Consider the following 57,671-nt stretch of genomic DNA (forward strand, 5'->3'; position numbering starts at 1 on the left):
TAGCTAAGGACGCGATAACGCCTTCAATGCCGTTTGGCATAAAACCACCGTGTTCCCATAGATTTTGGATACCCACCGCATGGTCAGTTTCTTGGCCGAAGCCGTAGAACATTAAGAAGGCTCCACCAACAATCATTGCGATGATTGCAGAGACTTTTACGATAGACAGCCAAAATTCCATTTCACCAAAAATTTTAACGTGGCATAAATTGAGTGCGCTAATAAATAGCACGATACTTAATACCCACACCCATTGGTCGACATGAGGGAACCAAAACCCCATGTACATCCCAAAGGCGGTAATATCAGCCAAGCAAACGACCAACATTTCAAATACGTAGTTCCAGCCAGTTAAAAAACCAGCTAAGGGACCCATGTAATGGCTAGCGTAGTGAGAGAATGAACCGGGTACTGGGTGATGCACAGCCATCTCGCCTAAGGCTCGCATGACCATAAATACAGCGGCACCACCGACCATATAAGCGAGTAGCACAGCAGGCCCTGCCGCTTGAATTGCGGAAGCAGACCCATAAAATAAGCCGGTACCAATCGCTGACCCTAAAGCCATAAAGCGAATGTGCCGAACACTCAGTCCCTTTCTGAGTTGATTTTGTTCACTACTTTGCATGTCTTTTCCTGTCTTTTTCTTCGTTCGATATATTGTTCCGAATAGGCTTTCGGTATTGTTTATTAAGTCGGACGTACTTTATTGAACCTTAAGGTGGCTACATTATCACAAACTTCCTTGTTCGTGAGATAGATATCTGCAATATAATGCGTGCTCAGCTAACTATTTTAGGAGTGATATGAAATACCCAATTAATGAAATCTTCCAAACCATTCAAGGAGAGGGGGTTTTTACTGGTGTTCCAGCCGTATTTATTCGTTTGCAGGGCTGCCCAGTTGGATGTAGCTGGTGTGATACCAAACAAACATGGGAAAAAGAACAAGATAAAGAATCTACCCTAGGGGATATCGCACTTAAAACGATTGATTCAGATGCATGGGCTATGGCAGATAGTGAGGCATTGGTTCAATTAATGAAAGAAAAACACTTCAGCGCACAGCATATTGTTATTACAGGCGGTGAGCCCTGTATTTATGATTTACAGCCACTGACTGGGATATTAGAACAACATGGATATCAATGCCAAATTGAAACTAGCGGCACATACCCTATTCAATGCACTGATAACACATGGGTTACTGTATCACCAAAAGTCGGTATGAAAGGAGGACTGCAGGTGATCAGCCAAGCAGTAAATCGTGCCAATGAAATTAAACATCCTGTTGCTCGCGAGAAAGATATTGAAGCACTTGAGAAAATTTTAGCATTGCGTACTGTCGAAACGCCTCCAGTAGTGGCATTACAGCCAATCAGCCAAAAAGCGGCAGCAACAAAATTGTGTATTGAAACCTGTATTCAACGCAACTGGCGTTTATCAATTCAAACACATAAGTATTTGGATATTCAATAATAAAAAATAGCGATGGTTTTTAGTAACCCCCAAGAGTTGGAAAATACTCATTGGGGGCCTTTAAATTACCTAAATGGTTGGTTTAATGGTACTTCAGGATCTGGCTCATGAGTAATACGGTTACGCAAGTCACGGCGAATAATTTCAATAGACCAAAACCAAATTAAATGGCCAAATATTTCTGAAACATTCTCATACCATGGTAGGTCGAAGAGTGGAGGGGTGAGCCCCATAAGAGGGAAAGAAATCATATGGACAAATAATTGCGCCAGTGCACCCGCTAACAACCCTTGCCATAGCTTAATTTTAGGGAATACTTCAGCAACAATACAATATCCGACAGCAAATACGATAGAAAATATGATGTGAGTAACACCCACAGAGTTAAAAACGTGCCCAGCAAAGGTGTAAACTGCAGAGTTAGGGTCGGCAATTCCTAACCAATCCCTTAAGAAAATATAAGGTGGGTTGAGGAAGTTACGTGAGCAGTCAATTTGTTCTGCTGCACGGATCAGCGTTTCTGGCGAACAAGCTGCGTTGAACATATCCGTTGGGCTTCTTGGTGGTAATGGGACTTCAGCCCCCCATTTGACAAACGAAGAGACGATACCAGCGATTAGACCAATAAATGCGGCCAGTCCATAACGCCTTCTGGATTTTGGTGTTTGTTGAAATAAATGCATTTTCCCTGCCTTATTAAGAGTAAATAATGGTAAATAATAGATCAGGTTATAATTTAATGCACTATGTCAAATTAAAGTTTTTATATCCTTAATTTCAAGGGGGAATGTCAGCCACTGATTGCTTTTTGCCCCTCATTTATTTTCAAAATCTATTAGGCTTGCCGCCTGAGGTGCTTGTGTCCCTATATTATATTTCTATATTTATGAATGTTATTTTGCCCAGCTATCAAAATGGCTGCGTAAAATAACATTACATTATATTTGTAGCACTTGTACTTTTAAGCTTCTCCGCGATAGACGCAACCTGCATTGCAGGTTTCTTTTACGGTAACCGCACTTAATAAGGGTAGTAAAGGCTTAGTTTGTTGCCAAATCCACTGCGCTAATACCTCACTGGTTGGGTTTTCTAACCCTTCGATATCATTTAAATAATGATGGTCTAAGCGTTCCCAAATAGGTTTAAACGCGGCTTTTACGTCGGAAAAATCAATAATCCAACCACTATGGGAGTCGACTTCACCAGTAATTTCTAAACGCACCATGAAAGAATGCCCATGGAGACGGCCACACTTATGACCCTCTGGGACATGAGGTAATTTGTGGGCAGCTTCGAAAGTGAAATCTTTATAGATTGTTGTGCTCATATGTGGCTCCTTGTTGTGAATAAACAGCGTATTGTACTGCATTTTTAGGTGAAAATATCTTTAATTACTAAAATAGCGTTAACCGCTTTTATCAATATGATCCATCAGTTAATTGCTTTAGGCTTTTTAGTTATTAATTATGGCTATCGTTTCTTATCCCATTATCTAGGGTTGTTATAACCTAACTGCATACCCTATATGTTTCAGGTACTGCGGTATTTTTTGCTTTATTACCTTAATTATTTGGGTGAATGAGCAAGTGTTAGGTTGTCGGTCTTTTCTGGGGTAATGACATGGCGTCGTTTTTAAAATCAAAGATGAATAACACTGGGGTTACAAGATAATGACAAAAAAACAGCCGCCATTAGCGGCGCTGCCAATATCTGTTGAGCAATTAGCACGTTTACAGACGGCCGTTGATGATTTTTCATCCCATCAACTCGCATGGCTTTCTGGTTATTTGTGGGGAATAGTAAATCAGAATACGCAAGTTGATGCATCTGTCAGTGCGCCTGTGGTTACCCAAGATACGGTCACAATCATCTCTGCATCACAGACAGGAAATGCACGCCGCCTATCAGAGCAGCTTAGAGAGCGTTTAGTCGGTGAAAAAATTAGTGTGAATTTAGTGAATGCAGGGGATTATAAATTCAAACAAATTAACCAAGAGAAAGTGTTAGTTGTTGTAGCCTCAACGCAGGGTGAAGGGGAGCCAGCTGAAGAAGCGGTTGCATTATACAAATATCTTCATTCTAAAAAAGCGCCAAATTTATCACAAACCAGTTATGCGGTTTTTGCGCTGGGGGATTCATCTTACGAAAAATTCTGTCAAGCAGGTAAAGATTTCGATTCACAGCTTGCATCATTAGGGGCGACGTCATTAACCGAGCGAATTGATGCGGATGTTGAATACCAAGGGATTGCGGATGAGTGGGTTGAAAGCCTCACTCAGATTTTAAAAGCTCGCGTTCCTGCTCAAAGTGATAGCCAATTATTGGCGACTCAAGCAGGAAGTGTGAATGAAATTCATTCATCACCTTATAGTAAAACCGCACCATTGACTGCGTCACTTCTTAGCAATCAAAAAATAACCAGTCGGGACTCACAAAAAGATGTTCGCCATATTGAAATTGATCTCGGTGACTCTGGTTTACGTTATCAACCTGGTGATGCACTAGGTGTTTGGTTCGATAATGACCCTGCTTTAGTTGATGAGCTGGTGGCTTTGTTGTGGCTGCAAGGTGATGAAGAAGTCTTTATTGGTTCGCAGCGCCACTCATTACGTGATGCGCTGATTTATCAATTAGAACTGACACAAAATACTCCAGTGATTGTCGAAAAATATGCTCAGTTATCAAAAGACGATGCACTATTGTCATTAATTAGCGATAAAGCCGCTATTTTGCACTACGCACAAAATACGCCAATCGTCGATATGGTACGCCAAGCGGCATCTCAGCCTACTGCCCAAGAATTTGTTGACCTACTGCGTCCGCTAACCCCTCGTTTGTACTCGATTTCTTCTTCCCAATCTGAAGTAGAAAATGAAGTTCATGCAACGGTTGGCGTTGTCCGCTATGAGATTGATGGTAAGGCGCGTACTGGTGGTGCGTCAGGTTTCTTAGCCGATCGCTTAAATGAGGATGATGAACTTCGTATATTCATTGAGCACAATGATAATTTTCGACTGCCACAAGACCCAAATACGCCTGTGATCATGATTGGCCCAGGTACAGGGATAGCGCCATTTCGTGCTTTCTTACAGCAGCGTGACAATGACGGTGCGACAGGAAAAAATTGGTTATTTTTTGGTAATCCACATTTTGTTGATGACTTTCTCTACCAAGTGGAATGGCAGCGTTATGTCAAAGACGGTTTACTAACCCATATTTCATTAGCGTGGTCTCGTGACCAGCAAGAAAAAATTTACGTACAAGATAAACTTCGCGAACAAGGTGAAGAAGTTTGGCAATGGTTACAAGAAGGTGCGCACATCTATGTGTGTGGTGATGCAAACCGCATGGCCAAAGATGTTGAACAGGCATTATTAGATATCGTCAGTCAATATGGGAACATGGACAGTGAAGAGGCTGATGAATTTTTAAGTGAGTTGCGCGTAATGCGCCGTTATCAGAGGGATGTTTATTAATGAGCAATGAACAACAACAAAAGCCCTTAATTGTCGAAGGTAAACTCGCAGACAGTGAACGCATGAAGCAAGACAGTAATTACTTGCGTGGAACCATTAAGGATGACTTAAAAAATGGGTTAACGGGGGGATTTGAGGGTGATAATTTCCTGTTGATTCGCTTTCACGGTATGTACCAACAAGATGACCGTGATATTCGTGCCGAGCGAGCGGAACAAAAACTCGAACCTCGCCATGCAATGATGCTACGTTGTCGTTTGCCGGGCGGCATTATTACACCCAAGCAATGGCTTGATATTGATAAGTTTGCCACAGAGCACACGCTGTATGGCAGTGTGCGCATTACGAATCGGCAAACATTTCAGTTCCATGGCATTTTAAAAGGGGATGTAAAGCCTGCCCATCAAATGTTAAGTCACGTTGGTTTAGATGCCCTTGCAACGGCGAATGACGTTAACCGTAACGTGTTATGTACCTCTAACCCCGTGCAATCTGAATTGCACCAACAAGCTTATGAATGGGCAAAGAAAATATCTGAACATTTATTACCGCGCACTAGTGCTTACGCGGAAATTTGGTTAGATAAAGAAAAAATAGTGACAACGGATGAAGAGCCAATTTTAGGGCAAACTTATTTGCCAAGAAAATTTAAAACCTCTGTCGTGATCCCGCCATTAAACGATGTGGATTTGCATGCAAATGATATGAACTTTGTTGCGATAGCCCAAAATGGTGAGTTGATCGGTTTTAACGTGCTGGTGGGCGGTGGCCTTGCTATGACTCATGGTGATACGGCGACATTTCCTCGCTTAGCCAGTGAGTTTGGGTTTATTCCATTAGAGAAAACGTTAGCCATTGCAGAAGCGATAGTGACTACCCAACGGGATTGGGGAAATCGTACTGAACGTAAAAATGCGAAAACCAAATATACCCTTGAGCGAGTGGGAGTTGATACTTTCAAAGCTGAAGTCGAAAGGCGCTCAGGCGTAGTTTTCGAACCTATTCGCCCATATGAATTTACTGAACGCGGTGACAAGATTGGCTGGCTTAAAGGCATTGATAACCGTTGGCACCTAACATTGTTTATTGAAAATGGTCGATTAATTGATTTAGAAAATAAACCATTAAAAACCGGCGTGGCTGAAATTGCACGTATTCACCAAGGGGACTTTCGTTTAACGGCAAACCAAAACTTAATTGTTGCGGGTGTGCCCGAAAGTGAAAAAGCGGCAATTGAAGCAATTGCCAGATCTCATGGGTTAATGAGTGATGACATTACGGCACAACGTGAAAATTCCATGGCTTGTGTATCATTTCCAACTTGCCCGCTCGCGATGGCCGAAGCAGAACGTTTTTTACCTGAATTTATTAGTCAAGTGGAAAGTATCATGGCCGCCCATCAAGTTGCCAATGAACATATCGTTTTGCGGGTAACGGGTTGCCCTAATGGCTGTGGGCGAGCCATGCTGGCAGAGGTTGGACTGGTCGGTAAAGCGATGGATAGATATAACTTACATTTAGGTGGAAATCGCATTGGCACCCGTATTCCACGCATGTACCGTGAAAACATCACTAGTACAGAGATTTTAGCTATTTTGGATGAGTTAATCGGCGATTGGGCGAAAAACCGTCTACCTAATGAAGGATTTGGCGATTTTGTTATTCGCACCAATGTTGTTAAGCCCGTATTGAATTCTGCTGTTGATTTTTATGAGGTTAAGGAGGCAGTATGAGCCGACTTGAACTAGCAGCACTCATCGAACTCGATAAGCCCCAACAAATCGCTTATCTCGCTGAGTTTAATTCCCAGTTAGAAGCAATGAATGCATTACAGCGGGTTGAGTGGGCAGTTGAATACTTACCGACTGAGTTTGTGTTGTCTTCCAGCTTTGGTATCCAAGCGGCACTGACATTGCATATAGTGACGCAAATTGTGCCTAATATCCCGGTTATTTTAACGGATACTGGTTATTTGTTCCCAGAAACCTATCAGTTTATTGAAGTGTTAACAGATAAGCTGAATTTAAATTTGCAGGTGTATCGAGCCAAACAGTCACCGGCTTGGCAAGAAGCGCTGTATGGTCAACTTTGGACACAAGGGCTTGATGGTATTGAGCGTTATAACCAATTGAATAAAGTTGAGCCGATGGAGCGCGCGTTACATGAATTACAAGCACAAACCTGGTTTTCTGGTTTACGGCGAGAACAATCAGCAAGCCGTGCAAATTTGTCTGTACTAGGTATCGGGAAAGGGATTTTTAAAGTTTTACCAGTGATTGATTGGAATAATAAGCAAGTTTATGAATATCTAACAAAATATGATTTACCCTACCATCCGTTGTGGGAACAAGGGTATTTATCGGTTGGCGATACCCATACAACTCGCAAATGGGAAGAGGGTATGAATGAAGAAGATACGCGTTTTTTTGGTTTAAAGAGGGAGTGCGGGCTTCATGAAAACTAAATATTCGTCATAATTCAATCTGCAGCGTTGTTGGCTACGCGCACTCGCACTAGTCACATACTGGTGTATGCTCCTAGCGACTCATTTACTTGCCGCCTAGCTGCAACTTGAATTATTTAGAATATTGATTAGGTCATAATTCAATCTGCAGTGTTGTTGGCTACGCGCTATTCGAATAATTTAGAGTGTTGATTAGTCATGTTTCACGTTATGACTTGAGTTTAAAATATAAATAATTACGAATTTAATAAAATATTTGTTTAATTACAAAGGGATACTTTTTATTAAAAATAAGTATCTCTTATTTTTCCCTTATTTTTAATTTTCTTATAAATATTATAAGTTTGCGTTAAGTGTTGTGTTTTTTTTGATATTAGCGGGTTTTAATGGCTTTTATACAAATTTTTTGGCTTATGCTTTTCAGTTACAAGAAAGAGCTTTTTGTCATTTCAAACCTATTACGTGAAGCCATATAGTCAATTGTCTATTTCTTATAATAAGTTTATATAACGATGGGTGAGCAAGATGGATTATTTACCATTATTTGTCGATGTCCGCACGCGAAAGGTCGTGTTAATTGGCGGCGGTGTGGTCGCAGCACGAAAAGCAGAATTGCTAATAAAAGCACAAGCTGACTTAGTGGTCATCTCACCGACGTTATGTACACAGTTACAAGCTGAACACCAACAAAATAAATTTGTTTGGTTAGCTGAAGATTACCAATCCATTCATTTAGATGATGCTTTTTTAGTTATCGCAGCAACAGATGATGCATTACTGAATGAAACGGTTTTCTATGACGCCAATGAACGAAAAATATTTGTTAACGTGGTTGATGACCAACCATTATGTTCATTTATTGTGCCTTCTATTATCGATCGCTCGCCAGTGATTGTGGCGATCTCTTCAGGGGGGACTGCGCCTGTATTAGCACGTTTACTCAGAGAAAAATTGGAAACGATGTTGCCAACTTCTTTGGGGAAAATGGCGGAAATAGCCGGCCGCTGGCGTCATAAAGTCAAAGAAACACTTACTAATATGCGTGAAAGAAAACGTTTTTGGGAAAAAAGTTTTAGTGGGCGTTTTGCCTCTTTAGTAGAAAAAGGGCAATTCAGTGAAGCGGAACAACAATTGGAACGTCAATTGTATGAGCCTGATAACCATGGCGAATTAATCTTAGTCGGTGCTGGGCCGGGTGATGCGGGGCTACTCACGTTAAAAGGGTTGCGAGTTTTACAAAGTGCAGAAGTGGTTTTGTATGACCATCTGGTGAGTGAGGAAATCCTCGAGTTAGTTCGCCGCGACGCTGACAAGATTTGTGTTGGGAAACGCGCAGGAAATCACAGTGTTTCCCAAGAAGAAACCAATGCTTTAATCGTGAAATTTGCTCAACAAGGTAAAAAAGTGGTGCGCCTTAAAGGTGGTGATCCTTTTGTTTTCGGGCGAGGAGGGGAAGAGCTACAAGTGGCGGCGCAAGCGGGGATCCCATTTCAAGTGGTTCCGGGTGTGACTGCAGCAATTGGTGCAGCCGCTTACGCAGGAGTTCCGCTGACTCACCGCGAACATTCACAAAGCATTACGTTTATTACGGGTCATTGCCGTGAAAATGGGATGGAACTTGATTGGCAGGCACTTGCTCGAGGAAACCAAACCTTAGCTATCTATATGGGGACCGTGAAGGCCGCGAAAATCAGCGAACAATTGATTCAATTTGGCCGTGCTGAAAATACCCCTGTAGCGGTTATCGGCTGTGGTACAAGGCGTGAACAAAAAGTAGTAACCGGAAAACTAGATGAACTTGAAGTGTTAGCACAGCAGGCACCAGCTCCTGCTTTGATAGTGGTTGGTGAAGTCGCTGCATTACACCAACAACTCGCATGGTTTGGTTCTCAAACTGAAGATATAAGATGGCGCAGTGCCGTATTGGAACTGGCTTAAGTAAGGGGCTATCGTGAACGACAAAAAATTGACTCATTTACAGCAGTTAGAGGCAGAAAGTATTCATATCATTCGTGAAGTTGCCGCCGAATTTGCTAACCCAGTCATGCTGTACTCTATTGGTAAAGATTCTTCCGTGATGCTGCATTTAGCACGCAAGGCATTTTATCCGGGAAAACTACCATTTCCTCTTTTACATGTTGATACCGGCTGGAAATTTCGTGAAATGTACGAGTTTCGCGATGCAACTGCAGAAAAATACGGCTTTGAGCTACTTGTTTATCGTAATCCTGAAGGGGAAAAATTAGGGATTAACCCGTTTGTGCATGGCAGCGCTAAGCACACAGATATTATGAAAACCGAGGGCTTAAAGCAGGCTTTAGATAAGTACGGTTTTGATGCTGCATTTGGTGGTGCTCGTCGTGATGAAGAGAAATCACGTGCCAAAGAACGGATCTACTCTTTCCGTGACCGATCTCATCGTTGGGATCCTAAAAACCAACGGCCTGAGTTGTGGCATAACTATAATGGACAGATCAATAAAGGGGAAAGTATTCGTGTTTTCCCGTTATCAAATTGGACTGAGCTCGATATCTGGCAATATATCTATTTGGAAAATATCGATATTGTTCCCCTGTATTTTGCAAAAGAGCGACCGGTTATTCAGCGGGACGGCACTTTGTTAATGGTGGATGATAACCGCATTGACTTACAAACTGGTGAAGTCATTAGTCAGCAAAAAGTGCGTTTTAGAACATTAGGTTGTTGGCCACTGACCGGAGCTGTGCCATCAGAAGCACAAACGCTGCCTGAGATTATAGAAGAAATGTTGATTTCCACAACGAGTGAGCGGCAGGGGCGGCTGATTGATAGCGACCAATCCGCTTCAATGGAGTTGAAAAAGCGCCAAGGTTATTTTTAGTGGGCAAGGTGAATACGCAAAGTCAGGAGAAAAATCATGGCACAAGCCGTTTATAATGAATCAATCGCTCATCAAATCGAACAGCAAGGTGGAGTAGAGCCTTACTTATTGGCGCAGCAACAAAAAGGATTATTGCGTTTTTTAACCTGTGGGAATGTGGATGATGGTAAAAGTACCTTAATCGGCCGTTTACTGCATGATACCCGCCAAATATACCAAGATCAGCTGTCAACTTTGCAAAGTGACAGTAAGCGGATAGGGACTCAAGGGGAAAAGCTTGACCTTGCTTTGCTGGTGGATGGCCTTGCTGCTGAACGTGAGCAGGGGATCACAATCGATGTGGCTTATCGTTATTTTTCAACAGAAAAACGCAAATTTATTATTGCGGACACCCCCGGTCACGAACAATATACGCGCAATATGGCGACAGGGGCATCAACTTGCTCACTTTCTATTTTGTTGATCGATGCTCGAAAAGGGGTACAGGAGCAAACACGTCGACATAGTTTTATTAGTACATTGCTTGGGATTCGCCATCTTATTGTTGCCGTCAATAAAATGGATCTGGTGGATTACAGTGAAGCCATTTTTGAAAAAATAAAACAAGATTACCAAAAGTTTGCGATGGAATTGCCTGTGGATTTAAAGGTATGGTTTGTACCTATCTCTGCCCTAGATGGCGATAACATTGTAAATTCAAGTGATAATTTTAAATGGTATCAAGGCGATACGCTATTATCGATATTGGAAAATGTTCAAGTGGAACAAAAAGCCTCGGAGCAAGCTTTGCGTTTCCCTGTGCAATATGTGAACCGCCCAAATTTGGACTTTCGCGGATACAGCGGGACATTATCATCAGGTGTCGTGGAAGTGGGGCAAAAGGTTAAAGTGTTGCCCTCTGGCGCCATCTCAGCAATCAAAGAAATTGTGACATTTTCAGGGTTACAAGATTTCGCTGTGCCGGGGGAAGCAATTACATTAGTGCTTGAGGATGAAATTGATATCAGTCGTGGCGACTTAATTGTTGCACAAGATGAAACCTTACAAAGCACACAGCATGCCTCTGTCGATGTCGTGTGGATGTCTGAACAGCCGCTAGTTCAAGGCCAACAACTTGATATTAAAATTGCGGGAAAACGCAGTCGGGCAAAAGTAGAAAATATTCAATATCAAGTAGATATCAATAAGTTAACGCAGAAAGTGGCGACAGAGCTGCCATTGAATGGTATTGGTTTAGTCGAATTTTCCTTTGATGAACCATTGTTACTGGAAAACTATCAACGCAATGCAGACACTGGCGGAATGATTTTTATTGATAGATTAACAAATGTGACCGTCGGAGCGGGTTTAGTCCGCGAAACGCAAACCCCTGTCTTTGAAAAAAACAGTGATTTTAGCGAATTTGAAATAGAGCTAAACAAATTAGTCCGCCGCCATTTCCCACATTGGGGTGCACGTGATGTTTTAGGTGGGAAATAATACGGATGACAAAAGAAAACCATATTGTATGGCACCAACACGCGGTAACTCGCCAATTACGCGAAAGTAATAATGGCCATAAAGGTGCTGTGTTGTGGTTCACCGGGTTATCAGGTTCTGGGAAATCAACATTAGCGGGGGCAATAGAGAACCAACTTACGTCCATGGGAATGAAAACCTACTTGTTGGATGGCGATAATATTCGCCATGGTTTATGCCGTGATTTAGGATTTAGTGAGGCTGATAGACAAGAAAATATCCGTCGAGTGGGAGAGGTGGCTAAGTTAATGGTCGATGCGGGGTTAATTGTTGCGACTGCCTTTATCTCACCTTTCCAATCGGATAGACAGAAAGTTCGTGACTTGTTTGAACCCGAGCAATTTTTTGAGTTGTATGTGGATACCCCCGTAAATGTTTGTGAACAGAGAGACCCTAAGGGGTTATATCAACAAGCACGAGAAGGGAAAATAAAACAATTTACTGGGATTGATTCCCCTTATGAAGTACCACAACATCCTGAGCTGCATCTGGATGGTCAACAACCTATTTCGGATTCTCTTTCCCAAATCATTGCGCTTTTATTGCGCAATCATGTCATTCAGCTAGATTATTAATACAGCTAAAATACCTCCTTTATTTTATTCGATGGTAAAATAAGGCGGTATTTTGCGTATTCAAACCCGACTTAATCTGACTTTTTATCACAATTTCAGTATCACAGTGGCGTCAATCGTTGAGTTATGGGATGATTAGCAAATCATTTCAGGGGGCAAGATGGGTAAATTAACGCTACTATTAATTGCGATATTAGCTTGGTTACAGTATTCCTTATGGTTAGGCAAAAATGGCATACACGACTACGTACAAGTCAAAGATGATGTCGCCGCTCAGGAAATTGTAAATTCGCGTTTAAAAATGCGTAATGAACAGCTATTCGCTGAAATCAACGACTTAAATGATGGCCAAGATGCGATTGAAGAACGAGCTCGAACTGAGCTTGGGATGATCAAACCAGGGGAATCATTTTATCGGATGGTTAAAGAAAGTAATAACCAGAAATAGACATAATAAAATGATGTCAAAATAGTATACCCATTAGCCTGATAATTTCTGATGTAAGAATTCAACAATGACAAATCCAAACCATGCCCCAGAAAACAATCTCCCTCAAATTGTTGCACTGATTCCTGCTGCTGGGGTAGGTAGCCGTATGAATGCCGAGTGCCCAAAACAATATTTGCAGGTTGCAGGTAAAACGATCATTGAACATACCATAAGCGCATTGCTCGAAAATGATAAAGTGCAAGAGATTGTGGTTGCTTTGAGTGCAGAAGACGATTATTTTCAGCAGCTTGCAATTTCTAATGACCCACGAGTAACGACGGTTATTGGTGGCAAAGAACGTGCTGATTCAGTATTAGCAGGTCTGGATTTTTTAATCACTAACCCCAATTTTTCAGATTGCTGGGTATTAGTGCATGATGCGGCGCGTCCCTGCCTCCATCAATCAGATTTAAATGAAATTATTCAATTAGCAGCGGAAAAAAATTGTTGTGGTGGGATCCTCGCAGCCCCCGTACGCGACACCATGAAACGCAGCTCAATAGCGAGTCAATTAATTGACCACACTGTTGAACGTGAAGCGTTATGGCATGCGCTCACACCACAATTTTTTCCGTTAACATTATTACGGGACTGTCTAAGTAAGGCCTTGAAAGAAAACGCTGTGATCACAGATGAAGCTTCTGCGCTAGAGTATTGCGGCCACCAACCAGTGTTAGTTGCTGGCCGCGCTGATAATTTAAAAGTGACGCGCCCAGAAGACCTCACTTTAGCGGAATTTTATCTTTCAAGAATGAACAATTAAGGAAAAAAAATGAGAATCGGACACGGTTTTGACGTACACAAATTTGGTGGCGAAGGCCCTATTATCATTGGTGGCGTGCGTATCCCTTATGAACAAGGTTTGCTTGCGCACTCTGACGGTGATGTGGTATTGCATGCGTTAACTGATGCAATTCTCGGCGCTGCTGCATTAGGGGATATTGGTAAATTATTCCCTGATACTGACCCAGCATATAAAGGGGCGGATAGCCGAGTCTTATTGAGAGACGCGTTTTGCCATGTGCGTGCCAAAGGGTATCGCATTGGTAACATTGATATTACCATCATGGCACAGGCACCAAAAATGTTGCCACATATCGCGCAAATGCGTGTGAATATTGCCGAAGACCTTGAGTGCCACATGGATGATGTCAATGCGAAAGCGACCACAACCGAGCAATTAGGTTTTGTGGGGCGTAAAGAAGGCATTGCCTGTGCTGCAGTTGTTCTTTTAATAAAAGATAATAGTAATGAAAGTAATGAATGTTCAGTACCTGCATGGTAAGCCATTGTCTTCTGGCACATTAAAAAGTGTCCCAGAAGATTTTATCGTCAAAGAAGATTTAGGCTTTGAGTTAGATGGCGAAGGCGAACATGTTATGGTTCGTGTGGAAAAAACAGGCTGCAATACGGTATTTGTTGCTGAACAACTAGCAAAATTTGCTAAAATTTCAGCGAGAGCGGTCAGTTACGCAGGTTTAAAAGATAGGCATGCAGTAACGGAGCAGTGGTTTTGCCTGCAAATGCCAGGTAAAGAAACACCTGTTTTTTCGACTTGGCAACTCGAAGGCTGCCGAATACTGGCTGTCACTCGGCAAAAACGCAAATTACGTATTGGTTCCTTGAAAGGAAACCAGTTCGAAATAACCTTGCGTGATATTTCAGATGCAAAAGACGTTGAGCAACGTTTACAGAAAGTTGCATTATCAGGGGTGCCTAATTACTTCGGTGAACAACGTTTTGGGCGCGATGGGCAAAATTTAACGCAAGCGTTGCGTTGGGCAAACCAAGAAATCAACGTACGTGAACGCAACAAGCGTAGTTTTTATCTTTCTGCTGCACGTAGTGCAATGTTTAATCATGTGGCAAGTGAACGTATTGCAAATAATACCGCTCAACACGTAATGTTGGGTGATGCGTTGCAATTAACCGGCAGAGGAAGTTGGTTTGTCGCGACACAAGATGAATTTGCTACATTGCAACCTCGCTTGGAGTCCAATGAATTAAGTATTACAGCGCCATTACCGGGTGATGGGGAATTGGGAACTCAGGATGAAGCACTGGCATTTGAAACCCAGTGTTTAGTGGATTATCAACCCTTTATCTCTTTAATGCAGCGCGAACGAGTTTCTTCAGCTAGACGGGCGGTAGTTGTTAAACCACAAAATTTACAGTGGGAATGGTTGGATGACTCGACGGTAAAACTGAATTTTTTCTTAAACTCGGGTTGTTTTGCAACCAGTGTTGTGAGAGAAATTATTAATCAAAATGGGCAGGATAATGTCGATGCTAAAGATTTTATTGAGTAATGACGATGGGGTAAATGCGCCGGGGATTCAAACCCTTGCGGCTGCGTTACGCCAATATTATCATGTTCAAGTGATTGCGCCTGACCGCAATCGAAGTGGGGCTTCGAACGCATTAACATTAGATAAACCACTTAAAATTCAGACGCTAAGTAATGGTGACCTTGCTGTACAAGAAGGCACACCGACAGATTGCGTCTATATTGGGGTGAATAAAGTGGTACGTCCACGCCCTGATATTGTTGTATCTGGTATCAACTGTGGCCCTAATTTAGGGGATGATGTTATTTACTCAGGCACGGTTGCAGCGGCAACGGAAGGCCGCCACTTAGGTTTACCTTCAATTGCGGTATCGCTAGATGGCGAAACGCATTACGAAAGTGCCGCTAAAGTGACATGCGATATTTTAGCGCTCTTACAGAAGAACCCATTGCGAGCAGGCAATATTTTAAATATAAATGTACCTGATATCCCGTACGAAGAGATTAAGGGTATCAAAGTCACTCGTTGTGGCAGCCGTCACGCCGCCTCTGAGGTGTATAGTTTAGAAGACCCGAAAGGGAATACACTGTATTGGTTAGGGCCTGTTGGTGAAATTCGTGATGCCAGCCCTGGAACGGATTTTGAAGCTGTGCAAAATGGCTATGTTTCCATCACCCCATTACAAGTTGATCTAACCGCTTATAAAGCACATTCATTAGTAGAAGAGTGGCTCGAAAAATCAGGAGTGTCAGTAAAATGAAAACAGGGCTCATGAAAGAACTTTTGGCTCAATTACGCCAACAGGGAATTCACGATGAGCGCCTATTAGATGCCATTTCACTCGTTCCTCGGGAACGGTTTGTGGATGAAGCGCTCTCCCATAAAGCCTATGACAATATCCCATTACCTATTGGGCATGGGCAAACTATTTCTCAGCCGTATATTGTTGCTAAAATGACGGCGCTATTAGCTTTAGCTCCGAATGATCACGTTCTTGAGATAGGGACAGGCTCAGGGTATCAAACAGCAGTATTGGCACACTTAGTTAAACATGTTTTTTCTGTTGAGCGGGTGAAGAGCTTGCAATGGGCTGCAAAACGGCGTTTGAAACAGCTTGATTTACATAATGTTTCAACGCGTCATGGAGATGGCTGGGAAGGTTGGCAATCTAAAGGGCCTTTTGATGCTATTATCGTTACTGCGGCACCAACAGAAATACCGGCTCTATTATTAGGGCAATTAAAAGATGGCGGGCGAATGGTTTTACCTGTCGGTGATAAAGAACAAGCATTGAAGCTAATTACTCGACGTGGTAATGATTACCATACTAATGTTATTGAAAAAGTCCGTTTTGTCCCATTGGTTGCCGGTGACCTCCTTTAACCTATTTGTAATGGTATTTAATCAAAGTCTGATTATTTTTATAATCGATTTAAATAAAATATCATTGCAAAGGTTCTATTAACCCAAATAGCAGTAAAACTATTCCAAATATGATATTTTACCCAGCTGAATTTGGGGGAATAGCTTAAAGCGTTAGGTCATACTCTCAAATTGTTATATTTTTAATATATTTAACTTGTTCACTATTTTGTATTTCTGCTTTAATAAGTGAAATATTTTATGATAACTCTATTGCTGACATTGTTTTGAATTGTCGCGTCAGATTTTTCTTCACGGGAGAAGAAGCATGAAAATTGTTAGCCCTATAAGCAGAATTCGATGGGCCGTCATCTTTTCATTTAGCGGAGCGCTATTGGCAGGTTGTTCTACACCGTATCATACAGCGGCACCTATTTCGAGTGTGAATGATAGCCAGTCTAGCCAACAGACGGTGCAAAGGACGACACCGGCCTCGTCACCAAATACGGGTATGAGCACGGCAATGCCGTCGTCTCGTCCAAATTTATCAAGTAATACTAACACTCAGCCTGTAAGCCGTAGTTCAGCGCCAGTAACAACTAATGGTGAAGGGCGCATTGTATACAACCGTGACTATGGCAGTATTCCAAAAGGCAGTTATAGCGGTAATAGTTATACGGTGCAGCGTGGTGACACATTATTCTATATTGCATACTTAACCGGTAATGATTTCCGGGAGTTAGCATCGAGAAACAATATTCCAGAACCTTACAGCCTAAATGTAGGGCAGGTTATTAATATTGGTAACACAAATGTGAACTCGAACACTCAATTAGCGGCAAATTCATCAAATAGTCATCAGCAAGCGGTTGATCTTCGAACAACTAATGAGTATCCTGCAAACAGTGGTGGTCAAACTTCAGGTAAGATGTTGCCTAATAATAAGAAACCTGCAACGCAAGTTTCAACGACAACAACAACCTCGACAGCAACCGCTTCTACCGCAGTCAGCAGTACGAATAATTCGTCAATAAAATGGCGTTGGCCAGCTGAAGGGAAAATGATTGAAGGTTTCTCTGATGCTCAAGGCGGGAACAAAGGGGTAGATATAGCCGGTTCTCGTGGTCAAGCTGTGCTTGCTGCTGCGCCAGGAAAAGTCGTTTACGCAGGTAATGCTTTGCGTGGATACGGAAATCTAATAATTATAAAACATAACGATGACTATCTAAGTGCTTATGCTCACAATGATACGTTACTTGTGCGTGATCAGCAGGATGTCACTGCGGGTCAAAAAATAGCCACTATGGGTAGTACTGGAACTAGTTCGGTTAGACTACACTTTGAAATTCGTTACAAGGGAAAATCAGTAAACCCGTTGCGCTATTTGCCGCAACGATAAACTGGGCAGAGTGCTTTGACATTCTGTCCGCATTATCTAGGGTAGGAGTCACTGATGAGCCAAAGTTCGCTGAAAGTTAACGAGTTATATAATGACCTCGATGAAAGTAATTTAAATGACACTTTTGACGAGAGTCAGTTTAAAGAAGAGGATCTGGTTACTGAGCTAGATGACGAAATGGATTTACTCCAGAACACAAATCAACGTGTTCTGGATGCCACTCAAATTTATCTTAGTGAGATTGGGTTCTCACCACTCCTTACAGCAGAAGAAGAAGTTTTCTATGCAAGACGTGCATTGCGTGGAGATATTGCATCACGACAGCGCATGATAGAAAGCAACCTTCGTCTCGTTGTAAAAATATCACGTCGTTATAATAATCGAGGTCTCGCATTACTCGATTTGATAGAAGAAGGAAATCTTGGGTTGATTCGTGCTGTTGAAAAGTTTGATCCTGAAAAAGGGTTTCGCTTCTCGACGTATGCAACGTGGTGGATCCGTCAAACGATCGAGCGCGCGATTATGAACCAAACTCGAACCATTCGTCTTCCTATTCATATCGTTAAAGAACTCAATATTTACCTTCGTACTGCACGTGAATTAGCCCAGAAGTTGGATCATGAGCCAAGCCCTGAAGAGATCGCTGAGCAGCTAGATAAACCTGTCGAAGATGTCAGTAGGATGTTACGTTTAAATGAACGTATCACATCTGTTGATACGCCAATTGCAGGGGACTCAGAGAAATCTTTGCTTGAGGTATTGTCTGATGATAATGATTCAGGTCCAGAAAATACAATTCAAGATAATGACTTAAAAGAGAATATTGTTAAGTGGTTATATGAATTGAACCCAAAACAAAGGGAGGTTTTAGCACGACGTTTTGGGCTTTTAGGCTATGAAGCTGAAACTCTGGAAGAAGTTGGCCGTGAAATAGGGTTAACAAGAGAACGTGTTCGCCAGATCCAAGTAGAAGGTTTAAAGCGATTAAAAGATATTTTACATGGAGAAGAGCTGACTCTGGAGTCGCTATTTAATATGTAGGATGTTGATTAGATAGTTAAAGCCCCTATAAGCTAAGGTTTATAGGGGCTTTTTATATGTAAATAATAGAGAACAAGCTTAGTTAATGGGGACACCACTATGAAATTTAAAATCATCATCAGGTGTCGAAATTAATTCAGCTTCAATAATACCAAAATAATTAACTCGCTCAGTAATATCTTGTTTGCTAATTAATTGTGCTAAGTGCAAATAATCTTGATAGTGGCGAGCTTCTGAGCGTAATAATGAAATATAAAAATTTGCCAGCTGCTCATCAAGAAATGGGGCGAGTTTAGCAAAACGCTCACAAGAACGTGCTTCGATATAAGCTCCAATAATTAGCTTATCAACTAAGGTTTTTGGATCATGGGGGTCGACATGGCTCAACAACCCTTTAGCATAACGGCCTGCAGTGATGCCATCGTATGGAATATTACGTTCATGCATAATCTCTAGAACTTGGTAAAAATGATGAAGTTCCTCTTTGATTAGCAGGACCATTTTATCAATTAAATCTTGGCTATAAGGTGATTGTTTTTTTGCCAATATCTGTTTAGAAACCTGATTTTTGTTTCTTAATGTATGGATGTCACCAATTCTGTCATAAGCAAATGATTCATAAGGTTTAAACCATTCAAGTAGCACTGCAGCACTGTCTTTATCGACAGCATACTTGCGAATTAAAAACATCGCACTTTGCGCGGCTTTTAATTCACATAATAAATGGTCTTTTAAGATAATGGGCAAGTTTTCAGGCAAACTCGCTTTTTTTACCCACGCATCAGGCGTTTCACATTGCAGAAACTGCCTGATTGGTGTGAGTAATTGCGCATACTCATCCATGTTAGTTATCCATATCCTTTAACCGATAAATCCAATCTAGGGCTTGGCGCGGAGTGAGTTTATCGGGATCAATTTCAGCGAGAGCAGTTAATACTGGAGATGGCTCGACATCTTCTGTGGTTAAAAAGCTAAGCTGGGCGCTATCCACATGGCTCGCATTGGCATTGTTTGAGATCACTTCGAGTTCTTTAAGCTTTTGTTTCGCTCGTTTAATCACATCTTTTGGCACGCCTGCAAGAGAAGCGACAGCAAGGCCATAGCTTTTGCTGGCGGCGCCGTCTTGAACGTTGTGCATAAAGGCAATGGTATCACCGTGCTCAATAGCATCGAGGTGAATATTGACCGCACCTTCGAGTTTTTCAGGTAATGTTGTTAATTCAAAATAATGCGTAGCAAATAAGGTCATTGCCTTGATTTTATTAACTAAATTTTCAGCGCAAGCCCAAGCAAGAGAAAGGCCATCATAGGTTGAAGTCCCACGACCAATTTCATCCATTAGCACTAAGCTATGTTCTGTCGCATTGTGAAGGATATTGGCGGTTTCTGTCATTTCAACCATAAAGGTGGAACGGCCAGAAGCTAGGTCGTCAGAGGCTCCAACACGAGTAAAAATACGGTCGATTGGCCCTATTACTGCCTTGCTGGCAGGAACAAAACTGCCGATATACGCTAATAAGGTAATCAATGCAGTTTGGCGCATATAGGTACTTTTACCGCCCATATTTGGACCAGTAATAATTAATAGGCGACGTTGTGGTGATAGTGATAATGGGTTAGAAATAAACGGCTCGCTAAGCACTTGTTCTACAACAGGGTGGCGACCCTCGGTTATTTGGATACCCGGTTTTTCAGTCAGTTGTGGGCAAGCATAGCCTAGAGTTTGTGCTCTCTCCGCAAGGTTGGCTAGGACATCTAACTCAGCGAGTGCTTCAGCACTAGTTTGCAGCGCAGCAAGATGAGGCAATAGCATATCAAACAGCTCATCATACAGCGCTTTTTCAATAGCTAATGCTTTTCCTTTTGATGTCAATACCTTATCTTCATACTCTTTAAGTTCAGGAATAATATAGCGTTCTGCATTTTTTAACGTTTGGCGACGAACGTAATGGATAGGTGTTAAATGGCTTTGACCGCGGCTAACCTGAATATAGTAGCCATGAACCGCGTTATAACCGACTTTTAGGGTATCGATCCCCAGCTTTTCTCTTTCACGAATTTCGAGTCTATCGAGGTAGTCGGTTGCCCCATCAGCAAGGGCGCGCCATTCATCGAGTTCACTGTTATAACCCGGGGCAATAACTCCGCCATCACGTACCAATACAGGTGGCGCATCAATAATGGCTTTTTCAAGTAAGTCTTGTAACTCATCAAATTGGCCAATACGATTTTGAAGATCTTGTAAATACGAACAACTTGATTGGCTCAGTATTTGATGAATATCTTGGTATTGCTGGAATGCGTAACGCATACGGGTTAAGTCACGTGGACGAGCGGAACGCAGTGCTAAGCGTGCTAATACCCGTTCTAAATCGCCGATCTGACGCAAAAATGGTTGTAATTCAAAGCCGCATTCTTGCAATGCACTAATAGCTTGTTGGCGGTTATTTAATACTTGAATATTACGCAATGGGGTATGTAGCCAACGTTTTAGCATACGGCTGCCCATTGGGGTTACACACATATCCAAAATGGCGGCAAGTGTGTTTTCTGTACCACCTGCAAGGTTTTGTGTGATCTCTAAATTGCGACGAGTTGCTGCATCCAAAATGACATTATCATTTTGTTTTTCCATCACAATACTGCGAATATGGGGCAGTGAAGTACGTTGTGTGTCTTTTACATATTGTAATAAGCAGCCTGCGGCTCTGAGCGCTTTATGAGCATCTTCAACCCCAAAACCAATTAAATCTTTCGTACCAAACTGTAAACCGAGCTGTTGTTTTGCAGTATCGAGCTCATATTCCCACAATGGGCGGCGACGTAGGCCTTTATTGTGTTCAATTAATGCCATACTGGCGAAGTCTTCAGGGTATAGAAGTTCGGCAGGGCGAGAGCGTTGAAGTTCAGCTTGTAATGCTTCTTCGTCGGCGATTTCACTGATAATAAAACGGCCAGAAGTGATATCTAATGTGGCAAACCCGAAGCCTTGTTGGTCTTGCCATACCGCAGCTAATAGGTTGTCTTGCCTTTCATTTAATAGCGCTTCATCGGTGATAGTACCTGGCGTGACAATACGTACTACTTGGCGCTCAACCGGCCCTTTACTGGTCGCAGGGTCGCCAATTTGTTCACAAATGGCGACGGATTCACCCATTTGTACTAATTTGGCTAAGTAGCCCTCGGCAGCATGGTGGGGAACGCCGGCCATAGGGATCGGCTGCCCCGCAGATTGCCCCCGTTTGGTGAGGGAAATATCCAACAATTGAGACGCTTTTTTAGCATCATCAAAAAACAGTTCGTAGAAGTCACCCATGCGATAAAACAGCAGTATGTCTGAATGTTGTGCTTTTAGTTTTAGATACTGCTGCATCATAGGGGTGTGAGATTCGAAACTTTGCTTATCAGTCATAATGTTGTCTGTTTAACGTATTGAGTTAACTAAATTCTGTGAGTGTATTCGACGATTATTTTCAGAGACTAAAATACCACAAATCGCAAGAAATGAGAGTAGGCAAACGTGTTAGCCATGCAATTCTCTATAGTATGACGTGATTATCACAGGGACAATGCGTGTTTGGTGATAAAGTGTCTGAAATATTGTTGAGTAGAAATAAATAGCGCAAATAAGGGGACATAGATATAACCGTTATTTGCACTAAAGATAAAACGGATTATTTAGCTGCTGTTTCCGCGCGTAGCTGGCTAACTTGTTGTTCCAAATCAGGCCATGGCGATTTGTCGGTAAACGTTGTTCTTAGGTAATTTAAGAGTACAGCTATTTGCTTATCACTTAAATTATGACGAAAAGCAGGCATGCTACCGAGCCCATCTGTTGCCTCATACTCTATTCCATTTAATACAACGCGAATGGCATTATCTGGTGTATCTGCATAAAGATTTGTATTTAAGGCTAAAGCGGGGCGTACACCTGACATTTGCGCACCTTTCGTTTGGGCGTGGCATGCCATACAAGCCCCTGAATATAACCTTGCCCCTTCACTAGAGAGTGGTTCAATTTTATCTTCTGTTTGCTGTACGATTGCTACGGCTTGCGATGTGACTTGCGGATGATCAACTTCAGAAGTCAAATAGGTAGCAATAGCTTGTCTATCTTCTTCGGTTAGTTGAGAGGTTCCTTCTCTAATGACAGGCGCCATCGGGCCGGCTGCAACGCCATGGTTAGCTGAGAACCCGCTACGCAAAAACTCCGCCATGTCCTGATGGCTCCATGCAACAGGTGAAGATTGGTTACCTCGCAGCGCTGGTGCACTCCACCCTTCAGCATCTCCGCCCATCAAGTGGCTATCTCCGCCTTTTTCGCCAAATAAAATATCACGTGGAGAGTGGCAAGCGCTGCAATGGCCGAGTCCTTCGGTAAGGTATGCACCTCGGTTCCACTCATCAGTTTGTGAACTATCTGGTTTTAATGACCCGGTGGTTAAATAGAGCTGGTTCCATGCCCAAATTCCTTGGCGAATATTAAAGGGGAAGTTCAACGATGTCTTTGGGGGTTGATAACGAACGGGTTTTTGGCTCATTAACCATGCATAGAGGTCATATAAATCATCGTCGGAAGTATGAGTAAATGCGGTATAAGAGAAAGCAGGGTATAAATAATTCCCTTCACGATCAACACCATAACGCATAGCCCGTTCAAACGCTTCATATGACCAGCTGCCAATTCCTGTTTCTATATCCGGTGTTATATTTGTGGTGTAAATTGTGCCAAAGGGGATCTCCATTGCGAAGCCCCCGGTATTTTTCTCACCGCCAGGCCGTGTATGGCAAACAGCACAATCACCTAGTGCCGCTAATTTTTCACCGTGGGCAATTTGAGCATCAGTAAAACTTTGTGTCGAATTAGTGTGTAATGGCTCAATGGCAGATTGCCAACTCAGAGCGAGTCCCCCCACCGCAATAATAATGACAGCAAGCGCACTGTAGCCAAATAGTTTTTTTGCTTTACTCATGAGCCACTCCTTGGTTTTTGGCTGCCATATTTACTGCTCGCAGAATACGTTCAGGGGTAAACGGAGCTTCCCGCATACGAACACCTAATGCATCAAATAACGCATTTGCTACCACGGCAGCGCTTGGTACCGATGAAGATTCACCCGCTCCCATAGGGGGTTCATTGGGATATTCCATTAATTGAATGTCAATTTCAGGTAACTCATCGAAACGTAGAATAGGGTATCCCCCCCATTCAAGTGAGGTTGTGCCTGATTTATCAAAGGTGGCAAACTCTTTTAATACTCGGCTACAGGATTGAATAATGTTTCCATGGACTTGGTGTTTAACGCCATCTGGGTTAACTATTTGTCCACAATCATGAGCGACATAGACTTTTTTGATAAGCACTTGCCCTGTACGACGATTAACGGTTAAGTCACAAACCCAAGCTGCCCATGCTGCACCAAACCCCGGGAATTTACTGTGAAAATAACGCGCCCATGCAAAGCCTCGACCATTCACAATTTCTTCGGTTACAGGGGATGGTTTTTGATGCATTGGTCCATCAATCCAATTTGCCTGTTTTTTCACAGCATTAATTAAAGCGATAGCTCGAGGATCATCTAAATATTTCAAGCGGTATGCTATAGGGTCTTGCTGTGCTAAATAAGCAATTTCATCAATCCAAGATTCATGGGCAAATACATTTGGGAGCGCTGAAACTCCGCGCATCCAAGATGCCCTAACAACAGGTGCGGTATCTTTAGCAATAACACGCATATGTGGGTATAGATATTGAGGGATAGCAGTGCGGTCTCCCATCTGTTGAATATCTGGTTTGTTTTCTTTTTTCCCAGTTAAAATCAACGATAAAGTAGCAGCATTATTTGATGGATAACGAGTACTGAGTTCGTAAGCGCTGACATCATTATTTTGATCAACTCCCCCTCGAATTTTAATCAATTGCCCTGTGCCTTTTGGCTCCCAACCCGCTTCTTGTTCTCGCATTAATTGCACTCGCACAGGTCGGCCTGTCGCTTGAGACAGTAAAACAGCATCGGCAGCCACGTCATCAGCACAGTTGCGCCCATAGCACCCTGATGCTTCCATGCGATGAATATGTATTTGATATAGGTCTCTATCGAGTTGTAGTGCTAAATCTTTTCGTAGGTCATGAGGGTTTTGTGTGCCTGACCAGACGTCTACTTTATCGGCACGGACATCAGCGATAGCGCAAGATGGCCCAATTGATGCGTGTAAATGGTATGGCCAAACATAGTCAGCATTCACGGTTTTATGTAAATTTGCTAAGGCGCTGTCAACATCGCCATCATCTCGTAATACCCTATCTTGGCTGGGTAATGCATCAAGGGTGTCATGGAGCTTATCAAGGGTTAAATCGGGTAATCCTTGCCATTCTTTCCATTGAACTTTTAACTGACGCATAGCGTCTATCGCTTGTTCTTCTCGTTCTGCAACGACACCAACAAAGTCATTAATGCGTACAACTTTTACCATGCCTTGCAGGTGGGCAATCGAACTTTCATCAATGGAAAGCAAACTATTCCCAAGCGGCGCGCTACTATCTGCACCTGCATAAGGAGGGCGAATAACTCTGCCATGTAACATATTGGGTACTCGCATATCATGTACCCAAGTCAATTCACCCGTTACTTTAGCGCGAATATCTACGCGTTGAATCGGCTTTCCGACATAAACAGCCTCAGAAACAGGTTTTAAGGTTACGTTTTCATCTAATTCAAAATGGAGATCTTGTCCTTTCGCCAATTGCGCATAACTCAAACGGCGTTCAGGTTCGGCAGTGACAAAAACATATCCATGCTCTGCTCGAACAGCTTCCACAGGCTCATTTAACGCTTTTGCAGCAAGAGATGTTAGCTTCATACGAACTTGAGCTGCGGCATGGCGTAAAGGGATAGAAGTGACTTGAATGGTCGCACTGGCGATAGTCGGCCCTTGATCTGGTGTACTTTGCGGATCCCCAAGTATCATTGTTACCGATTCAAAAGAGACACCAATTTCATCAGCGACAATTTGTGCGAGCGAGGTACGAATTCCTGTACCTAAATCCACATGGCCATTAAATGCAGTTACCGAACCATCTGCAGCAAGAGCAATAAAACTATCGACATAATTTAAAGGGATAGCGGCATTCTTGGTTGGTGTTTTTTCTGTTGCAAATGAAATAGAAGGCAACATGTTACTGACAACGATGAGCCCACCAGCTTGCAGCATACGGCGTCGAGTGATATCTAAAATACTCATGCTTTACCACCTTGTGCGATGATTATTTTAGCTTTTTTAGCTGCTTTTAATATTTCTACATGGGTTCCACAACGGCATAAATTAAAAGCGAGCTCTTTTTTTATTTCTTCTTCACTTGCATTAGGGTTACGTTTAAACAGAGCAACCAATGTCATTATCATGCCATTCGTACAATAACCACATTGTGCTGCTTGCTCATCAATAAATCCTTGTTGCACAGGATGGAGTGTATCAGCATCACTAATACCTTCTAATGTCGTAATTTTTCTATTTTCTACTGTCGATATAGGTGTTGAACAAGAGCGAACGACTTTACCATCGATAAGTACACTACAAGCACCACATTCGCCTAAGCCACAGCCATATTTGGGGCCGTTGAGCTTTAAATCATTACGTAATACGTAAAGAAGCGGTGTTGATGGAGAAATATTACTTAGTTCAACCCATCTTCCATTGATATTTAGTTGCATATACTTTCCTTTCACATTGCTAATCACAATAAATGATAATTTAATGTTATTATTTGTATATTAACTATAACATAGGTTATTAATTTGAATTGTGACTGTATGTGCTAAGCTAAATTTTCGTTATGTATATAGTAAGTGCTTATTAATAAAGGTTAATATTGAAAAATACCCATGAGTTGTGTGAATGTTTGAGTGAGGTAATGTGAAAGGAAATCCAGTTGATATATTCCAAATAATTAGAATGTGGGCTGTCGTTTTCTCTGCTTGTGGGATTAACTCAAGATAGGCTTTTAGATAACAATAAAATTAATGGGGATTTTACTCAAATATTGTAATGAAAATAATAATGTCGCTTCCCTTCAATAAATAAGTCATTTGAAGAGAAGCGACGAATGATTACTGAGCCGCCTTTTTCAGTTTTTCAACTTGTTCGGCGGTGACGGGTTTACCTTGTCCTCCCCACTCAGCGCGCGCCCATGAAATTAAATCTGCCATTTCTTGAGGTGTTAAATCATCGGCAAAACTTGGCATTGCATACATACGCTGCCCGTTCGGGAAGGTGGTGGTTGGAATACCGGTTAATACCACACTGATAAAGGTTTCAGGGCTGTCCATGGCTAGGATGGCATTACCTTTTAACGCTGGAATGCCATTTGGTACACCTTCTCCGGTGATCCCGTGGCAACCTGCACACGTAGACATATACATCAAGCGACCAGTTTCCATTATTTGACTGACATCACCCACTTCTGGTGAGCTTGCCTCCGGTAATGGCGCTGGTGGGGCTTTGGCTCCGAGTATTTTTCCTTGTTTATCGGTCATCAAATAAATCGCCATGTCATCAACATCGCTTTTTTTCATCTGACTAGTAGAAAAATGAGTCACTGTGCTCATGTCTGCAAATGCAGAGCCTTGTGGGGCATTGCCCGTCAGTAAAAATTGGCTCAAAGAGGCGGTATCGTAGCCATGTTTGGAAAGCGCTTCTGCTGTGATATCAGGGATCGCTAAGCCCGCTTCTTCACCCCCTTGAAGTGACCGTGAAAACTCGACACCCATCATTAAGTTACGCGGTGAGTGGCAAGCACCGCAGTGTGCCAAACCTTCGACAATATATGCACCACGGTTCCATTCTGCAGAGCGTTGCGGGTCATGGGGTGCATTTTGTTTAGGAAAATTAAGCAAAGTCCAGAAGTTCATAAATGGGCGAACGGGTAGGATAAAGACACCTGTATTTTCTTTGTTTGGCACGGCTATTGGTGGAAGCGACATCACATAAGCATATAGTGCATCAATATCTTCTGATGTGGTCATATGGGTAAATACAAACGGCATCGCAGGGTAGAGATTACCTCTTTCTTTGCCAATTCCGTCTTTCAACGCACGATGGAAATCAGCGCGGGTATAGTTACCAATACCAAATTGTTTATCAGGCGTTATATTCGTGGAGTAAATAGTACCGAAAGGGGTTCCGATAGCACGCCCCCCCGCAGCCAATGGCCCTTCAGGTAATGAGTGGCAACCAAAGCAATCCCCAGCGGTTGCCAGTTCTTGCCCTCTTGGCAATAATTTGGCGACTTCTTCTGAGGTTAGCGGTTTATCTAAATCAGGGCCGATACTGGAGGTACGAAAAGCGCCAAACAGGATCGCAAGCATTAATATTATGAATAATAAGATAATAATATAAATGCTTTTACGTAGAGAGCTGGATTTAGCCATGATGTTTCTCCCTAGTCGATTACGCAGCCAGGAGTGTCGAGAGCGACTTTCCTCACAGCTTCATAATAGCGTACATAACCTGTACAACGGCAAATATGCTCATTGAGAGCCTCTTCAATCGCATGTTCGAGTTGGTCTCGTTTCACTGGATTTTTCTTCAGTTTATCAAGAAACACCGTTGCACCTGTGACAAAACCGGGAGCACAATAACCACATTGGAACGAAAAGTTTTCGATAAAAGCTTGTTGAATTGGCGTTAATTCAACAACTTTGCCTTGTTCATCCAGTTTGGCTTGCCCTTCGATGGTAACAATATTTTTATTGTTGAAATAATGGGCACCAAAGATACAAGTTCGGCTTTCAACCGTTGTGCCATCGGGCTGGATTTCCATAATGGTACAAGCATGGCAAATCCCTTGTCCGCAACCAAAGTGGGTGCCAGTGAGGTCTAGGTATTCATGTAGAAACTCAATCATTGGCATCCCAACAGGGACATCAATAGGACCAATTTTTTGGCCGTTAATGGTCAGTGTTAGTGGCTTGCGCTCAATAATCGGAACGGCATTGTTGATTTTCATGAGAGTGCCTTTTTAATTTTATCTACCGTAATAGGGAATTCATAGAAACGCTTGCCTGTTGCATGGGTTAATGCATTGCTAGTCGCAGGTAAGATTGGGATCATCCCCAGTTCTGCCATGCCTTTGGGTGGCGAAGTTTCTGAAAGTGGTGGTAAGTAATCAATGGTTTGCTGCCAAACCGCAACATCTTTAGCGCGTGGCAGGACATAGCGATTAAAGTTCCATGTTCCGTTTCCTGGCCCATCTTCATAGAGTGGTAATTCTTCCATCAACGCGTGGCCGATACCCATCGCGGTACCCCCTTGAATTTGGCCTGAAACCAATTCAGGGACAATCATCGTACCGGGGTCCATAATCATATGGTGGCGCATGATATCGACCTCACCCGTCATGGTGTTGACGTTGAGCTCGACTAAACAAGACGCAGGCGTGACCGTTGTTGGGTCCGCTTTGGCGCGTTGTGTTGGTGGGTAGTAGGCAATTTTACGTTTAATAAAATGGTAACCGCCAGTTGTCATTTGTTTTTTCAATTCTTGTGGTGCACCCTCGCCATAACGAACGGATATTGCATCGAGAGGGAGATTTTTCAAACCCACAGTTGGGATATCGAATTCTGCGCGAGCCCACTGCCAGCTGGAATAGCCGTGAACAGCAACCCCAGTGATGAGCCCCATCTCATGGGCTCTTCTGGCTAAAATGTCAAAAGGAATAGGCTTCATTCCACCACCGCCAATACCATCTGGGCCAACGCGAATATCGGCAAATTCAACATTTAAGCCGTTGAACGCACCGCCGCCGGGGCCTTCACTCCAAATGCTTTTGGCCGCAGGCCATAGGGTATTTTCTAATAAAAAATGACCCGCTTGGCGTGTACCGAACCCAATGTAATAAACACCGCTTGATGAGCTCATGTCAGGTATTAGAGCGGGTGTCCAATAGGGATCAGTTTTGGATAATTCATCTTGTTTTTTCTGGTCGGCCCAACTGGTTTTAAGCGGTAGTTCTTCAAACTCAGTCACCCCAAACTCAACGACATCAGGGGCTTTGCTGAGTGCTTGCCATACCATTACTTGCTGCGCGGTTGTACCACCGGTGCCAATCTCTTGCATACAATGGCGCATTGTTAGTTTGCCATTGGCATCAAATTCAAGAGAAAGAATGGTTGGGACGCCGCTAGAACCATAAACTTGCTGCACTTGTGCAAAGCCAACGCCGTATAGCTTGCCGGGGTTTTTCGCTTCATAATCGGCTTTATTCTTCTCACGATCGACCCATATTGGGTGTTTTTCCGCAAGATTTAACATTTCAACGTTGCGTGGGTCACCGGCTATTACGCCGCCTTGTGTATTTGGATAACCTTCTAAAATGGCATTACGGCGGCGCAGTTCAATCGGGTCAATATTAAGATTATGAGCGATTTCATCCACCATCAATTCAGTGACTGCCATCGACTGCAAGGAACCAAAACCACGCATTGATCCCGCTTCGACAGCCGGAGTGGCCATGGCGAGAGCGGTGAGGTCAGATTTAGGGAAGTAATAAATAGACTGAGCACCGCGCACTGCTACGTGAGATACGGCAACGGAGAGGTTTTCACGACCGCCGCCATTACAGTTATAAGTGCCTTTTAATACATCAAACTTACCTGTTTTTTTATCACCAATAATGGTGACATCCATCTCAATGGAGTGGCGTTTCATTCCCATTTGGAATTGTTCATAGCGGTCATTTGCCATGCGAACAGGTAAGCCATCAGCGTAGAAACTAGCGACCATCGAATAAAAAGGAAAAACCGAATAGTCTTTTGAGCCGTAACCAACAGTAGAACCGGTTAATAACACAATGTTTTCGACGGAAAAATGTTTGTTGTGTTTAGATAGCTCAGCAGCAGCATTAACTACACCAGCAGGAGACTGTGTCGCGGTTAAGATATGCAGTGTTTTGGTTTGCGCGTCATACCAAGTATTACAGTTATCTGGCTCCATCGCGCAAGGGTCAATGGATTGTGAAAAACCATGGCGCTCAATCACAAACTTATCAGGGTTCTCGCGAGCCGCTGCGATTTCTTGCTCAATTTGCCGCGCGTAATCCATCGCTTTTTCTTGTTTATCAGGGCTTTTTTCTGCCTGATGAAGGGCTTGAATAAAGCCACCGCCACGATCTTTACGGATCACTGGGGGAATAGAAATGGCGTGCTTGGGATCATAAGGTGGCCAAATAGGCGTATTGCCATCGAACCCGCCTTTAATACCTGAATCTTGATAAGGGGAAAAAATAGAAGGCGAAAGTGGTGTGTCACCACCGATACGCACGTACCGTGCTGCACCGTAGTTAGCGGGCGGTTTTGGCCCTGTCACCGTTCCGTATTTTACGGTGTTTGTGGCAAAGCGTAACATCCGCTGTGCTGCACTATATTTATCGAAATCATGATAAATCAAGATAGCAACTGGGTGGCCAATAATCGGCGGTGTGTCCCCTAAAGGAACTAAAATATTGGTGCCATAGAAGCCTTTCCCCATACTGGTATCTTGAGGAATATTTAAGCCATCACGGATAAGGTCTTCTTGTAAAACAACTTTATCAGGTTGTAGATTTGGCCCTAACATTGAAATATCAATGCCTTCAAAGGTTTTATCTGCCTCTGTCGCTTTTAACATAAAGGCATAACTTTGTTTTTTTGGCCAGCCGGGGATGTCTTTAGCGCGGTAATCACGAGCAAAATTTTTACGGCCAGTGACTTTTTCAACGCCATCCCAACGAAAACGTGCTTTACCGTTTTGACCAATCCAATCCGTTGATGGGGCGTCAGAATCGAGCTCCATTGCTATTGCAAAAGGGAGTTTGCCGACCATAACAGCAATGCCCGCAATAGTGCCTAGTTTGATGAAATTGCGTCTAGAAATATGTCCCGACATGTTGTGCTCCCTGATTATATTTTTAGGGTTTTTATTATGAGTAATGGAAGTAAATAATATTTTTTAGTCATTCATTATAAGATCGTTTTATTTCGCTTAAATTTGCTCACAATTTGATGACTAATATCAGATAGCTCAGTAAGTTACATAAATAGTATGGGTATCTGTAATGATATATCAAGAACGAGTAAAGGGATTTAGACAAGAAAGTGAATAATACTGTTGAAGTCATCTTAATATGACAGTATTGAATAAAATAACTGAGCTTTATTAGAACACAATTTATTTAAATGATACTAATTCTTATTAATGAATGATTAAATCAATATGCATTTAATTATATAAAGTATATTTACATTCGGTTATTAAATAGAAAACTATTGGGCTCGTTAAATACGAACAAGCCCGATAGTTCATTTTTTGTCATTATTGACGTAAGGATTTAACATGCTCCGGGGTGACATCAGCAGGTTGTCCTCCCCACTGAACGCGAAGGAAGTTCACTAAGTCACTAATTTGTTGGTCATTTAGCTTATTGGCAAACCCTGGCATGCTTTGCATATATTGGTTATTTGGGAACGCTTGCTCAGGCAAACCATCTAGAATCGCATTAATTAGGTTAGTGCTATCCACATCACGCAATGTTGAATTTCCTTTCATTGCCACCGCAACATTCGGTTTACCGCTACCGTCATAGGAGTGGCAACCTGAGCAGGTTTCTAAATAAATTTGGCGGCCTTGTGCATTACCTTCCCCCACCCTTAATGGCGAAGTTGCTGGCGGGTTATCGCCCATTAAATAGGTGGCTATGGCATTATTATCTTCTGGAGTTAAATGTTGAGAACTCAGATAAATTACAGGGTGCATATCACTGTAGGCGGAACCTTGTGGTGTGAGCCCAGTCATGAAAAACTGCTGTAAATCTTCTTTTGTCCATCCTCGTTCTGCAAGCGCTTGCGGGGTAATATCTGGAGCAACAAAACGACCTAAAGCACCCCCTTTCATAAAGTTATCTAAATCCATTTCTCCCAGCTTTCCTCTTGGCGTATGGCATTCAGCACAGTGCTCTAATACGTTAACTAAATACTTACCACGTAGCCATTCAGGGGAGCTACCTTGTGAGCTATCGGGGAGTGGTTTATCGTTAAAAAACAATAAATTCCAGCCAATCATTGCCATGCGTTGGTTCAGTGGGAATGGCAATGAATTTTCAGGTGGCGCGACATCAATAGCTGGCTGGCTCATCAAATAACTGTAAATAGCGTCAGAATCTTCCCGAGTGATCCCTTTATAGGATGTATAAGGCATTGCCGGATAAAGATTTTTACTCGGTGGAGAGATACCTTGGGTCAGTGCTTTATAAAAATCATCTTTTGTCCAGCGGCCGATACCAAAATCGGCTGAGGGCGTTAAGTTACTGCTGTAGATGGTACCAAATGGGGTATCGAGTGGAAAACCACCGGCTAATGGTGCGCCATCAGCACTGGTGTGACACGCAGCGCAGTCACCGGCAAGAGTGAGGTAACGGCCTCGCTCAATTTCTTGAGGCGTCGCAGTCACTTTTTGTACAGGGCCATCTAAGGTACGGCTTTCATACCAATACAGTACCGCCCAAACGATGATAGCGATGGCTATCAACCATAAAATAATTCGTTTGATCATTTTACTGCCTCCTTGATAAGACCAGGAGTCGCAAGAACCACATCGCGTACTGCTTCATAATAGCGTACATAACCAGTACAACGGCATATATGGTTATTTAGAGCTTGTTTGATAGCCTCTTCTAAGTCTGCTTCTGCAATCGGGTTTCGCTGAAGTTCTTCAATAAACACGGTCGCTGCATTTACAAAACCTGGGGTACAGTAGCCACACTGAAAACTGAAATTTTCAACAAAAGCTTGTTGAACCGGAGATAGTTTTACCTCCCCGTTTTCTTCTTTGGTGGCAGCCCCTTCGATAGTTCGGATGCTTTTATTATTGAAAAAATGTGCACCAGTAATACAGGTGCGGATTTCTTCGCTGGTACCAGATGGATTATCTAATATAACAACGCAAGCATGGCAAATGCCTTGGCCACAACCTAGGCGAGAACCTGTTAGGTCAACATATTCATGAAGAAAGTCTATCATCATGAGGCCTTCAGGCACGTCCATTGGTCCATACTGTTGGCCATTAATGGTTAAGGTGAGGGGAAGGAAATTTAGGCTCATGATATTACCTCTAAAATGTCTTTTGCGCGTACAGGCAAATGCAAGAAATGATGACCAGTTGCATCTGCAATGGCATTGACGATGGATGAAACTACCGGGATCATAACAACCTCAGCAACGCCTTTCGGCGGGTCAGTATCTGAAAGTCCTGGTAGGACTTCATTGGTTTGTTGCCAAACTGCAACATCACTGGCAAGCGGGAGATGATAACGGTTGAAGTTCCACGTCCCATTACCGGGACCATCTTCGTAGAGAGGTAAATATTCATGGAGTGCATGGCCGATACCCATTGCTAATCCACCTTGAATTTGTCCTGAAACCAGTTGTGGGACGATAAGATTACCGCATTCCACCACACTATGGTGATTCAGCAATTCGACTTGCCCAGTCGCTTTATAAATGGATAGCTCGCTAACGGTAGCGACGGCACTGTAGTAAGTGACTCCGGCATTATTTCTTTGTGTATCAGGGTAATAAGCTTTTTCGCGGTGGCAAACTTGGTATTCTTTATCGGCAAATCGTAGTGATAGCCCATCAATCGGTAAACGGCGAGTTTCACCCTGAATAGGGAAATCGGCTTCAGCCCATTGCCAGCGGTTAAATACGTGGCACACTGCGCCAGTTACCCCGCCCATTGCAAAAGTGCGTTCAATTAAGCGCGGCAAGCTAAGCACCTCAAGCCCATCAGCAGTTAAGCCTTCAGCAACCCAACGAGCATCTTCACGGCGAACAACTAGAGGGGCCGCTTGTCCGCCGCCAATCCCTTCTTGCCAAATTGACATGGCAGCTGGCCATAACCCATGTTCGAATATAAGGCGTGCGGCTGCTTCTGTGCTGTGGGTGAAATAATAGGCTGAATTACTCGCACTCGCAGGTGAGCAGTAGTTCGGTGTCCATAATGGGTTTTGTGCTAAGTGGTTTTGCTCATCTTGTGACATAGCAAATGGGTTACCTGTTGAGATCATCGGTAAAATTGACCAATCAACAACAGAAAAATGAGCTTGTTCCGCAGGCTTTCCTAACCATTTAGCGCAAACCACCGATTGGGACGTTGACATACCTGTACCAATTTCTGCGCCACTATGATAAATGGCTATTTTACCCTCGGGGGTAAGTTCTACGCGAGCAAAGGAGGATTCCGCACCTGTCCCAAAGTCTTTTTGCACACAAGAAATCCCTGTACCGAATAGTTTACCGCTATTTTTCGCTTCAAAGTCGGCTTTACGTTTGGCTCTGTCAGTCCACATTGGGTGAGCAGCACAGTGGGTTAACACTTCATCGGCACGAATTGCGCCGCCAGGAATTGCCCCTTGGGTATTTTTCATCCCAGATTTGATGATATTTTTAAGACGGAACTCGATGGGGTCTACTTTTAGGAGTTTTGCGGCTTCTTCCATTAACATATCGGTTGCTGCCATGGCTTGTAAAGTACCATAACCGCGAGCTGAACCCGCATCGACAGCTCTTGATGCAATACCGACCGCAGATAAATCACTACGGGGAATATAATAGATAGCTTGGGCCCCAGTAGCCCCGACCATGACAACGGAAGGCGTAAAATTACAGCGACCACCGCCGTCACCGATAAAAGAAGCTGAAAGGGCTTCAATTTTATGCGTTTTTTTATTAACCGCTAAGGTGTAATCCATATCGAAAGCATGGCGTTTGATGGTAGATTGAAATTGTTCATAACGGTCATTAGCTAGACGAATAGGGACTCCGTCTCCATATAATGTTGCCATCGCACCATAATAGGGGAATGGAGTGTGGTCTTTAGAACCATAACCAACGGTAAAACAAGGATGTAGGAAAATTTGTTTAATTGGAAAATGCGATTTTGCCAACATCTCTGGTAATGATTCCGCAACTTCCTGAGGGGACTGTGTCGGAATAACAAGATGGAATGACTGTGTTTTGGCGTCGTACCAACCGTTAGCATTATCAGGCTCTAAGGCAGCAGTATCAATGGATTGAGAAAAGTATTTTCGTTTGAGCACTAACCAGTCTTCCGGTGGGTTTTCCAGTTGTTTAGCGAGCTCATCAGCATATAGCATGCCTTGTTGATCTAATTTTCCGCCTTCGCGACCTTCAGGCCAAACGGGTAAGTGCTTTTTCATGCCAATAGGGGAGATTGGCATATCTTTTAGGCTTGAATAAATATCTGGCTCATAAGGATTTTCATTGCCAATTCGCACGCCACGGTAGGTTCCCCATGGGTCTCGTTCTAATGGGCCAGTTACTGCGCCGTATTGGATAACATCGTCACGGAATTTTAAGGTTTCTTTGGCAAAACGGAATTTAGCAAAATCATGATAAATCAATAATGCGACGGCTTGGCCAAGGTAAGCGGGAGTTTTCCCTTCTGGAAGCAATAAATCATCACCATAAAATTCAGGGAAAGCAACGCCATCTTTTTCTAAGTCACTTGCAGTTACGATGCGGTCAGGCATCAGGCCATCTTTTAGCAGATCAAGGTTAAAGCCTTGGTAAATTTTATCGGCTTGAGTCACGCGGAGTAAAAATGCATGACCTTGCTGTTTTGGCCAGTGAGGGATATCACGTGCACGAATGTCTCTGGCGAAGACTTTTTCCCCTTGGACTTTGGCAAACCCATCAATACGAAATTTGATTTGTTTGTCGACCGGGTTCCAGTCAGGAGATTGAAGGATTTTCTCTTCGAATAGCACATCAAAAGCACGGCTATACAAAGGGGCTAAATAAACAGATATTCCCGCTATAACGGCACATTTTAGAAAGTGTCTGCGGGAGAGTTCGACATTGCTTTTGCTCATAATACACCCTTACACTTATTATTACATCGGTATTTTTATTTTTATAGTCATATCGAAAAAATTACTTGTATCACATTTATATTATACTTCTCTTAATAATTTTCAAATTAATGATAAGTAGTTCTTGTGATCTTACTGAATATACTTTATTTATGAGATACGCAATCAGTATATCGATTTAAAATAAAAACTATGAATATTGGTATTTTAATATTGGCAGCAGGAAAAAGTGAACGTTTTCAAAATGCTGGAGGTAAAGGAAGTAAATTAAATTTTATGCTTGAAAAAAATACAGTTTTTGAAAAAACACTATTAAATTCAATCGATAGTGAGCTTCCTGTGCATGTAGTGACACGGCCTGAGAATGAAGGTGTTATTAATAATTGTTTACAATTTAATATTCCATACTCGTTGATAAATAGTAATGGATTAGGTGAATCAATCGCATTTGGTGTTAAAAATACGTCTAATTTAGATGGGTGGATAATTCATTTAGCGGATATGCCATACATCAATAGTCATTTATTTACTCGTATAGTGAATGAATTAAAACAGCATACATTAGTCAGGCCAATATATAATGGTTTGCCAGGCCATCCAGTGGGAATATCTGCAAAGCATTATACAGAATTAATTAATCTAGTAGGTGATGACGGTGCGAAATCAATATTACGTCGCAATCTTGTTTATCAATTAAACATAAATGACGAAAATGTTGTAAAAGATATTGATTATCCGAGTGTTGATAACGATTAAGGAACGAATATGTTGCGTGAAGATGTTTTTGTTATCTCTCAAGCCCTTTCTTGGATAAAAAAAGAGCCTATATGGTTGTGTACGGTGCTAAGTACATATGGTTCTTCCCCTCGTAGCCCGGGTTCACTTCTTGTTGCAAAGGCAGATGGCCAGTATGTTGGTTCTTTATCAGGTGGTTGTATTGAAGAAGATTTTATTCAACGAATACAGCATGCTGAATACATTAAGAGCAGCCAAATTGTTCGCTATGGTCGCGGTGGTTTAGAAGCGAAAGTGAATTTACCTTGTGATGGTAGTTTAGATGTTTTAATTGAATATTTACCGAATAGTCAGGAAAGTGTTAGTTACCTTACGGAGATACATCAAGCGTTACTGGGATATACTGCAATCAGTAAAAAAATCACGTTGCCACAAAGGGGGGAGGTAAGCACGGTTAATAATCAACAAATCCCAACCCAAATAGAGCGGGAAGGGGATAATATTCAATTGTATATTGCTGCGCCACCACGGTTAATTATTGCTGGGATCTCAAATGTAGGTATTTACTGTGCTAGTTTTGCAGCAACATTAGGGTTTGAGGTTATCATTTGTGAACACCGTGAAGATGAGCTATCGCGTTTTTCTGGGCAACTTTCTAGTCAATTTGAAGTCATTAAATTATTTCCAGCTCGCTATTTGGAATCCCAAAGCTGTACACCGAATACCGCTATTGTTTCTTTAACCCATGATCCTCGTATTGATGACCTGACACTAATGGAAGCAGTGAATACCCCAGCGTTTTATATTGGTGCAATGGGCTCAGTAAGAACGAGTGCTCGTCGTCGTGAACGTCTTATAGCATCTGGTGGGATGACGGAGGCGGAAATAGAACGCATCCATGCTCCCATTGGTATTCCTATCGGTAGCAAAACACCACCCGAAATAGCATTAGCGATAATGGCGGATATTGTAGCTCATAAAAATGGCGTAGTTTCATCTAGTTATGTTAGTGAAACGAAAAAAATAATGGTTACAAATTCAATGTATTGTGATGTTTAAAGTTAAATTCCCATGCCTTATAAAGTTAAATGACCTTTATAAGGCGAAAGGACCTAAAACTAGTTTAGTTGGTATAAATAGAAGAAATAATTTCTCTCATTTTTATTAAATATTTTGAAGCATCATATCGGTCAGTGACTATCTCTATATAAGCAGCAGTATCGAGTGTTTCGATAGCCTGTAAGGCCTCATTTAATTCATCACAGGTTGTCACTTTTTTGCAATACCAATCGTCACATCCCAGTGCTAAAGGAAGTTGTGCGTAATTCCATTGCGCAACATCATTATAATAATATTCAGGTTCTTTACAGAATAGTCGTTCAATAAGATAGCCATCATTATTTAATACAAAGATGATGGGTTTTAATCCAAATCGTGCAAATTGACTAATTTCTTGCATAGTTAATTGATGAGCGCCTTCCCCTGTCGCTAAGATGACTCGACGTGACGGGGATGCTAAAGCGGCGCCCAGTGCAGCAGGTGTTGCCCAGCCAATAGATCCCCATAATGATTGGGAATGAAAAGATGCACCTTTAGGTAATAGTGAAAATGCTAAGCCCATTGAAAAGGTTCCAGTATCTGTAAATATTATATCATTAGGTCTAAACATTTTTTCTAAGCGAGGATATAGATATGATTCAGTTATTTCGTTTGTTTCTACGGCTATCGGTTGACCTAGTGATTGGGCCTTAGGACTTTTGTGGTGATTAAAAGAAGAGGTTGGCAGTGATAGTAATCTATTCTGCAAGGCTAAAACTACGTCTTTCATGGAAATATTATTGTAGCATTGGCCATCAATAATGACTTTATCTTCCATGATATGGATTATATTTTCGATTTTAATATTAGAAGTATAACAACCTGAATTAAAGTCAGACAGAATAGTGCCTATATTTATAACACAATCACTGCTTTCAACAAATGAAGTGACTTGAGGAGTTAATATTTGCCCTGTATACATTCCGATATATTGCGTATTAGTTTCATCTAATACACTTTTATCCATAAATAACGTGGTATAAGGAATTTTGGTTTTTTCAATGATTGTTTGTAAGGTATTTGCTACGCCTAAGCGCAAAGACATTGAACCTGCTAATATGCAGGGTTGTTGGCTATTTATTAATTTATTTAAGATTAAAGGAATAATATTTTTTAGTGTTTCTGAGCAACTGTTTGGTATTAATGGAACAACATGATGAAATGGTTTAATTACAGTCTTTACAGCATAATCAGCAGGTAAGCCAAAATAAACTGGACGGCGTTCATGTAAGGCGCATGCGATTAACCGCTCAGTCTCTTCAATACAGTTTTCAGGGGTAATAATGGCATGAGCACAGACAATATGTTGGCTCATTTTATAAAAAACGTCATAGTTTCCATCCCCTAATGTGTGATGAGAAATACGCTGTTTCTTTTGTGTTAGGCTAGGAGGCATTCCAACAAGGTGAAATATAGGGACTCTTTCAGCATAAGAACCTGCTATTGCATTGAGAGCGCTTAATTCGCCAACGCCAAAGGTTGTTGATAGTGCAGCAACACCTTTAATTCTTGCATATCCGTCTGCAGCATACGCTGCGTTTAATTCGTTGCAATTGCCAACCCAACGTTGATGGGAGTTTGCACAAACACTATCATTTACAGGAAATGAATAATCACCAGGAACACCAAATATATCTTCAATGCCTAATTGATAGAGCTTAGATAAAATATATTCAACAACAGTTTCTTTCATTTAACTTCTCCAGTTAATAATTGTTTTTTACTTGATTTGTAATTATTTATATTAGCTATTTATTCTTATTGAAATCAATTCCATGATAGCTAATAAGGGAAGTAGTGAAAGTGTTATATTTTATAATGAGATTAATGGGGGTTATTAAATATATTATTTAATAAATTAATATAAATTAGTAGAGTAATAAAAAACAGTAGATCTTTTTAGACCTCACTGTTTTTTAGATTTAGAATACCGTTAAATAGGGTCAAGCCTGAGCGGCAATCACCATAATTTCTACTAGTACTTGTTCCCGAGCCATATTGGCTTCAACAGCTGCACGGGCAGGGCTATTTTCTATAGGCATCCAACTTTCCCATACCGCATTAAAGTCAGCAAAATCCCGTTTGATATCTTTAATCCAAACTTGGGCGGATAAAATACGTGTTTTATCACTGTTGCTTGCAGCAAGTAATGAATCAATCTTGGCAAAAACGTCTTTGGTTTGTTGTGTGATATCACCTGTTAGATCATTAGGTACTTGCCCTGATAAGTAAACTAAACCTGAATATTCAACGCTATCAGCTAAGCGTGGTTTTGGGTTGTTACGTTTTATGGACATGATTACCTCGTTAATCCAGTTAAAGAAATAGGGGGTTTTTGTTCAGTTATTAATTGGCTCAGTATTTCCGCGCTGCCTGCGGCAAGTGTAAACCCTAAACTGCCATGCCCAATATTAAGCCATAAATTTTTATAGGCAGTTTTTCCTAGTATCGGTGGGCCTTTCGGTGTTGAAGGGCGTAACCCACACCAACTTTCAGCATCGTCAATTTTAGGTAATTCAGGGAAGGTATTTTTAATAATATTCTTGAGTGCTTGTATTCTATTTTCACGCAAGCCTTGCTTGTCATAACCAATATCAACCATCGCAGCAATGCGTAATTGATCATTAAGTTTGGCATAGACAATTTTATTGCCGTAATCAGTCACGTTAATTTTCGGAACAATATGTTCTACCTGCGGGTATTCTACGCTTAAGCTATAGCCTTTTAACCCTAAAATTGGGACATTAATATTTAGTGGTTTTAACAATTCGCGGCTACCATTGCCGGCACAAACAATAAAATCATCAGCTTGAATAGTTTCCTGGTGAGTGGCTACTCCTGTAATGCAGTCATCTTGTTTAATGAAAGATTGAACATTATGTTGTAAGCAAAGATTAAATTGAGATTGCGTGAGTAAATATTGCAGTAGGTTCTTACAGAATAAATAGCAATCTGCACTCTCATCATCAGGGGCATATATTGCACCTACCAGCTGAGACTGTATGTCTTTTAAAGAAGGCTCTAGCTCAACAATTTCAGTGGGTGTTAATATTTTTTGAAATTGTTTATCAACCGTTTCACTGGCTTTTTGAAAACTTTTATTATCTCGGTGGATAATTAATTTCCCTGATTTCTCCCAAGCAAAATCAGAAATATCACCATTGTTACGCCATTTATTCATTATTTCTTGGCTAAAAAGTGATAAACGTAAAAGATGAGCACCATTAATTTTATTGGTTTTACGGTTACAAGCTAATGTAAATTGTGCAAGCCAAGACCATTGTTGTATTGAATGCGTTATTTTTAGATTTAAAGGAGAATTATTTTTCCCCATCCAACGTAGGCCTTGCAAAGGAACACCGGCGTCTGCAAGAGGAGATACATAGCGATAGCTGAGTTGCCCACCGTTAGCAAAACTGGTCTGCATGCCAACATCGGTATCTGATTCAACTAATGTTACGGTTTGGCCTGCTTTAATTAATGCATAGGCGGTGCTTAAACCAATTACACCAGCTCCAATAACCACCACATGTTTAGTCATAATAATCCGTAACCCATAATAACCAAGATGTTATTATTTAACGGTGAATAAGCTAACTAAACAATTGAGTTTTCATTACTAGAGTATAACTTTTGGTTAACTACTTTATTTCTTTTTTCAAGTGTGGATGCCAAAGTATTAACATAATTTTGTGCAGCTTTGGTTAATGGTTTGTCTGCGCGATGAAAAACAGATACGGCAAGATGTAAACCTTCTTTTAGTGGGTAAATCATTGACTCAGGTAGCGTATGTTCGGCTGAAAAAATATCCGTAATACTACAGCCTAAACCCGCTTGAACAAATTCTGCTGCCATATGGTAGGTATGAACACTAATATTTGATTCTGCAAACTCATGGCGCTTTTGTAATAGCTGAGATAAGGAGTCAGACCCAGGATGGATCCAACGCTCTTGGTCTATATCGGTGAGTGATACAGGGGAGTGCAATGGTAATTTGCTATCCACATAGACTAATGGGATATCAGCAATGGGAAGAACAGCAATGCCCCCTTCAATTTCAAGATTAAAGCCAATACCAATGTCGAGATCTTGTTGGGTTAATAACTGCAGAATATCCGTTGTATGATGTGTACCGATCGTGAGTTTGATATTGGGGTGTTTTTTAATAAATTGCGCGGTCACTTCAGGTACTAAGTTTAGCCCTAAGCTAGGTAGACAACCAATGGCTAGTTTACCTTGCGGATCACGTGATAAATTTTGCGCTAAAATTCTTAGTTTATCTAGATTTTGATAAACTTCTTTGGCTTCTTCAAATAGCAGGTTTGCCTCAGCCGTGGGAATTAACTTTCCTCTTATTCGCTGGAACAAGACTAAGCCAAGTTGTTGTTCTGCATGTTTTAAGGCCTTACTTGCCGCGGGTTGTGAGATATGTAAAACCTCCGCTGCACGAGTTAAAGAGCCACATGTCATGACCGCATAAAAAATATCGAGATGCCTTAATTTCATTTTCAGAAACCTACTATTTGCTTTGACTCACCGAAACCGACTATTGGTATTAATTCGCATATTCTACCGAATTAATACAAATTAATCTGAACAACTATTTATTTGGTACTGAAAATGATGAAAGGTAATTAGGCGGTTTAAATTCAATGGTGATAAAAAAGAGAAGGCCAGATGATATACATAGGTTATAGTCTGGCCTTTATGATTGTGTACTAGGTAAAATACGTGCCGATTTCGATAAAGATTTTAATTAAGATACTATTTGAAATATCGACAATAAATGCCCCTACCATTGGCACCACTAAAAATGCTTTATGAGAAGGACTGAATGCTTTAGTGACGGTCTGCATGTTAGCGATAGCGGTTGGTGTCGCACCCATTCCAAACCCGCAGTGCCCAGCACTAATAACAACAGCATCATAATCTTTACCCATCATTTTAAAGGTAACAAATGTTGCAAATAGAACCATAACGACCGTTTGGACAGCAATAATTATCAGAACAGGGCCTGCCATACTGGCGAGTTGACCGAATTTTAAGGACATTAGCGCCATTGCTAAGAATAATGACAAGGCAACGCTACCTAAAACATCAACAGTTGGTTCAAAAACTTCATGCTTAAATACATGGGTTAAGACGTTACGAATAATAATACCGACAAATAAGCACCAAACAAAGGTTGGTAATTGCATGACAGTATCTTTAAAAAACTCACTAATATAGCCACCGACAACAATACAGATAATCAGCATTGAGATGGTTTCAATAACATTATTAGCATTAATTTTTCGTTTAACACTCGGTTGTTCGAAGGCTTCAACGATCGTTTCTTTTTCGAGTTCAGTGCTTTTAGGGATTGAAACTTTTTTCAATAAATGACGAGCAACAGGGCCGCCAATTAACCCACCTAATACTAAACTTAGGGTTGCACATGCCATAGCTAATTCAACAGCACCAGTCACGCCATACTTATCAGCCAGTATTGGTCCCCAAGCTCCTGCGTTACCGTGACCACCCGTTAGTGTGATTGAGCCCGCAATTAAGCCAATGAAGGGGCTTTCATTAAGCATGACGGCCATTCCCATACCGACGGTATTTTGAATAGCAATTAAGATAGTTACTGCGATAGTTAATAAGACGAGTGGTTTACCACCTTTTATTAAGCGCGAAAAATCTGAGCTCAATCCAATTGATGAAAAGAACGTAATCATTAAAATGCTTTGTAGTGAAGCATCAAAAGTAAATGAGTATCCTGCTGTTTTATCGACAACTAATAGAATGATAGCAACAATAAAACCGCCAACAACGGCTTCAGGAATATGGTTTTTTTGTAGAAAAGGAGTGTATTTGACAACAAACATACCAATCAACAGCGCTAAACAAGCGACTAATAAAGTGTAGCTGGCATCTAGGATCATTATTTTACCTCAAGTTAGTTTACCAGAACTTTCACCGTTGTTATTTAACATTAGCGATAAATTAAATTACTTTGCGTAACTTTTGTTTAACAATGAGTTTTGTTTGGGTATCTATAACTTTTAGTTAACTGCGACATTCTTATTTTTTCATTTGTCGAGTCATCCAATCCCGTAGTAAATTATTTATTTTCAATTTAACTGTTTGTTAATTATGATTTTTTCTGTTTTATATGTATTTTGGTATCATTTATGTGGTGATTAATATTTGCACTGGTTTTATCTCGTGGTTATAAAGCCGTATTCAATATGAATGATGAGAAGTGTGATGTGCCGCATGTAAGATGTTTAGCAAATGTAGGAGAAGAGGGGGAATGCTACATGATGTAGAATGCGCTTAATAATTCAAATGAAAATTGATGTCTTGGACATTTCGTTTTGGCTCAGTATGCTAAACGATTAATTGCTTTTAACCTCAGTAGAATGAATGCGAATATTATTCATTAAAATAATAGTGTAATTCTATTTAAATATTATAGCTTAGTTTTTTAACCATTTTATTTATGCCATAAAAATAAGCTAGTGATTTAGTTATTGATTTTATTAAAGTTATTATTTTAATTACTATTTATAATAGTATTAGTATCATTAAATATGATAGGAGTGATATGATGGTAACTCCCCCCCAAGCAGAACAAGCATTGGTTATTCTGCGAAAACATTTTTCTGATTCATTAATTGCAGTTTATCTACACGGTTCCTCTGTTTCTAGTGGGTTACGGCCAATGAGTGATATTGATTTACTTGTGGTGATTGATAGCCCCGTGACTGATATTTGCCGTGAACAACTTGTACGAGATTTAATGGATATTTCTGGCTTATATCCGATTGATCCAAAAGGCCGGCGACCACTGGAAATTGTTGTATTCTTAACAAGTGAATTAAACATGCTTTCTTATCCTGCAAAATGTGAATTAATTTATGGAGAGTGGTTACGTACAGAGTACGAGCAAGGGGTATTTGAAGGACAAACTCAAGACCCTGAATTCACACTAATGTTAGCCCAAGCGTCACAAGAAGCAGTAAGTTTATGGCACAAGGAAATATACGGCTTACCTATTGTTGGCCTGCATGATATTCGCCGAGCTATGTTAGATTCACTCCCTAATTTAGAGTTATCTCTAAAAGGTGATGAGCGTAATGTTTTACTGACATTAGCACGCATGTGGTACACCATGGAAACGGGACTATTTATATCAAAGGATGAGGCTGCCATTTGGGCAATAGAACTCATGCCAGTGGAATTGGCCTCGGTGCTACTGGTAGCGAAAAAGGCCTATTTAACTGGTGTTTCTGTTGAATGGGAAAATCAACAGGTGGAAGTCACCTTGTGTGCGAACTATTTAGCTGAGCGTATTCGTGTTTATTCTTAGATGCACATAAGCCAGTGTGTCTTTTGATGCTTTTTTAATACAAATCAAATAACGTTTGCCTGATATTTAATGAATTGAAAAGTGAAAGTCTTATACTGCTTTACTGTTTTATTAACGATGGAACAAAAATGACTAAAAAATCGATAAATCCAGCGTCTGTCTTTAATTCTTTGCAGTATGGCTTTAGCCAAGCCGTAGAAACAACGGGAACCCGACAATTATTTTTATCGGGTCAGGTTGGTGTGAATGCTGCGGAAGAAACTGTTGCTGGGGGAATTTACGAACAAACCGTGCAATCATTAATTAATATTGAACATGTATTGCATGAGGCCGGTGGCGATTTATCTCATGTGGCTATGCTACGTATTTATATCAAAGAGGGCTTTAACAGCCATAAGGAACAAGCTGATATTGCGCGAGCATTAAAAGAAAAATTTCCAAATATGCCACCTGCATCTTCTTGGGTTATTGTTTCAGGGCTTTCCTTGCCAGAATGGTTAATAGAAATAGAAGCTCATGCAGTTTTGAACTAAATTTATTAGAATAGAAAAGCCGACAGTGGAAGTATCGGCTTTTCTGGCACTCGTGGTATTAGTGTTTTACTAATGTTGAGAAATAATAAATAAGAGGTACTGCAAGGATCCACAAGCTTATTGGAATTTCTCTCCATTTGCCTGCAACCGCTTTGATTAAAATATAAAATAACAGCCCACCTGCAATACCAGTACCAAAACTATTAGCGATTAACGTAATCATCACCATCATTAATACTGGTAAGCCATCAGTAAAATTGCCTAAGTCCACTTTTCGTAAGCCACTAAACATATTTAGTCCAATTAAAATTAGAGCTGGAGCTGTGGCTTGGGCTGGGATCATTAATGCGATAGGCGTAAATAACAGCATTAGTAAAAACATAAAGGCAGCAGCAAGGGCAGTCATACCTGTTTTACCCCCAGCTTCTGCGGCAGCGGAGGACTCAATGAGTGCGGTTGCCGCTGGAATACCTACCCAAGGGCCTAATGCAGCAGCAATTGAGTCAACGATAAAGGGGCGGTTAATATTTGGCATATTACCTTCTTTATCTAATAAGCCAGCCTCTCCGCCAACGGCTAAAGTTGTTCCCATGGTTGAGAAAAACTCAGCAGCAAAAAAGACAAATAAGAAAGGTAGGAAAGCGATATTTAATGCGCCAATTAAGTCTACATGCCCTAGTACAGGTGCCACAGAATGTGGAATACCAATAAAGCTTTCAGGCAATTTTGTGACGCCAAAAGGAATGCCTAAGAGAGTTGCAAATAAAATTGCCCATAAAATTCCGCCTGGTATTTTGCGAGCTTGTAGTGCAATCGCAACGAAAAAGCCTGCGAGTGCAACTAATGCGCCAGGAGAAAGGAAATCCCCAAGCATTAGTGCATTTGTTTTTGGGTTAGCAAGTACTAATCCTGCATTTCGAAAACCTAAAACGGCCACGAACAGACCAATTGATGCAGTTAATCCGAGTTTAATTGATTGAGGAACAGAGCGTGTAACAACCTCACGCAAGCCAAATTTAGTTAATAGGAAAAATAAAATTCCAGACCAACAAGCAATGCCGAGCCCTATTTGCCAGTCAATGCCTTCACTACCTGCGAGAGTAATACCGACAAGAACAGAGCCTCCGATACCGGGGCCAACAATAAATGGTAAATTCGCATAGAATGCCATTAATAAACTGGCAATGACGAAGACAATAATTGTTCCAGTGGTTGCTGCGCCTTTATCCATTCCTCCTGCGGCAAGTAAACCGGGGATCACGACTAGCAGGTAAGCTGCAGCTAAAAAACCAGTAACTCCGGCTAAACACTCTGTTTTCACTGAACTCCCACGTTCACGTAAAGCAAAGCGTTTTTCCAGCCAACTCCCTGATGTTGGCGTATTTATTGAACTGTCAGCCATTAATAGGCTCTCCTATCATTATTTTTGATATTTTTAATTTTCTAAGCGTGCTTAACCGTATGGATAACAGCGTCAACGATTTGGCGTGTTGTTCCGTCAGTTAATCCTAAATCGGTTAAATGTGGCCCTGCATTGCAGGCAAGACAAGTTCCCTCAATGGCTTTAAATACGCGGTAAGGTGGTTCCCAATCTGCAATTTCACTGCTTAATTCACGTAATTGACGAAACTGAGCGGCTAATTCAGGCGCGGGTAAATCAGATAACATCCCCGCTATTGGCATCGCAACATGGGCTAAAATTTGGCCATTTTGCACTAACGCCATACCTCCACCACTCTCGATTAATAAATTAGCAGCGATAGCCATATCATCGGGGTCACGTCCAAGAACAACGAGGTTATGTGAATCGTGTGAATAGCTTGTCGCAATGGCTCCGCGTAATTCACCCCAGCCCTCAAGTAAGGCTATTTGTGGTAAAGCATCGTGACGGCCGTGACGGTGTTGAACTCGAATAAGACTGAAATTATTCGGCAGTTGTACCACGCTATTCTTGATTTGTACGTCAACTTCTCCCCATTGGGTAAAGCGTGCCCCACGAATATGACGTAAACGCGCACTACCATTATTGATTCCAGCAATTTTTAGTGTGCAATCATTTGGGGTAATTGGTGAAAGTCGCATAGTATCGCGTGGAGGTAAAATATCATTAGGTACATTTAATGCATTGATAAGCTGATTATTTTCAGCTATTTTTCGCCCAGATACATACACAGCTTTCGCTTTCAAAGTTTCCAATGAATCGAAAATGACTAAATTTGCCTTTCTACCCGCAGCAATCAGGCCAAGATCATGGCGTTGCAAGCGTATTGCAGCATTAAATGTAGCAAAGCGTAGTACGTCCGTTGCCGGCATTCCATGCTCAATTAAAAGGTTAAGTAGCGCAATAATGCCACCTTTTTCAATTAACATATCGGGCGGAACATCATCCGTACATACTGTAATTTGCGATGATAAATGTGGTAAGGATTTTAATGCGGCAACAATATCGGGAAGAAGGTAAGGATGAGAGCCACGAATTTGTAATGTAAGACCCGCACGTAGTTTTTCAAGAGCATCTTCAGCCGAGGTTAATTCATGATCAGATGTGACTCCGGCTGCCAGATAAGCTTGGAGATCAGCCCCATTTAAACCTCTTGCATGGCCTTCTATAAGTTTACCTGATGTAATTCCTGCATTTAGAATTTCTTCCATTCTATCACTGCCATGGAGCACGCCAAACATATCCATAACTTCAGCCACACCGCGGACTTCCGGCCAACTCAGCATGGTTGACATCTCATCCCCAGCAAAGTCTGCACCAGACATTTCTAGGCCAGGTGTTGATGGTACTGATGAAGGGGCTGCAACCATAATATCTAGCGGCAAATTTCGGCTAGAATCAATGGCATAACGTACACCTTCTAGGCCTAGTACATTGGCGAGTTCATGGGGGTCCCAAAATACAGCAGTTGTTCCTTGAGCTAGAACTATCTCGGCATAGCGAACAGGAGGTAAGTGTGAGCTTTCTAAATGAACGTGAGTGTCTATTAAGCCGGGTGAAATAAAATAGCCTGATAAATCATGGATTTCATTTGCATCAGTACGGGTTCCAGTAGGGTGAACGCTAGCAATTAGGTTGCCGGTGATCCCGATATCTGCAAGGCGAACTTCACCTGTGACCATATCGACAATATTGGCATTAGCGAGTAAAAGGTCAAAAGGCTTTTCACCTTTAGCGGATTGAATGACATGACGCCTGTTTTGTTCTGTTATGCTCATAAATACCATTCCTTCAATTTAATGACTGTTACTTTATGAGCAACGCAAACGTTTGCCAAGATGATAAAATTTATCATGCGATAAGAAATGGTTATAATGAACAGATATATTGGCTAACCCAATAAAAATAAAAGTACATTATTATGATAGAACCTTGGCAGAGACTGCCAGCACTTACGCTCAAACAACTACAGTATTTTGTGACATTAGCAAAACTGCGCCATTTTACCGAGGCAGCAAATCGTCTAGCGGTGAGCCAACCTGCTTTGAGTAGTGCTTTGCGGCAAATAGAAACGGTTATTGGAGGAAAACTAATTAATCGTACCGCTTCATCCGTAACATTAACGGAGCTAGGCGCAGCAATTTTGCCACATGCACAGCAAATACTGAGTGTTTCTCACCGTGCATTTAGTGAAATTCAAAAAATAATCGTGGAAGGTGGGGATGGAACATTACGTATTGGGCTAGTTCCTTCCGTAAGTTCTTTGTTATTTCCTGCTGTACCTGAATTATTAACTCAATATTTTCCGAGGCTTAATATTGAGTTTTATGACCAAACGAATGACGCTTTGATTGATAAACTTATCAATCATGAAATTGATTTTGGCATTGGTGTGTTAGATAGCTCAGTGCCTCAAAATTTAAATATCTTTCCCTTGCAGGATGACCCTTTTGTTGCTGTTATTCATCATGATGATACCGTGTCTACCAATGAATTTCACTTGCCGTGGAAATTGCTAAATAATCGTGATATTGCCGTATTTTCGAAAGGTAATATTCAACGTTTAGTTGCTGCTACGGTGGAAAGTCACCGACTAAAATTAAATATTCGTTATCAAGTAGATTATATTGAAACCTTATATGGCTTAGTTCGTTCAAAATTAGCGATTGCTATTTTACCACTGCTTTATACTGTACATTTACGAGACCCGGAATTGAAAGTTTTGCAATTACAACAACCGGAGTTAACGCGCACAGTCGCTTTAATTCGTAATAGCGAGCAAGCGACACCACTAATGGACGAGGTTTTTCAGGTATTGTTAAAAGTATTGCGTGATAACAACGTATGAGATTTATCAACTAAGGCAGATTACTACCGCATTTATCGTAAAGTTATTTTATTTGAATAACTGAATAATGGTTTCAATATCGATAATAATATCTTAAAGAGCGTTACAGATAGCGCTCACTTTTTAGTTAATAAATTGATTTTAAAAAGCTTTGGAACAACTTTATGAATACTATACTAAAATATAGCTGTTTTATCGCTGCGGTTATATTACTTTCCGCTTGTGATGATATGGAGCTTTTAAGTGGTAAAGGTAAATTTTATTATAGTAACCCAAGCGCAAACACGATTAGGTTTAAGCTAGATGGTAAAGATTATGATGTTTTACCAGAAGATAAAGGTGTTGTTTTACTTTCTAGCGGGTTACACCAGTTAGAAAGCGATGAGGGTAACGTGACGGATTTTTTTGTCTTTGAAAATAACTCTGGCGGTATTATTAACCCAAATCATTTTGTTTATTACACATTGTCTGAAGTTTATGCCGTTGATGGCAAAGAAGAGAGGTTTAAACCTGCGAGTTACCCCATTACGATTAATGGGCACGAGCTTGAACTGCCAGTTCGCAGTTCTAATGCAACGCTTATTGATGGAAATATATTTAGGTGTAGCTACCCGGTTGGTGAAAATTTTCCAGATTCAATCACACTTTATGATGATAAGTTAGATGGAAATATTAAATCCAAGTGTTTTGATAAACATGAATTAATTGCCTATTTAGATAATGAATACGGACAAAATTTATTACCGGATCCTGCTAATCATGAAGCTGCGGATTCTATCAATGTGGTATTTATGTATGGAGTCCCAACTGTTACTTTTGATAATGAGGATGTACAGGCAAAGGCCGAAAAATTAATTCAGTTAGTTACGCGGTTAAAAAGTACCGATGATGTGAATATCCATGAAGAATTAAACCAAGAATTTCATCAGGCTATCACAGAATTAGTCCAGGAGCAGGCTCGAAGTGCTTCATCAAATTCTGTTGCGGAAAATATTAAATATAATCATTTCATTCAAGAAATTAATGTAGTAAGAGAAAATGGTATTTGGTTAAAATAGTAATCATTTAAGTAGATTTACTCTTTACATATTTACTCAAAAAACTATTTCGAGTAATAATTTTTTTGAAATTAATTAAGAAAATGCTTATTAATTATACAGAGTAATCTTATTTGAAATAATTGGCGAAAAAGCGAGATTGGGGTAGTTATATTTTTATTAACCTCACCAAGGAACTCGGCGATGAATTTATCCATACAATCTGTTTTCACCGTCATATCAGCTGTATTTTTGTTTTTATTTTCTTCTGTCGCTAGCAGTACAACTATTATTGATACCAAAAAGGAACCCGATGTTTTAGATTTAGTATTCATTCTTGATAAAAGTGGCTCTATGTCAGGTTTCGAGACTGATACAATTGGTGGATATAATAGTGTATTAACTGAAAATAAAGGAAAAAAAGCAAAAACCTACATTACAACTATTTTATTTAATGACAAAACAAGTTTACTCCATAATAGAGAACCCATTGCAAAAGTTTCTAATCTAACACTTGATGATTATCCTGTTGGTGGCTATACCGCATTGTTAGACGCAATAGGAGAAGGCATTGAAAAAATGCAAGAAAATAGAAAGGTTACTAAAAATAATAATGTCCTTTTTGTAATAATTACAGATGGGCAAGAAAATAGTAGCCGTAAATATTCCCAGGCGAAAATTAAAGCTATGATTAAGTCTGCTGAAACAGAAGATAAATGGGATTTTATTTTCTTAGGAGCCAATATTGATGCCATTTCTGAAGCGGAAAATATTGGGATTAAAAGTTCAAATGCCACTGGTTATGTGCAAGATGGGACAGGTTACGATAAAGCTTATCGTGCTGTAAATAAAGCGGTGGAAGCTAAACAAATGTCTGCGCCAATATCAGAGGACTGGAAACAGGAAGTCGAAGCGGATGTGAAGGAACGTAAAAAATAATAATGTGTTCAATTAAAAAGAGATGATATCGCTTCGAATAAAGCCCTTACGGCAAATGTAATAAGGGCTTTCATTTTATAAATATAATTAGCTAGTTTGTTTTAAGGCTGTAAACATTTTTTCAGCAAGTGTGTCTTGTGCCGATTGGACTCCAGGTAATACAAAATAGTACCCTCCACCAAAAGGCTTGATATAACGTTCAAGTGGTTCACCATTGAGCCGTTTTTGAGTGTCAATAAAGCCTGTCTTTAAATTTTGTTGAAAAGAGACAAAAACTAAGCCCATATCGAGAGTTCCTGTTTCTGTTAACCCCAGTGAATAGCTATAACTTCTTCGCCTTAGTTTTGCGGTATAACGTTCAGGGTTACGAGGCTCTGCACGGCGCATATGGGAATCAAATAAAATACGGTCACCATGAGGATCTTTTTCAAACTCAGGATCATCATGCTCATTTTTCATGCCGATTGGTGCTCCTGAGTCTTTATGTCGGCCAAAATCATTTTCTTGATCTTCTAATGGTGTTCTATCCCAAAACTCTAAATTAAAACGAATGAGACGTACTGCTTGGTATGTCCCTCCGTCGCACCAAGACGGTTCTTGGCTGCCTTTTGTTATCCATATTAATTCGTTCATTAACGAATTGTCATCGGCAAGCGCATTTCCTGTTCCATCCTTAAAACCAAAAAGGTTGATAGGCGTTGAGTGGTTATCAATATCTCTTGCAGGTAAGAAACCATCTATTTTCCAGAGAGGAAAACTGTATGGCGAAATATGACGTAGGATATCACGTAATGCATAGATAACGCTTTCTTGGCTATTCGCACATATTTGCAGAAGGAGATCACCACCACACCATTTTTGTTCTAGTCGATCGTTAGGGAAACTGGTCATTTCACTAAGATGTTTAGGCTTAACTTTATTTAAGCCGAACCGGTTATCAAAAAGAGAATTTCCTAAAGCAACGGTGATAGTTAGTGAGTCGGGTTGTTGTTGTGTCCCAAGAATACCTGATTCTGCCGGAGGCATCTTATCGTTATTGATTGACGGCTCTATTTGGGGTTGAGTTAAGTGAGCAATACGCTGAGTCAGTAAAGTAAAAACAGTTTGTAATTGTTCGACAGAATTCGCTGTAGTATTAAATGCAATAAAAGTGGCATTTTTGGGTTCAGGCGTTAAAACACCGGCTTGGTGTAGCCCAAGATAATTGATTGCTTTGTTATAGGTGAGCTGGCAATTAGCAATTTTCCCTTGCGCTTTTAATGTTGGAGCCGCTAAAACTGCGCTACTAACTGCGAGCATTTTTAGGGCATTACGCCGAGACATTCCGTTGGTTTGCAATATACTACTAAGTTTAGCTTGCATAAATATATGCCTTAATATTTATAGTAAACATCGACATCAAGCTCAGCACGTAATTTGGCTAAGGTTTCAGCTTGCTGAGTGAGTAATGAATAAAGTGCCATTTTGTCTTTTAATTGTAATTGGCTATAGGGTTGATATGTGGTATTTGACAGTTGATATGTCTGCATTATTTGGTTAATCAGCTGTTCATTTTGCTGTATTTTATCCAGTGTTTCTGGCTTGATAAAAGGTTTAAGAACCCCAATTATTTTTTGTGATCCCTTTAAATTAGCGGCAATATCAGTTAAATCAGACAAACTGTAGATATTTTCTTTACCCCCCAATTTCGTTTCTAAGATCATTTCAATAAAATCAGCCGAGGCTTGCACGAGCTTGGGTATTTCGATGGTTTCAGTTGCTACTCGTTTATGCAAATCACGCCCTTTGAGTAATAGCTCTTGGTTTGCCGCTAACGCAAGTTTGGCATCCTTTTGCATAAATAGCTGGTACTCAACAAGATGAAACCCCGTAAAGCGGTAATCTGTTTCTTTATCGAGGAAATAATCGGCTCTTGGGTTAATTGTCCTATCCGTATTACCAAATAAAATAATAATCGGGCGCACTGTTTCATAGTACTGGTGAGCTTGAATATATGCTGTTTGAGCTTGTTGCAGCTTCCCTTGCTGTAAATTCTGTTGCAACAATTCCAATTGTGTGACCATTTCTGCCAATTGATTAGTGGCAAAGGTTAAATAGGTTTGGATTGCATGTTGATATTTTTCTGGAGTGGGTATATCACCTTTAGCAATAATGATGTTGTCCCCTGTTTGCACAGGGGATCTTAGTGCTTTACTTTGAACCAAAGTAGGAATGGCAACACTGAGTATTAAGCTAAAAGACATCCATTTGATATTCCGCCTCAGTGAGCTAGACATTTTTTTTGCTCCGAGCAAACAATGGGATCACAATAGCCCAATAAAGGACAAAGGTAATGACGCTGAGCCAAATCGGTTGTGAACGGTAGGCAAAGAAAGAAGAGATAAAATTGCCAGCAATACCAGAATCATCGAGAAATGCAGTTGTATCCCAAGCGGGGTAAATTAAAAACTCAGGGATAGCGAAATCATATTCAATCAATAAGTTAGCACTTTCTTCTACACCTTTAAGTAAGAGAGATAATGCGAGGAATAATAAAATAACCCCTGTAACTTTAAAGAAGATAGACCACGAAATTAAGCGATTTGTTAGTAGGAAAACATAAAGTGTAAGACCTGCAATCGCAATTCCACCACCGACCTCGATAAAGAAAGTCGAGGCATTAGATGTGGTTAGCGACATAATAAAGCTAGATAGGAAGACGACGATTTCACTCCCTTCGCGGGCAATGGCAATAGCAATAATCAATGCGGCTCCCCACCAGTTATGGTGGGCGGCATTACGTCTTATTCCTGATTCAATTTCGGATTTCATTGAACTTCCATGTTTGTTCATCCAATACACCATTTGGACAATCAGGACACAGGCGAGTAACTCCATAAAAATCATAAATAGTGATTGCCCAGTGTCATCGAGGACATTGAATACGCCATAAATGAGAAGCGCCAATAAGATTGAGGTTATAACCCCGATAGCGACACCAGCCCAAAGGTATTTCATACCATTATGTGCGTCAGGGTGACGTTTAATCCACGCATAAATAATGCCAATGACAAGTAGCGCTTCAAAGCTTTCACGCCAAACAACAAACAGAACTTGTCCCATGCTAAATCCTTTTATTTCGCAATGATCTCGCCTTTGGGGTGAGAAAGGTGGAAGTCATCAAAAAAAGTGTACGTACCAGGTTTCAGTGGTGCGATTACCACTACTGAGCTTGCACCCGGCGCTAAAACTTTTTCTTTTCTTAATTGAATGCTTTCAAACTCTGCGGGTTCAGTACCTGTGTTGGTAATTTTAATGCGGATAATCGTTTTTGCAGGAACTTCAAGAACTCGCGGGATGAGATCACCATTTTTCATTTCTAATTCGACAGTATATTTTTCTGCAGCAAATGAAGATAAGGGAACTATTGTACAAGTGATAACCAGTAAAAAACTCAGTAATGTTTTCATTTTGGCTTGGTTTATCCTTTAATAACAACAAACAAAAAAGGGCTTACGCAAGATAACTCCCTTGGTTAAGCCCTTATCTAATTTTAATAAAAAAATTAGTAACTACCTTTACGGCCAACACCTGCGTAGTCAAAGTCCCAAGAGACTTCGAAAGGTTGGAACCAAGGGGCTACACCTGTTTCTTTATCAATATGGCGCCCAAAGGCAACTTCTTTATTGTGTGATGGCGGGTAAATTTTATAGGTGACGCGGTATTTACCATTGCCATCTAATTTAATGTTTTCCCCATAATGAGGGCCATCACTCGCCACCATAGGCATAAATGTGCCTGTTTGAGTTTGTGGTTTATCACCGAGTTTAGTCACTGAATACTCAATGGTCAGGTAAGGGATCCAATCGCCTTCTGCAAAGCCATTTGGGTTATCTTCAACAGCGTGAATATCTGCTTCTAAGTGGACATCTGCTTTATCTGCAGCTAAGTGAGACATCGCATGATGGCCTTCTTCGGTATCCATTGTAATGGGCTGTAAATAAACACCTTGGATTTCCATTCCGTTTTTGATCACAGGGTGACCGAGAGGGTACTCTTGAGCTAATGCTGAGATTGAAAACAACGCGAGACCTGAAACAGCAGCTTTATAGGCGAGTTTCATTATTTTTGTCCTTACCATAAGTGATATAGAGTAGTAATGATAATCATTACTATTAATAAAAAACAAGTGATAATTTCTGATAAGTTGACAACGCGTTGCTGAGAATGATTATTTTTATATAAAAATCTATGTGTTAGAAAAAGTTATTATTCTTCAAAAAATAACTTGCTAATAGTGTGCTCTATTAGGCAGTTTATTATTATCTACGTGATATATTTTGAATGTAGATATTCATGACAAATGAGTTTTTCATCAATTTTGTTGAAACTAAAGGTATAGCCATGCAACGACGTTATCTTGATTGTTCAGCTTCAGAAATCGCAAAATTCAATAAAAAGAATCTATTAGAATCAATTAAAGCCAGTGAAGGGCGAATATTGGTTTCTGAAACCATTGGTACAATTCAGCCTGTATTAATGACGGTAACGAATGCTGAATTAGCTGCAAGCCAAGGTGCCGATATCCTGTTGCTGAATGTTTTTGATGTTAATCAACCGATTATGCAAGGTCTGCCCGAAGGGATTGAACCCGAAGAAATCATTCGAACGCTTAAGCGTTTAACGGGGAGAGCAATAGGCGTTAATTTAGAGCCCGTACCTGAGGGATTTAATAATCCAACACAGGATGCGCAGTGGAAAATGTCAGAGGGGCGGCTAGCAACAGTAAAAAATGCCCTTAAGTTAAAAGAAATGGGTGCTGACATTATTGTT

Annotated in this window: 50 protein-coding genes (2 of these 50 cut by a window edge); 24 read left to right on the plus strand and 26 right to left on the minus strand. The window is 41.0% G+C overall.

The window, feature by feature from the left end; all coding sequences use genetic code 11:
* A protein-coding gene (locus M1F17_RS04885; RefSeq protein WP_318837271.1) for an amino acid permease crosses the window boundary here: on the minus strand, positions 1 to 628 show its beginning. 740 nt of this gene lie to the left of the window's left edge; the window shows 628 of its 1,368 coding nt (coding positions 1-628); its start codon is at positions 626 to 628; its stop codon lies off the left edge, out of view.
* Positions 629 to 806: 178 nt separating this feature from the next.
* On the opposite strand from M1F17_RS04885, the gene queE reads away from it, so the two are divergent.
* Complete coding sequence (queE, locus tag M1F17_RS04890) at positions 807 to 1,478, plus strand: 7-carboxy-7-deazaguanine synthase QueE (protein ID WP_110592300.1); 672 nt, start codon at positions 807 to 809, stop codon at positions 1,476 to 1,478.
* 65 nt (positions 1,479 to 1,543) lie between these two features.
* Here queE and M1F17_RS04895 read toward each other — a convergent pair whose 3' ends face one another.
* Both M1F17_RS04895 and queD read right to left on the minus strand, forming a co-directional pair.
* Positions 1,544 to 2,161: a YagU family protein gene (locus tag M1F17_RS04895; protein WP_004260761.1), complete on the minus strand. Its 618-nt coding sequence runs from the start codon at positions 2,159 to 2,161 to the stop codon at positions 1,544 to 1,546.
* A 278-nt stretch (positions 2,162 to 2,439) separates the two neighbouring features.
* On the minus strand, positions 2,440 to 2,805 hold the full coding sequence (queD, locus tag M1F17_RS04900) for a 6-carboxytetrahydropterin synthase QueD (protein ID WP_004913900.1): 366 nt from the start codon (positions 2,803 to 2,805) through the stop codon (positions 2,440 to 2,442).
* Between the two features lie 343 nt (positions 2,806 to 3,148).
* On the opposite strand from queD, the gene cysJ reads away from it, so the two are divergent.
* From cysJ to rpoS, 15 genes are all read left to right on the plus strand, one after another.
* Entirely contained in the window at positions 3,149 to 4,954 is a 1,806-nt protein-coding gene (cysJ, locus tag M1F17_RS04905) for an NADPH-dependent assimilatory sulfite reductase flavoprotein subunit (RefSeq protein WP_094960909.1), read from the plus strand.
* The gene (gene cysI, locus M1F17_RS04910) at positions 4,954 to 6,687 is read left to right on the plus strand and encodes an assimilatory sulfite reductase (NADPH) hemoprotein subunit (RefSeq protein WP_004260751.1); all 1,734 of its coding nucleotides are present in this window, start codon (positions 4,954 to 4,956) and stop codon (positions 6,685 to 6,687) included. The genes cysJ and cysI overlap by 1 nt, the downstream gene beginning before the upstream one ends.
* Entirely contained in the window at positions 6,684 to 7,418 is a 735-nt protein-coding gene (gene cysH / locus M1F17_RS04915; RefSeq protein WP_206277816.1) for a phosphoadenosine phosphosulfate reductase, read from the plus strand. Before cysI ends, cysH begins: the two co-directional genes overlap by 4 nt.
* Positions 7,419 to 7,943: 525 nt before the next feature.
* Positions 7,944 to 9,356: a siroheme synthase CysG gene (gene cysG / locus M1F17_RS04920; protein WP_094960912.1), complete on the plus strand. Its 1,413-nt coding sequence runs from the start codon at positions 7,944 to 7,946 to the stop codon at positions 9,354 to 9,356.
* Positions 9,357 to 9,369: 13 nt separating this feature from the next.
* Entirely contained in the window at positions 9,370 to 10,278 is a 909-nt protein-coding gene (cysD, locus tag M1F17_RS04925; protein WP_094960913.1) for a sulfate adenylyltransferase subunit CysD, read from the plus strand.
* Positions 10,279 to 10,314: 36 nt separating this feature from the next.
* A complete protein-coding gene (gene cysN / locus M1F17_RS04930; RefSeq protein ID WP_206277445.1) occupies positions 10,315 to 11,757 on the plus strand; it encodes a sulfate adenylyltransferase subunit CysN in 1,443 nt (480 codons plus the stop codon).
* A gap of 5 nt (positions 11,758 to 11,762) precedes the next feature.
* Positions 11,763 to 12,371 (plus strand): adenylyl-sulfate kinase, encoded by a 609-nt coding sequence (cysC, locus tag M1F17_RS04935; RefSeq protein WP_004260739.1) that lies wholly within the window; start codon positions 11,763 to 11,765, stop codon positions 12,369 to 12,371.
* Positions 12,372 to 12,531: 160 nt separating this feature from the next.
* Positions 12,532 to 12,819, plus strand: a complete 288-nt coding sequence (gene ftsB, locus M1F17_RS04940) for a cell division protein FtsB (protein ID WP_004260736.1) — start codon at positions 12,532 to 12,534, stop codon at positions 12,817 to 12,819.
* Between the two features lie 67 nt (positions 12,820 to 12,886).
* The gene (gene ispD / locus M1F17_RS04945; RefSeq protein WP_004260733.1) at positions 12,887 to 13,624 is read left to right on the plus strand and encodes a 2-C-methyl-D-erythritol 4-phosphate cytidylyltransferase; all 738 of its coding nucleotides are present in this window, start codon (positions 12,887 to 12,889) and stop codon (positions 13,622 to 13,624) included.
* A gap of 9 nt (positions 13,625 to 13,633) precedes the next feature.
* Positions 13,634 to 14,146 carry a 2-C-methyl-D-erythritol 2,4-cyclodiphosphate synthase gene (gene ispF / locus M1F17_RS04950; RefSeq protein ID WP_004260732.1) on the plus strand — a complete coding sequence of 171 codons (513 nt, stop codon included), beginning with the start codon at positions 13,634 to 13,636 and terminating at the stop codon, positions 14,144 to 14,146.
* A complete protein-coding gene (gene truD, locus M1F17_RS04955; RefSeq protein ID WP_094960915.1) occupies positions 14,112 to 15,170 on the plus strand; it encodes a tRNA pseudouridine(13) synthase TruD in 1,059 nt (352 codons plus the stop codon). The genes ispF and truD overlap by 35 nt, the downstream gene beginning before the upstream one ends.
* Positions 15,148 to 15,909, plus strand: coding sequence for a 5'/3'-nucleotidase SurE (gene surE, locus M1F17_RS04960; RefSeq protein ID WP_004260729.1), 762 nt, complete (start codon positions 15,148 to 15,150; stop codon positions 15,907 to 15,909). The genes truD and surE overlap by 23 nt, the downstream gene beginning before the upstream one ends.
* A complete protein-coding gene (locus M1F17_RS04965; RefSeq protein ID WP_004260727.1) occupies positions 15,906 to 16,532 on the plus strand; it encodes a protein-L-isoaspartate(D-aspartate) O-methyltransferase in 627 nt (208 codons plus the stop codon). The genes surE and M1F17_RS04965 overlap by 4 nt, the downstream gene beginning before the upstream one ends.
* A 307-nt stretch (positions 16,533 to 16,839) precedes the next feature.
* Positions 16,840 to 17,910, plus strand: coding sequence for a murein hydrolase activator NlpD (gene nlpD, locus M1F17_RS04970; protein WP_094960916.1), 1,071 nt, complete (start codon positions 16,840 to 16,842; stop codon positions 17,908 to 17,910).
* Positions 17,911 to 17,964: 54 nt separating this feature from the next.
* Positions 17,965 to 18,951 carry an RNA polymerase sigma factor RpoS gene (rpoS, locus tag M1F17_RS04975; protein WP_004260723.1) on the plus strand — a complete coding sequence of 329 codons (987 nt, stop codon included), beginning with the start codon at positions 17,965 to 17,967 and terminating at the stop codon, positions 18,949 to 18,951.
* Positions 18,952 to 19,029: 78 nt separating this feature from the next.
* Here rpoS and miaE read toward each other — a convergent pair whose 3' ends face one another.
* The 11 genes from miaE to M1F17_RS05030 all read right to left on the minus strand — a co-directional run bounded on the left by miaE (position 19,030) and on the right by M1F17_RS05030 (position 36,874).
* A complete protein-coding gene (gene miaE, locus M1F17_RS04980; RefSeq protein WP_096865144.1) occupies positions 19,030 to 19,794 on the minus strand; it encodes a tRNA isopentenyl-2-thiomethyl-A-37 hydroxylase MiaE in 765 nt (254 codons plus the stop codon).
* 1 nt (position 19,795) lies between these two features.
* Positions 19,796 to 22,363, minus strand: coding sequence for a DNA mismatch repair protein MutS (gene mutS, locus M1F17_RS04985; RefSeq protein ID WP_004260719.1), 2,568 nt, complete (start codon positions 22,361 to 22,363; stop codon positions 19,796 to 19,798).
* A 262-nt stretch (positions 22,364 to 22,625) separates the two neighbouring features.
* The gene (locus tag M1F17_RS04990) at positions 22,626 to 23,924 is read right to left on the minus strand and encodes a cytochrome c (RefSeq protein ID WP_318837272.1); all 1,299 of its coding nucleotides are present in this window, start codon (positions 23,922 to 23,924) and stop codon (positions 22,626 to 22,628) included.
* Positions 23,917 to 26,193 carry a xanthine dehydrogenase family protein molybdopterin-binding subunit gene (locus M1F17_RS04995; protein ID WP_318837273.1) on the minus strand — a complete coding sequence of 759 codons (2,277 nt, stop codon included), beginning with the start codon at positions 26,191 to 26,193 and terminating at the stop codon, positions 23,917 to 23,919. Before M1F17_RS04995 ends, M1F17_RS04990 begins: the two co-directional genes overlap by 8 nt.
* Positions 26,190 to 26,663, minus strand: a complete 474-nt coding sequence (locus M1F17_RS05000; RefSeq protein WP_036958302.1) for a (2Fe-2S)-binding protein — start codon at positions 26,661 to 26,663, stop codon at positions 26,190 to 26,192. Before M1F17_RS05000 ends, M1F17_RS04995 begins: the two co-directional genes overlap by 4 nt.
* A gap of 396 nt (positions 26,664 to 27,059) precedes the next feature.
* Entirely contained in the window at positions 27,060 to 28,379 is a 1,320-nt protein-coding gene (locus M1F17_RS05005; protein WP_318837274.1) for a cytochrome c, read from the minus strand.
* 11 nt (positions 28,380 to 28,390) lie between these two features.
* On the minus strand, positions 28,391 to 28,957 hold the full coding sequence (locus M1F17_RS05010) for a (2Fe-2S)-binding protein (RefSeq protein WP_004260707.1): 567 nt from the start codon (positions 28,955 to 28,957) through the stop codon (positions 28,391 to 28,393).
* Positions 28,954 to 31,872, minus strand: a complete 2,919-nt coding sequence (locus M1F17_RS05015) for a xanthine dehydrogenase family protein molybdopterin-binding subunit (RefSeq protein WP_096863307.1) — start codon at positions 31,870 to 31,872, stop codon at positions 28,954 to 28,956. The genes M1F17_RS05010 and M1F17_RS05015 overlap by 4 nt, the downstream gene beginning before the upstream one ends.
* Before the next feature lie 426 nt (positions 31,873 to 32,298).
* On the minus strand, positions 32,299 to 33,534 hold the full coding sequence (locus M1F17_RS05020; RefSeq protein WP_180312397.1) for a c-type cytochrome: 1,236 nt from the start codon (positions 33,532 to 33,534) through the stop codon (positions 32,299 to 32,301).
* Positions 33,531 to 34,082: a (2Fe-2S)-binding protein gene (locus M1F17_RS05025; protein WP_004260697.1), complete on the minus strand. Its 552-nt coding sequence runs from the start codon at positions 34,080 to 34,082 to the stop codon at positions 33,531 to 33,533. The genes M1F17_RS05020 and M1F17_RS05025 overlap by 4 nt, the downstream gene beginning before the upstream one ends.
* Entirely contained in the window at positions 34,079 to 36,874 is a 2,796-nt protein-coding gene (locus M1F17_RS05030; protein WP_318837275.1) for a xanthine dehydrogenase family protein molybdopterin-binding subunit, read from the minus strand. Before M1F17_RS05030 ends, M1F17_RS05025 begins: the two co-directional genes overlap by 4 nt.
* 192 nt (positions 36,875 to 37,066) lie before the next feature.
* On the opposite strand from M1F17_RS05030, the gene M1F17_RS05035 reads away from it, so the two are divergent.
* Together M1F17_RS05035 and M1F17_RS05040 are read left to right on the plus strand one after the other, a co-directional pair.
* Complete coding sequence (locus tag M1F17_RS05035) at positions 37,067 to 37,630, plus strand: NTP transferase domain-containing protein (RefSeq protein ID WP_318837276.1); 564 nt, start codon at positions 37,067 to 37,069, stop codon at positions 37,628 to 37,630.
* A 9-nt stretch (positions 37,631 to 37,639) separates the two neighbouring features.
* The gene (locus M1F17_RS05040) at positions 37,640 to 38,668 is read left to right on the plus strand and encodes an XdhC family protein (RefSeq protein WP_110592288.1); all 1,029 of its coding nucleotides are present in this window, start codon (positions 37,640 to 37,642) and stop codon (positions 38,666 to 38,668) included.
* A gap of 64 nt (positions 38,669 to 38,732) precedes the next feature.
* Here the strand turns inward: M1F17_RS05040 and M1F17_RS05045 are convergent, their stop codons facing one another.
* From M1F17_RS05045 to gltS, 5 genes are all read right to left on the minus strand, one after another.
* Positions 38,733 to 40,400 (minus strand): alpha-keto acid decarboxylase family protein, encoded by a 1,668-nt coding sequence (locus M1F17_RS05045; protein WP_164455173.1) that lies wholly within the window; start codon positions 40,398 to 40,400, stop codon positions 38,733 to 38,735.
* A 250-nt stretch (positions 40,401 to 40,650) separates the two neighbouring features.
* Entirely contained in the window at positions 40,651 to 41,004 is a 354-nt protein-coding gene (locus tag M1F17_RS05050; RefSeq protein ID WP_004260681.1) for a RidA family protein, read from the minus strand.
* 2 nt (positions 41,005 to 41,006) lie between these two features.
* On the minus strand, positions 41,007 to 42,248 hold the full coding sequence (locus M1F17_RS05055; protein WP_164455176.1) for a D-amino acid dehydrogenase: 1,242 nt from the start codon (positions 42,246 to 42,248) through the stop codon (positions 41,007 to 41,009).
* Between the two features lie 56 nt (positions 42,249 to 42,304).
* Complete coding sequence (locus M1F17_RS05060) at positions 42,305 to 43,213, minus strand: LysR family transcriptional regulator (protein ID WP_004260676.1); 909 nt, start codon at positions 43,211 to 43,213, stop codon at positions 42,305 to 42,307.
* Between the two features lie 212 nt (positions 43,214 to 43,425).
* Entirely contained in the window at positions 43,426 to 44,631 is a 1,206-nt protein-coding gene (gltS, locus tag M1F17_RS05065) for a sodium/glutamate symporter (RefSeq protein WP_318837277.1), read from the minus strand.
* Between the two features lie 665 nt (positions 44,632 to 45,296).
* On the opposite strand from gltS, the gene M1F17_RS05070 reads away from it, so the two are divergent.
* Positions 45,297 to 46,061: an aminoglycoside adenylyltransferase domain-containing protein gene (locus M1F17_RS05070; RefSeq protein ID WP_112307191.1), complete on the plus strand. Its 765-nt coding sequence runs from the start codon at positions 45,297 to 45,299 to the stop codon at positions 46,059 to 46,061.
* Between the two features lie 128 nt (positions 46,062 to 46,189).
* Positions 46,190 to 46,594 carry a RidA family protein gene (locus M1F17_RS05075; RefSeq protein WP_004260667.1) on the plus strand — a complete coding sequence of 135 codons (405 nt, stop codon included), beginning with the start codon at positions 46,190 to 46,192 and terminating at the stop codon, positions 46,592 to 46,594.
* A gap of 58 nt (positions 46,595 to 46,652) precedes the next feature.
* Here the strand turns inward: M1F17_RS05075 and M1F17_RS05080 are convergent, their stop codons facing one another.
* Both M1F17_RS05080 and M1F17_RS05085 read right to left on the minus strand, forming a co-directional pair.
* Positions 46,653 to 47,996 carry an NCS2 family permease gene (locus tag M1F17_RS05080; protein WP_004260651.1) on the minus strand — a complete coding sequence of 448 codons (1,344 nt, stop codon included), beginning with the start codon at positions 47,994 to 47,996 and terminating at the stop codon, positions 46,653 to 46,655.
* Positions 47,997 to 48,037: 41 nt separating this feature from the next.
* On the minus strand, positions 48,038 to 49,813 hold the full coding sequence (locus tag M1F17_RS05085; RefSeq protein WP_136133960.1) for an adenine deaminase: 1,776 nt from the start codon (positions 49,811 to 49,813) through the stop codon (positions 48,038 to 48,040).
* Positions 49,814 to 49,956: 143 nt separating this feature from the next.
* Between M1F17_RS05085 and M1F17_RS05090 the strand changes: the two genes are divergently transcribed.
* The 3 genes from M1F17_RS05090 to M1F17_RS05100 all read left to right on the plus strand — a co-directional run bounded on the left by M1F17_RS05090 (position 49,957) and on the right by M1F17_RS05100 (position 52,859).
* On the plus strand, positions 49,957 to 50,883 hold the full coding sequence (locus M1F17_RS05090) for a LysR family transcriptional regulator (protein WP_144140633.1): 927 nt from the start codon (positions 49,957 to 49,959) through the stop codon (positions 50,881 to 50,883).
* A gap of 164 nt (positions 50,884 to 51,047) precedes the next feature.
* The gene (locus tag M1F17_RS05095) at positions 51,048 to 51,941 is read left to right on the plus strand and encodes a hypothetical protein (protein WP_112307189.1); all 894 of its coding nucleotides are present in this window, start codon (positions 51,048 to 51,050) and stop codon (positions 51,939 to 51,941) included.
* Positions 51,942 to 52,124: 183 nt separating this feature from the next.
* On the plus strand, positions 52,125 to 52,859 hold the full coding sequence (locus M1F17_RS05100) for a vWA domain-containing protein (protein ID WP_050763767.1): 735 nt from the start codon (positions 52,125 to 52,127) through the stop codon (positions 52,857 to 52,859).
* Between the two features lie 87 nt (positions 52,860 to 52,946).
* On the opposite strand, the gene efeB is transcribed toward M1F17_RS05100, so the two are convergent.
* The 5 genes from efeB to M1F17_RS05125 all read right to left on the minus strand — a co-directional run bounded on the left by efeB (position 52,947) and on the right by M1F17_RS05125 (position 56,961).
* Entirely contained in the window at positions 52,947 to 54,221 is a 1,275-nt protein-coding gene (gene efeB / locus M1F17_RS05105) for an iron uptake transporter deferrochelatase/peroxidase subunit (protein WP_164455180.1), read from the minus strand.
* An 11-nt stretch (positions 54,222 to 54,232) separates the two neighbouring features.
* Entirely contained in the window at positions 54,233 to 55,135 is a 903-nt protein-coding gene (locus tag M1F17_RS05110) for an EfeM/EfeO family lipoprotein (protein ID WP_112307187.1), read from the minus strand.
* Positions 55,128 to 55,961: an FTR1 family iron permease gene (locus tag M1F17_RS05115; protein ID WP_094960936.1), complete on the minus strand. Its 834-nt coding sequence runs from the start codon at positions 55,959 to 55,961 to the stop codon at positions 55,128 to 55,130. The genes M1F17_RS05110 and M1F17_RS05115 overlap by 8 nt, the downstream gene beginning before the upstream one ends.
* An 11-nt stretch (positions 55,962 to 55,972) precedes the next feature.
* Complete coding sequence (locus tag M1F17_RS05120) at positions 55,973 to 56,308, minus strand: cupredoxin domain-containing protein (RefSeq protein WP_004260622.1); 336 nt, start codon at positions 56,306 to 56,308, stop codon at positions 55,973 to 55,975.
* A gap of 95 nt (positions 56,309 to 56,403) precedes the next feature.
* Positions 56,404 to 56,961, minus strand: a complete 558-nt coding sequence (locus M1F17_RS05125) for an iron transporter (RefSeq protein WP_094960937.1) — start codon at positions 56,959 to 56,961, stop codon at positions 56,404 to 56,406.
* A 281-nt stretch (positions 56,962 to 57,242) separates the two neighbouring features.
* On the opposite strand from M1F17_RS05125, the gene M1F17_RS05130 reads away from it, so the two are divergent.
* Positions 57,243 to 57,671, plus strand: partial view of a haloacid dehalogenase-like hydrolase gene (locus M1F17_RS05130; RefSeq protein ID WP_164455181.1) — the 5' end (the start) only. The gene runs 501 nt beyond the window's last position; 429 of the gene's 930 nt are visible here — the first part of the coding sequence; the start codon lies at positions 57,243 to 57,245; its stop codon lies off the right edge, out of view.

Origin of the sequence: Providencia sp. PROV073 (assembly GCF_033688125.1) — a bacterium.
Classification (GTDB): Bacteria; Pseudomonadota; Gammaproteobacteria; order Enterobacterales; family Enterobacteriaceae; genus Providencia; species Providencia hangzhouensis.

Coding starts and splice junctions, on each gene's coding strand:
- M1F17_RS05070 (WP_112307191.1), top strand. CDS start 45,297: ATGATGGTAACTCCCCCCCAAGCAGAACAAGCATTGGTTATTCTGCGA.
- M1F17_RS05050 (WP_004260681.1), bottom strand. CDS start 41,004: ATGTCCATAAAACGTAACAACCCAAAACCACGCTTAGCTGATAGCGTT.
- surE (WP_004260729.1), top strand. CDS start 15,148: ATGCTAAAGATTTTATTGAGTAATGACGATGGGGTAAATGCGCCGGGG.
- M1F17_RS05055 (WP_164455176.1), bottom strand. CDS start 42,248: ATGACTAAACATGTGGTGGTTATTGGAGCTGGTGTAATTGGTTTAAGC.
- M1F17_RS05060 (WP_004260676.1), bottom strand. CDS start 43,213: ATGAAATTAAGGCATCTCGATATTTTTTATGCGGTCATGACATGTGGC.
- cysG (WP_094960912.1), top strand. CDS start 7,944: ATGGATTATTTACCATTATTTGTCGATGTCCGCACGCGAAAGGTCGTG.
- M1F17_RS04965 (WP_004260727.1), top strand. CDS start 15,906: ATGAAAACAGGGCTCATGAAAGAACTTTTGGCTCAATTACGCCAACAG.
- M1F17_RS05080 (WP_004260651.1), bottom strand. CDS start 47,996: ATGGCTGACAGTTCAATAAATACGCCAACATCAGGGAGTTGGCTGGAA.
- efeB (WP_164455180.1), bottom strand. CDS start 54,221: ATGCAAGCTAAACTTAGTAGTATATTGCAAACCAACGGAATGTCTCGG.
- M1F17_RS05015 (WP_096863307.1), bottom strand. CDS start 31,872: ATGTCGGGACATATTTCTAGACGCAATTTCATCAAACTAGGCACTATT.
- mutS (WP_004260719.1), bottom strand. CDS start 22,363: ATGACTGATAAGCAAAGTTTCGAATCTCACACCCCTATGATGCAGCAG.
- rpoS (WP_004260723.1), top strand. CDS start 17,965: ATGAGCCAAAGTTCGCTGAAAGTTAACGAGTTATATAATGACCTCGAT.
- ispD (WP_004260733.1), top strand. CDS start 12,887: ATGACAAATCCAAACCATGCCCCAGAAAACAATCTCCCTCAAATTGTT.
- M1F17_RS04990 (WP_318837272.1), bottom strand. CDS start 23,924: ATGAGTAAAGCAAAAAAACTATTTGGCTACAGTGCGCTTGCTGTCATT.
- miaE (WP_096865144.1), bottom strand. CDS start 19,794: ATGGATGAGTATGCGCAATTACTCACACCAATCAGGCAGTTTCTGCAA.
- M1F17_RS05090 (WP_144140633.1), top strand. CDS start 49,957: ATGATAGAACCTTGGCAGAGACTGCCAGCACTTACGCTCAAACAACTA.
- gltS (WP_318837277.1), bottom strand. CDS start 44,631: ATGATCCTAGATGCCAGCTACACTTTATTAGTCGCTTGTTTAGCGCTG.
- M1F17_RS04995 (WP_318837273.1), bottom strand. CDS start 26,193: ATGAGTATTTTAGATATCACTCGACGCCGTATGCTGCAAGCTGGTGGG.
- M1F17_RS05040 (WP_110592288.1), top strand. CDS start 37,640: ATGTTGCGTGAAGATGTTTTTGTTATCTCTCAAGCCCTTTCTTGGATA.
- M1F17_RS05035 (WP_318837276.1), top strand. CDS start 37,067: ATGAATATTGGTATTTTAATATTGGCAGCAGGAAAAAGTGAACGTTTT.
- M1F17_RS05115 (WP_094960936.1), bottom strand. CDS start 55,961: ATGGGACAAGTTCTGTTTGTTGTTTGGCGTGAAAGCTTTGAAGCGCTA.
- M1F17_RS04895 (WP_004260761.1), bottom strand. CDS start 2,161: ATGCATTTATTTCAACAAACACCAAAATCCAGAAGGCGTTATGGACTG.
- M1F17_RS05085 (WP_136133960.1), bottom strand. CDS start 49,813: ATGAGCATAACAGAACAAAACAGGCGTCATGTCATTCAATCCGCTAAA.
- cysJ (WP_094960909.1), top strand. CDS start 3,149: ATGACAAAAAAACAGCCGCCATTAGCGGCGCTGCCAATATCTGTTGAG.
- M1F17_RS05000 (WP_036958302.1), bottom strand. CDS start 26,663: ATGCAACTAAATATCAATGGAAGATGGGTTGAACTAAGTAATATTTCT.
- M1F17_RS05030 (WP_318837275.1), bottom strand. CDS start 36,874: ATGAGCAAAAGCAATGTCGAACTCTCCCGCAGACACTTTCTAAAATGT.
- M1F17_RS05005 (WP_318837274.1), bottom strand. CDS start 28,379: ATGGCTAAATCCAGCTCTCTACGTAAAAGCATTTATATTATTATCTTA.
- M1F17_RS05110 (WP_112307187.1), bottom strand. CDS start 55,135: ATGTCTAGCTCACTGAGGCGGAATATCAAATGGATGTCTTTTAGCTTA.
- ispF (WP_004260732.1), top strand. CDS start 13,634: ATGAGAATCGGACACGGTTTTGACGTACACAAATTTGGTGGCGAAGGC.
- cysI (WP_004260751.1), top strand. CDS start 4,954: ATGAGCAATGAACAACAACAAAAGCCCTTAATTGTCGAAGGTAAACTC.
- cysC (WP_004260739.1), top strand. CDS start 11,763: ATGACAAAAGAAAACCATATTGTATGGCACCAACACGCGGTAACTCGC.
- cysN (WP_206277445.1), top strand. CDS start 10,315: ATGGCACAAGCCGTTTATAATGAATCAATCGCTCATCAAATCGAACAG.
- truD (WP_094960915.1), top strand. CDS start 14,112: ATGAAAGTAATGAATGTTCAGTACCTGCATGGTAAGCCATTGTCTTCT.
- ftsB (WP_004260736.1), top strand. CDS start 12,532: ATGGGTAAATTAACGCTACTATTAATTGCGATATTAGCTTGGTTACAG.
- nlpD (WP_094960916.1), top strand. CDS start 16,840: ATGAAAATTGTTAGCCCTATAAGCAGAATTCGATGGGCCGTCATCTTT.
- M1F17_RS05025 (WP_004260697.1), bottom strand. CDS start 34,082: ATGAGCCTAAATTTCCTTCCCCTCACCTTAACCATTAATGGCCAACAG.
- M1F17_RS05095 (WP_112307189.1), top strand. CDS start 51,048: ATGAATACTATACTAAAATATAGCTGTTTTATCGCTGCGGTTATATTA.
- M1F17_RS05120 (WP_004260622.1), bottom strand. CDS start 56,308: ATGAAAACATTACTGAGTTTTTTACTGGTTATCACTTGTACAATAGTT.
- queE (WP_110592300.1), top strand. CDS start 807: ATGAAATACCCAATTAATGAAATCTTCCAAACCATTCAAGGAGAGGGG.
- M1F17_RS05100 (WP_050763767.1), top strand. CDS start 52,125: ATGAATTTATCCATACAATCTGTTTTCACCGTCATATCAGCTGTATTT.
- M1F17_RS05125 (WP_094960937.1), bottom strand. CDS start 56,961: ATGAAACTCGCCTATAAAGCTGCTGTTTCAGGTCTCGCGTTGTTTTCA.
- M1F17_RS05075 (WP_004260667.1), top strand. CDS start 46,190: ATGACTAAAAAATCGATAAATCCAGCGTCTGTCTTTAATTCTTTGCAG.
- cysH (WP_206277816.1), top strand. CDS start 6,684: ATGAGCCGACTTGAACTAGCAGCACTCATCGAACTCGATAAGCCCCAA.
- queD (WP_004913900.1), bottom strand. CDS start 2,805: ATGAGCACAACAATCTATAAAGATTTCACTTTCGAAGCTGCCCACAAA.
- M1F17_RS05020 (WP_180312397.1), bottom strand. CDS start 33,534: ATGATCAAACGAATTATTTTATGGTTGATAGCCATCGCTATCATCGTT.
- M1F17_RS05045 (WP_164455173.1), bottom strand. CDS start 40,400: ATGAAAGAAACTGTTGTTGAATATATTTTATCTAAGCTCTATCAATTA.
- M1F17_RS05010 (WP_004260707.1), bottom strand. CDS start 28,957: ATGAAAATCAACAATGCCGTTCCGATTATTGAGCGCAAGCCACTAACA.